Below are 57,671 nucleotides of genomic sequence, written 5' to 3' on the forward strand. Positions count from 1 at the left end.
TGTTGAGATATTGTCCTTGATCGAAACGTCGCGGAGTTCGCGGAGGCGGTGGCGCTCGCTTCTTGCCTGGTACATAATAGAGGATTGCTCTTCCTGCTGGTATTGAAGTACCGTTTTGTCCGTCAAATATTCCATCGCCAGTTCTACATAAGGCAGGTTTTCCTTGAAGAATTGTGGCATGTATACTTTCAGGTTTCCTTCGTAAAACTGCTGGTCAAAGTCGATTGCGCGCAGACGGAACTGGAAATCGTCGAAATCCGGCGTGATCTGCATGACGAAATTATAGGCGCGCATATCCCCGAGCAGGGTTATGGTGCAGCGTTCATTGAATTTTACAAATTCCTTGGCAATTCTGATCGGGTTATAGTCTGTGTGCCGCAGGCGAGTTTTGGCAAATTCATCCCCCGGAATACCGGCAATATGTTCTTCTATAAGTGATTCACCATCAACGAGATAGTTGACCTGATTGGGAGAAAATATCTCTTCTAATTCTAACCCGTAGATCCGAGAAGCGTCGGCTTTTTTGACATAGAAATAATCATAAATGTCATTCAGCCGGTTCACTATTTTTATCCGGAAAGGATTGGAGTTCCCAAACTTGCAGTAGTCAATGCGATCGATGTATTTATGCTCCACAATACGCAGATTCCCAGAGGCTTTCAGCATTGCGTACACTTTTTTCAGACCATTGTGCAGCCTGTCGATCTCGTGCGACGGGTACAGCGGACTCTCCCACAAAGTGTCTTTACCGAATTTATCTGTTACAGGAAAGGATTCGTAAAAACCGAGCAAATCGTGGTAACTTACAGGTAAACGGGCGTCGCGCTGGTAAAAACGCAGGTATTTCCGCAGCTCGGGACTGACCGGATAGATTGGCTTTTTATTAATAATCTTGACATCACCATTTTCCATAAAGGAAGTTAAGCATATTTGGCCGATACTTTCAACCCGGCTTTCGGCGAAAATGGGAATCAAAATACAAATTCTGTTTGCATGGGACTGATCGGAATAGCGGTTTGTGGAGGCAAAAGTTCAAGAATGGGCCGCGACAAAAGCAGTCTTATTTATCACCAAAAATCTCAATACGAGCATGTTGCCGATCTGATTTCCGGGTTTTGTGAAAAGATTATTATTTCCTGCAACCAAGACCAGCTGAGTGTCCTGGAAACGGAATACGAAAAAATGGTCGATCTGCCTCATTACGCACACATTGGCCCGATCGGAGCGTTACTTACTACATTTCAATCTTTTCCAGATCACGATTTCCTGTTCATCGGCTGCGATTACCCGCAGCTTGAAGAAACCGATATTTCACATTTTCTAAACGCAATTCAGGAAGATTCTGTCGCTGCCGCCTTTTATAATTCAGAACAAAAATACGAGCCTTTACTAGCGTGGTACGCTGCGAAAGCTGGTTCGCGTCTGAGCGGGCATTTTGAGTCGGGCGACCTTTCGTTGCAGTCGTTTCTAAGAAATGTGAATGCGCAAAAATTTCTACCGGAAGCTGAAAATGTAATGCAATCCATAGATACGCCGGAGGATTTTGCCAGGATTACTGAGCTTTTAAAACAAAAAAACAATGGTTAAAACACAGCCGGTATCCGTAATCCGACGCCCGATCAAGCGGGTTACTGCCACAGGAAGTGCCGAAAAAGAGGATTTCCTGGCAGTAGAAGAACCATTGGAAATACGGCTCGCCTATCAGAATTCAGGAAAATCAGAATGGCGAAATATTTCTGTTACGATGCGCACGCCAGGATTTGACCGCGAACTTGCAGCAGGATTTTTGTTGACAGAAGGCATTATCAAATCAATAAATGCTATCAAGAATATTGAGATTTCAGTATTTGAAGAAAATCAGGTATTGGTAACACTTTCTGAATCATCCGAACCAAATCTGAATACCTCTGAAAGGAATTTTTACACGACATCCAGTTGCGGCGTGTGCGGAAAAGCGAGTATCGATGCGATCAAAACCGTTTCATCCTATTCCCTGCAAAACACGTTGGAAGTAAGCCGGGAAGTACTTTTTACATTGGGTTCCAGGATTTCAGGACAGCAGAATATCTTCCAGGAAACAGGCGGATTACACGCTGCCTCACTTTTCGATGCGGCCGGAGATCTGATAAATATCTGTGAAGATGTGGGCCGGCACAATGCTTTGGATAAATTGATCGGCACAGCATTGTTAGAGAATCAATTGCCTCTTACCAGCAAGATGCTCCTATTGAGCGGCAGAGCAAGTTTTGAGCTGATTCAAAAAGCATTAATGGCTGGTATTGAGCTGGTTGCTGCAATAGGCGCACCATCGAGCCTGGCAGTGGAGCTGGCAGAGGAGAATAATATGACGCTGGTGGGATTTTTAAAAAATGACAGATTGAATGTTTATACCGGCTATCACCGGATTATAGGGTTATGAAAATCAGAATTCAAAAAAATAAAGTAAGATACCGGCTGTCCAAGAGCGACGTGGCACAACTGGGCAACGAAGGATATCTCGAAGAACGAACCTCTTTTCCGCAAGGCGAGCTGGTGTATGCGATCAAAAGTCAGCCGGCTATCGAGCAGCTCTCAGCTTCTTTTGAAAATCAACACATTACGATTTTCATTCCAGAGTCGTTTGCACGGGAGTGGCCGGAAAATAATGTGATCGGGATTGATTCAAATATGTCTGTAAATGAGCAGGAGTCGTTATATCTGCTGGTAGAAAAGGATTTTAAATGCCTCGACAATGATGCCGAGGATCAGTCTGACAACTACGAAAACCCGAACCAAACCTGCTAGCTATGGCTGAATCGCCCATTATCATTCCAGGTTCTGAGAATCCTGACAAGCTGACTGGCCTTAAAAAAGGCAAGATCATGAAAGTAGCTGCGGGTATTCCGGCGGTGGTTTCCAGCTTTGAAAAAACCATTAAAGAAGCCGGCGTGCAGCGTGGAATGAAGGCGTTATTCAACCTCAATAAAAAGGGAGGTTTTGACTGTCCGAGCTGCGCCTGGCCTGATCCCGACGATGAGCGTTCCGGCATTGCGGAATATTGTGAAAATGGCGCGCGGGCAGTCGCGGAAGAGGCGACTTTAAAAAAACTGACTCCTGATTTCTTCTCACAAAATTCTGTACTTGAACTCGGCAAACTTTCAGACTACGAAATCGGAGGCAAAGGCAGGATCGCCCAGCCGATGTTTTTGCCAGCTGGCGGCACACATTACCAGCCAATTACCTGGAAAGCCGCATTCTCGAAAATAGGATCAGAACTGAACAGACTTCCGTCGCCCGACGAGGCCGTTTTCTACACTTCCGGCCGGACGAGTAACGAAGCGGCTTTTTTATACCAGCTTTTTGTTCGAGAATTTGGCACGAATAACCTGCCCGATTGCAGCAATATGTGCCACGAAAGCAGCGGCGTCGCATTGGGCGAGTCGCTGGGGATCGGGAAAGGTTCGGTGACTTTGGACGATTTTTACAAGGCGGAAGTGATCATGATCATGGGCCAGAATCCGGGCACAAACCACCCGCGAATGCTCACTGCATTGCAGAAAGCGAAAGCAAACGGAGCGACGATCGTTTCCATTAATCCGCTTCCTGAGACGGGTTTAATGGGTTTTAACAATCCACAAAAGGTAGAAGGTGTACTCGGTATCAATTCGTCGCTCACCGATATTTTTCTCCATATTAAAATAAACGGTGACCTGGCGCTACTGAAAGCGATTGAAGCATTGCTATTAAAAGAAGAACAAAGAAATCCGGGCGCAGTTTTCGACCAGGATTTTATTCGAGCAGACACGGAGGGATACGAGCAGTTTGTGGCGCATTTGAATACCCTTAATCCGGAAGAGCTCGCGATCGTGTGCGGTGTTCCTTTTACACGAATCCAGGAAACAGCCAGGTTACTTGCGACGAAAAGCAAGATTATCGTTTGCTGGGCAATGGGGCTTACGCAGCAAAAAAATGCGGTGGATACTATTAAGGAAATAGTCAATCTGTTGTTGCTAAAAGGTAGTATCGGCAAGCCGGGCGCGGGAACTTGCCCGGTGCGCGGCCACAGTAATGTGCAGGGCGACCGTACTGTCGGGATTTTTGAAAAACCTTCCGAACAGCTGCTTAATTCTATCGAACGCAATTTCCATTTTGCCCCACCGAAAAAGCACGGCTACGACGTTGTGGATGCGATTAAGGCGATGCACGAGGGAAAAGTGGGCGTATTTTTTGCGATGGGAGGCAATTTCCTTTCGGCCACGCCCGATACCCGCTATACGGCCGAAGCATTAAGTAAATGCCGCCTGACTGTCCACGTTTCGACCAAGTTGAACCGGAGCCACCTGGTGCACGGGGAGGAAGCGCTGATATTGCCTTGCCTCGGGAGGAGCGATATGGATATTCGGAACGGAGAGAATCAATTTATTTCCTGCGAAAATTCAATGGGTGTGGTTCAAATGTCAAAAGGTGTATTACCCCCTATTTCTGACCAGCTTTTGAGCGAACCCGAAATTGTATGCAAACTGGCCCAGGCTACGCTCGGGAAACGCAGCCAGATCAATTGGCAAATGTATATTGATAATTATGACGTGATCAGGGCGGATATTGAGCGAACAATTCCCGGATTTGAAAAGTATAATGAGCGCGTTCGCCAGCCTGCGGGATTTTATCTACCCAATTGTAACCGCGATGGAAAGTTTGATACTTCTTCCCAAAAAGCCAGATTTAATGTCGCTCCTATTCCGGTTAATCATTTATCAAAGAATGAGTTAACAATGATGACTATCCGCAGCCACGATCAGTTTAATACAACTATCTACGGATTAAATGATCGGTATCGCGGTGTTTTTAACGAGCGGCGGGTAATTTTTATGAATGAAGAAGACATTGCCGACCGAAATTTGCAAAATGGAAGTCTGGTGGATTTGCACAATGATTTTGGCGGAGTGGAGCGAGTGGCGCATAAATTCCTGGTGGTCGCTTACCGTATTCCGAAAGGCTGCACAGCTACCTATTTCCCTGAAACGAATGTGCTGGTACCGATCGATAGTGTAGCCGACAAAAGCAACACGCCCACTTCAAAGCAGGTGGTAATTACAGTTTCAAAACATCATATTCCAGGATCGGAAACTTAATATTTACCTAATATAGCTGACAGATACAAAATGTACTTTTCGGATCCGTTAGCATTTGGTTAGTAACCGGAGATCACGGTTTTTTTATTTCAGTCAAATTTTTACAAAATGAAAAAAGTATTTGCTATGCTTGCCGCAGGGTTTTTAAGCCTTACTGCATTTGAAGGAATGTCACAAAACAAGAACAAAGTAATCGCGCACCGCGGGGCGTGGAAGCACACCGGCGCGACAGAAAATTCGATCGGCGCCCTGGAACATGCGATTAAAATGGGCTGCTACGGTAGTGAATTCGACGTGCACATGTCAGCCGATTCGGTAATTTTTGTATTGCACGATCATGCTATCAAGGGTACGCATATTGAAAAAACGAATGCAAGTGAGCTCGCACAGATCAAGTTGGAAAATGGCGAGTCGCTGCCGACGCTTGAAGCCTATTTGAAAGCAGGTGCAAAACAGAAGGGTACGAGGCTGATCCTTGAAATCAAAACGTCTTCTATGGGAAAAGAAAGATCCCTGGCGCTGGCAACGAAATGCGTGGAAATGGTCAAAAAGCTTCAAGTTGAGGATATTACTGATTACATCGCATTCGATTTTGACGTTTGCAAAAAAGTGAAAGAACTAGCACCAAAAGCGCACGTGGAATATCTGAATGGAGATAAGACGCCAGATGAAATCGCTGCCGCTGGATTAGACGGTATTGATTATCACTTCAATGTGTATAAAAAGAATGAAGATTACATTGCAGCTATGAAAGCCAAAAAACTGACCACAAATGTGTGGACAGTAAATGACGAAGCGATGTTGAGATCTTTTCTGGAAAAGAATGTTGATTTTATCACAACGAACGAGCCCGAGCTGTTGCTGAGCATTTCGAAAAAATAGTAATTTGATCAGTTGGAAAAGGCTATCCGATCTTAGCCATTTCCAACTGCCCATTCGTTTCCTGCCAAACTCTGATCACCTGGGTCAATTGCTTGTATTCAATCAAAAACCCATCGTGTCCGTATAGTGAATCAATCTCCTGAAAAACAGCATCGGGAATATGTCTTGCCAGAAATTGCTGCTCCGACAGCGGGAAAAGCAGATCGGATTTAATCCCTAATACCAGCGTTTTGGCTTTTACCAAACCCAAGGCGTGCACAATCCCGCCCCGGTTCCTTCCTACATTGTGCGAATCCATGATCTTGGAAAGTACCCAGTAGGAATACGCATTGAAGCGTTTTACAAACTTATTCCCCTGATATTGCTGGTAAGAAGAAGCGCGGAAATCGTCGATCTGATCGGGGTTATCCCTGGCTTGCGTAAAATTGTAGGTATCGTAATTCCGGTAAGAAAGCAATGCAATCGAGCGCGCCGCCCGCATGCCCATTGCGCCTGCTTCCGGGTGGTTATCGTCAAAAGTAGGGTCGGCCTGGATCGCCATTCTCTGAGATTCGTTGAATGCGATTCCCCACGGCGAATGCAATGCATTGGAGGCGATCAGTACCAGTTCTTCAAATAAATCGGGCACTTCTACTGCCCATTCCAAAGCCTGCTGGCCGCCCAACGAGCCGCCGATGCAGATTTTTATCCTTCTTATCCCCATTTCCTGGCGCAGCAAATCCATCGCCCCGACTACATCACGAACAGTAACTACGGGAAAGTCGCGATAATATGGTGTTCCTGTTTTTGGATTGACCGACAAAGGTCCGGTAGATCCATACGCAGAACCCAGCACATTTACACAAACAATAAAGTGCTTCGCCGGATCAAAATATTTCCCCTCTCCTACCAGCCCATCCCACCATTCAGCCGCATTGGAGCTGCCGGTGAGTGCGTGGCAGATCCAGATGATATTGTTTTTGTCCGGGTCAATAGTTCCGTAAGTGGTATATGATAGCTCAAAACCAGCGAGCTCTCCGCCCATTTCGAGGGAATAGGGGTAGGGATGCTTGAATGTTTTTTGTTCCGACTGCATAGGTGCCAAAGCACATTTAGATACAAAATGTGGAGATTAAAGCCATTCGGCTTACGGAAATTTCTAACAGTAAGTACACGCGAATTGATTTTATATCTCCTAATAAAATTAGGTGGGAATTAGCACCTTTCTCCATGATGGTAGCAGGTTGCCAGAGGTTCGTTGAGCCCATTCTCTCGCCTCTTCTTTATAAATCAATCGCTTAAAGTGGAGCAATTGACTTGATGGTACAATATTAAGCGGGGATGCCTGAAAATGCAAACAAAGTAGGAAATTCTCTTTCCCGGCATCAGGACATTTATCAGGTCTGTCGGAACAAAAGGGTATATTCGGTCGTTGCTTTTTTGAAAACAATTGAAAAACTGTCAGGGCTTAAAGTAAATGCAACCGGCCTGCTATTGGCATAATAACCCTTTAAAACCAGTTCTTTTGTACGGATTTATTGCCCCCTCTTACACTTACGGACAATCACATATTTCGCCCGAGGAGCTTTACGGTTCCTTTTTTAAGGATGTCCAGAACAGTCATATTTTCACGGATTCAAAAACCTTCGCGGACGCTATTCCCCTCGAAGATCCGATGCTGATCATCGAACGTTACCACCACGAAAGACATTCAGAAGGCTTTGATATAGAGGAATTTGTAAGACGGTGTTTCAGGATGCCTACGCACATTGCTTCCACTTTCAAGGCTGATAAAACAATGTCGGTTTCCGAGCATGTCAAAAAGCTTTGGCCGGTATTGACCAGACAGCCGGAAAGCCAGGAACGCGGCGGTTCGCTGATCCCGCTTCCCCACGCTTATGTGGTACCCGGCGGACGTTTCAGGGAGATTTACTATTGGGACAGCTATTTTACGCTGCTTGGACTGAAAGAGAACGGACGAACTGATCTGGTACAAAGCATGATCGATAATTTCGCATATCTCATCGACAGCTTCGGCTATATTCCCACCGCTAACCGCACGTATTACCTCACACGTTCACAGCCTCCGTTCTTTTCGCTGATGGTCAGGCTGTTCAGTGATATGGAAGGCAAGAAAATACTGAAAAAGTATTTGCCCCAAATGCAGAAAGAATACGATTACTGGATGGAGCCGGGAAATTCGGGGGAGCCTTTCAGTGCCCACCGAAGATTGGTGCATTTGCCCAATGGAATGAAATTGAACCGGTATTGGGATGACAAAGCGACACCCAGACCGGAATCGTACCGGGAAGACGTAGAACTTGCTGACCATGCTAATGAAAAACACGGCGCTTCCCGCGAGGCACTTTACCGGCATATCCGCGCTGCGGCGGAGTCGGGCTGGGATTTTAGCAGCCGCTGGTTTGAGGATGAAAAAGATTTCGCCACGATCCATACCACGGATATTCTGCCAGTAGACCTGAACTGCCTGATGTACCATCTGGAACAAACGCTTTCGGAAGCATACCTGCTGGCCGGAGATTTGACCTTGCACGGCGTTTATCTGGACAAAGTAGCCCGGCGGAGAATGGCGATCCAGCTTTACTTCTGGGACCCTGCCAAAAATTACTACATGGATTACGATTTTAAAAAACAACAATTCAAGAAGGCCGTTACCCTTGCCGGTACCTTTCCTTTGTTTTTTAAATTGGCTCCAAAACCGAATTCGCACTACGTGAGAGCATATATCCGGCTTAATTTTTTGAAATCGGGTGGGCTGCTGACTACCACCGTAAAATCGGGACAGCAATGGGACGCACCAAATGGCTGGGCTCCGCTGCAATGGATCGCATATAAGGGTCTAAGAAATTATAACTTTCACAGAACCGCCAACGAACTGTCGGCAGAGTGGCTTGGCCTGATCGAGAAGGAGTTCAGGCACTCGGGTAAAATGCTCGAAAAATATAATGTTTCGGACACAAATTTGCTTGCCGGAGGGGGTGAATATGAGATTCAGGAAGGCTTCGGCTGGACAAACGGCGTATACCTCCGAATGAAAAACAGGAAAAGATAGTGTAAATGTATTTCGACAAAATTTTATACCATTCTTATAAATAATGTTAAAAATTTCCTGCGGCACATTCGGGCAGTAGAGATTATTTTTAATACCTTGTATTGTTAACCGACCGATATTACATGAAACTTTTTCTGTATCAAATTGACGCTTTTACTGATAAACTCTTTGGAGGAAACCCTGCTGCAATCGTCCCGCTGGACTACTGGCTGCCGGACGAAACCATGCTCAATATCGCCGCAGAAAACAACCTGGCTGAAACTGCATTCTATGTGCCCACCGAGTCAGGATTTCATATCAGATGGTTTACACCTACCGTAGAAGTTGATCTTTGCGGGCATGCTACATTAGCGGCTGCGTATGTGATATTCAATATTCAGAACTATGAAGGCAAGTCGATCGTATTCGAGTCACGAAGCGGAGAGCTCCGGGTTGACTGTAAGGAAGATTGGCTGACGCTCAATTTCCCGGTGGATTTGTATCACGTAGCGGTTCCACCGCCTGCGCTGGTGGAAAGTCTCAATACCACCACGCTGATGGAAGTCTACAAAGGAAAAACTGATTACCTGGTTGTAGTAGAATCAGAGGAAGTGGTTCAAAACCTGGAACTTGATATCATTGTGCTCTCTACGATCCCTGCGAGAGGTATTATCATCACAGCTTCAGGCAGCGATGTCGATTTCGTGTCCCGGTTCTTTGCACCTCAATCGGGTATTGATGAAGATCCGGTGACCGGCTCTGCGCATACTACGCTTATTCCTTATTGGGCTGAAAGGCTTTCTAAAAATACACTTACCGCCAAACAAATATCTAAACGCGGCGGCTTCCTGAAATGTGAGCTTGACGGAGACAGGGTATATATTGGCGGTCAGGCCAAACTTTACCTTAAAGGCGAAATTCTGATTGAAGATTAAGCTTTGCTTTCTTGCGACAATTTCACGCGCTGACCTGCATACAACCCGGCCAAAACGAAGAATGTGCCTATTACCGTGTAAACGGTAACTGGCTCTCCCATAAGCCACCACGCAAAGAAAAAGCCAAAAAGCGGACACAGGAACAACCAGAGCGACGCTTTCACAGCGTCAAGTCGTAACAAATAGAACCAGCAGATTAGCCCGATGATAGATACTGCCAGGCTCAGCCATAACACGGAGCCCCAGAACGTACTGTCGAGCCGGGTTTCTGAAAAATCGCTGAACAGGAATGTGGCGGGAAGTAAAAACACGCCGCCCAGGAATACCTGCCATCCGTTGATCAGCAAATTAGGAAGCTCCCATTTCAGCGAAGCATAATAAACACTGGCCGCTGAGACTGCTATCATGCTGATTAACAGTATCGTAATTCCCTCCACGGTCGTGTAACTATCGCCGAGGAGCGGATACGTTGCAATACCGATCCCCGCCATTCCTAACACAATCCCAAGCCATTCTTCTGACTGCGGCCGCCTTTTCAACCACCACGACGACAATAGTACGATGATCAGCGGGTTGGTCGAAACTGCAAGACTGCCTATTCCGGCGGCAGTATATTTCATGGCGTACACGTAGAGGCCCAGGTACAGCGTTGTATTCAGAAAACCGAAAAGCGCCAGTTGCAACCATTCATTTCGGCTTGGCAATCGGTAGGAAGGATTTTTGGTAAATAAATAGGAAAAAGTCAGCAGCAGGATTCCGGCGATAAAAAACCGGACGTTTGCCAATATTAACGGAGGAGCTGACTGTACACCGAACTTTGTCGCGACGGAAGCAGAGGACCACAAAATGGAAAACAGAATACCAATACCAATATTTTTCACACACAAAGGAGATTACGCGCCAAAAATACGTGATGCATTTCGGCTTCCGCCTGCACTTTTCATATTTTTGGGCATGCGAATTCAAAAAAATGTATTGTTCCTGGCTATTCTTTTGTCAATCGCGAGCATACCTGCATTTTCCCAAAACCAATGGACCTACGATTTTAACAATGGCCTGAACCCCATCGAGAGCGGCGGGCCGGCCCTTAAAGTGCTTGGACAGCCCGGGCAATATATCAAAGAAAAAATCCCGGGATCTGACTATCTCAACCGCACTACTTATCAGTTTGAAAGCAATAGCGGCCTGCAATTCAACAATACGGAAGCCAAAGGTTTTCTTAGCAAGAGCTTTACGGTTGAGATCTATTTCAAAATGAATGAGCTCGACAGCTGGAAACGCGTGCTTGATTTCAAGAATAGAAAAAGCGATTACGGAAGCTATATCTACGACGGGAAGCTCAATTTCTACGACTATGCAATAGGTGAAAAAGCGCCTGTTCGAGCGAACCAATATGTACATTATGTGTATTCGCGGGACTTTGAAACGAAGGTGATCAAGATGTACATCAACGGACAATCAAAACTTGAATTTAAAGATCCCGGCACCGAAGGAATGCTTGATAACGATCAGGTTCTGAACCTTTTCCAGGATGATCTGGTAGCTGGCTACGAAGCCAGCGGCGGCTCTATTGCCCTGATCCGAGTTTATGATCGGGTAATGACGCCGGTTTTCGTGCGGAGAAGCTATCAAACAATTGCCAAGAATTTTAAGGAGCCCGTTGCCGAAGAGAAAAAACCGGAGCCAAAGGCGGAAGAACCCGCCAAACAGGAGCCTGGCAGAAACAAGAGTTTGGCATTAGTGACCGGCAGAGTATATGATGGGCGCGATCTTGCTCCGGTAAATGATGCCGAAGTAATGGTCCGGAAATCAGATAACGATTCGCTGGTGGCGCAGGCCAAGAGCGTGCAGGGCGTTTATAATTTCGAATTAACTCCTTACCAGTCCTATAAAATTTCGGCGCGGGCCGATGGTTTTCAATCCAAAAGCATTGCTGTCAAAACCAACAATCGGTACGAAGAGATCAAATCACTGATCAGCCTGGCGCCGGAAACCTATTCAGCTCCGCTCACTACGCTTTATTTTACGCAAAGTACTGAGGAAGTGGAAGGGAACTCAATGAGCGAACTCGATGCGATGGTAGCATATTTTCAGAAAAATGCGGGATTGAAGATATTGCTCAAAGGACATACGGACAATACCGGCAATTTTGAGAAGAACCTCGAACTCTCTAACAAGCGGGTCGAAACTGTTAAAGCCTATCTGCTGGGAAAAGGTATCCCCGCTGACCGCATTGAAGGTAGCGGATATGGATCAGCGCAGCCGAATAAAGTGAACCGGTCAGAAAGTGAAAAAAGATCGAACCGGAGAGTTGAAATCTGGGCTGAGCCTATAAAAAGATAAAGCCACCTCATTGAGATGGCTTTATACTGACTATTCCTAAACCCTTAACCTTTTCTTTTCTTTAATATCTTTTGTCCCGAAGGACGAATTTCCAAATAAACGTGCTAACCGGCGTAATAGTTTAAAGTAATAATCAGATAAATATTACTCCCTTGTATACGATTTATCGTTGCTTTTCGACGTGTCTCTAACCTACTCCCAGCTCTACAACTCAAAATCTTCTGGATCAGTCAATTACTTCCTTTTATTTCATTCCTCTATCTTACTGAGACAGAGGCTGATCTGATTAATTGTCTTATCTACACAAATATAAAACAATTTTCATTAGCGTCATGGTTTAATTCAATTCTTATTTCCGCTAATGGTGATACAAATATCACTGTTAATTTTGAAATTACAAAGTTACACAGATGATGCATACCGAATTTTATTTGGAAGTTAATATTATTTAAGTCCAATTACTACCAATATTATACTATTTATGCAGCAATAGAATTTAGAATATTTTATTCAAGCGGCATTTTACAAAATATTCGACTGTCTTGAAATAATTATATTTTCTTAAAAATGTTCAATCATTGGTTATAATTATTCATTGCTGAATGTATCCCCAAAGTACAAAAAGAAAGAACCATATCCCCGGCAGTATCCAGAAAGATCGGCAACTCGGCCATTTCCTCTGGGGAAAAAGCTTTTAACACATAATCTACTTGCCTGCCTCTCGGAAAATTATTCCCTATCCCGAAGCGTAGACGAGGATATTCGGACGTAGCCAGCAATTCTTCTATATTCTTTAATCCATTATGACCGCCGTGGCTGCCTTTCGGTTTCAGCCGTAGTGTACCAAATGGCAATTGCAGCTCATCCACGATCACGAGCGTGTTTTCGACGCTCACTTTATATTGATCCATATAATATCTCAGCGCTTTTCCACTGAGGTTCATATAGGTGGTCGGTTTGATAAAATAGATCTGCCGGCCTTTGTATTTCCATTCTGCCACAAAAGCGAGCTTCTCAAAACTGAACTTGAAATCATGCTGCGCAGCCAGTCTGTCCAACACCATAAAGCCGACATTGTGCCTGGTAAAAGCATATTCCGGACCAATATTTCCCAATCCGGCAATCAGATATTTCATTTGGCAAAAGTTTTTGATTTCGTGATAGAGCACTTAATTTAGGCTAAAATTCAGGGAAAATTCATGATACCCCAAAAACGATTAATATTAAGTAGCCCTTTGCTGGAAATCATGATCAGCCGGTTGTGCCAGCAATTAATTGAAAATCACCAGGATTTTTCCAATTCGGCGGTCATGGGCTTACAACCCAGGGGAATTTATTTTGCGGAGCGTATCATTGCCGAACTTCGCCAGCGGACAGGCCAGCACATTCCGCTGGGCTACCTGGATGCAACTTTTTACCGGGACGATTTCAGAAGACGCGAATCTCCACTGGTGCCTAATAAAACGAATGTACCCTTCCTGATCGAAGGAAAAAAAGTGATCCTGATCGACGACGTGCTTGCCAGCGGGCGAATGGTACGCGCAGCACTGGACGCGATGACTGCATTTGGTCGACCGAAAGCGGTGGAATTGATGGTACTGATCGATCGGCGCTATAACAGGGAGCTCCCTATTGGGCCTGATTATGCGGGTATGAAAGTGAGTACCGTAGAAAGCCAGCGCGTGCAGGTGGAGTGGAAAGAACAGGGATTTGATGCTGACCACATCTGGCTTGTAGACTGATTACCTGGGCGCGGAATCGCTTTTTAAACCTACCTTGCCAATATCTTCTGTTTTGTAGGTCAGCTTATTAACGTAGAAAATCTCGCGGCCCTGCCCGATCGAAGAACTGCCAATGCGCTGCATTCCGTAGGCAAGAAAATACTGGCCGTACCAGGGAGACAGATATCCGTCCTCATTATTAAGCACCTTGTCTTTTTCTGATTTTGGGTTGATCTTAAACTTTTCGGTCTCTACAACTACCTTATCCCGACTGATCACCTCCGTGTGAATTTCACCTTCCTGCGGGTAAGCCAGCACGAAATAATCGTCAACAGGAGTTACCTGCACCATTTCCTGTAAATCGAAACTCGTCAGATCTTTAATGGTAATGCAGTTATCCCACATGAATTTTCCGCTCCTGTCGAATCCGCACACGATTGCGTGCGTGTACCTGTAACCTTCAAGCGACCGGGAGATATATGGCCTGGAAATGCCCCCCGAGATCACGGGATTAGTAGAACGCTGGTTTGGGTAATATACTTCCGCAACAAGCACGATCTCATTTTCTGTCTGGATCAACTCGTGAACCAGCAGGCGATACCTGAAACGATTTTCCTTTCCAAGACTTTTCCTTTTCCCAATCTTATCAAGCATTCGCTGCCGCCGCTTGGGTTTCATGTAATTGAAAAAGTTTTGCAAATCTGAAAATTCAATAAACTGAGGCTCAGCTGGTTTATCGTTTTCAATATGCGTCACATACAAGCCCTGCGAATACTGCGTGCAGCCGACCGAATAGTTGCCGATCAGGTAAGAATCGTCGGGATTGAGCGGGACGATCTGCCCCGAGATAAAGCTGTAACGCGAATCGCTGAGCGTAGTGCGTTTGAGAAATTTGCCGTCGTAGTTGTAGGTTTTGATCTCAAAAACACAGTTTTTCTTACGATAAGCGTAAGTTATTACGTTAATGTAGCCGTCGACTTCATTGATATCTACATTATTTAACTCCGTATTTTTTTCAAAAAGACCAGGAAGGACGCGGGTAGTGTGGTCGAAAAAGGAATGGATGATAACGACCGGCCGGGACCTGTAATAGCCCGAAACGAGCGCTTTGCTGCCAATCACCTTAAATTGCTGCACATCAACTCCGGAAAGCAAATTCCCCTTGAAAGTGTCGATCGATCCGTCGTTGAAATTGAGTTGTAAGAAAAGGAAACGGTCGCTGTCCGGTTCGGCGAAGAGCCAGTATCCGGCGTCCACACCTTTATAGGCCATAACCGGGATATACCGGAAATCCAGCTTGTAGGCAGCACGCCAGCGGACCTTTAACGTGGTATCATATTGCACAAACTGCCACTGTTCGTTCCTGCTGCTCGAATATCCATCGCCCCTGATCACGGATAATATCCCCTGCTCGCCCAGACTAAATATTTCAAATTGCTCGGAAGCGGAGGAACTGGTGGGTATTTCCAGCCTGTCGGCCTGTTGAAGCTGCGCCAAGGCTCCTATTGCAGGCAGCAAAACAAGTAGCCATACAATATTTACCCGAAAACAACTTAACAGAAACCTGGGCATAACTTCTTCTTTCAGGGGTGTAACTCGCTTCAATATTTACCCTAATTTTGCATCAAAAAGATAACATAACTATTAATATTAGAAATATTTTCATTCAAATAAAAACATCAGAAAATGTATCCGCATTTTTGGGAGATCAGTTCTGACTTACACCATTTTCCATGACAATTGAGGAAATTTTAAAGGGCGATATTAAAAAAGCGATCCAGAAGCACTTCGAAATCGACGCCGAAGAGATCATTTTACAACCCACAAAAAAAGAATTTGAAGGTTTTTACACATTTGTAACTTTTACATTAACCAAAACCACCCGAAAAGCACCGGCTGAACTTGGTCAAATTATTGGGAATGAATTGATAGAGAATTCTTCGGTAGTTGACAGCTTCAATGTAGTTCAGGGATTTTTAAATATCAGCCTGAAAGACCAGACCTGGCTGAACCTGTTCGGACAAATGAGCAGCCACCCCGACTACGGCGCATCTCCTTCGAATGGACAGTCGGTGATGGTGGAATTTTCTTCGCCAAATACCAATAAACCCCTTCACCTGGGGCATTTAAGAAACAATTTCCTTGGCGATTCTTTATCTAAGATTCTGAAAGCCAGCGGGTATGATATCATAAAAACCTGTCTGGTTAATGACCGGGGTATTCATATCTGCAAATCCATGCTGGCATACCGCGAGCTGGGAAATGGCGAAACGCCTGAAAGCAGCGGCATTAAGGGCGACCACCTGGCGGGCAAGTATTACGTGAAGTTCGATCAGGAATACAAAAAGCAGATCAAGGAACTTGTGGAGCAGGGAATGAAGGAGGAAGAAGCCGCAAAAAAGGCTCCCTGGATCCTGGAAGCTCAAAAACTCCTCCTGCTCTGGGAACAGGGCGACGCCGACACGATGGCCTTGTGGCAGAAAATGAATAGCTGGGTGTACCAGGGTTTTGGGGAAACCTATAAAAAGATCGACGTTTCTTTTGACAAAACCTATTACGAATCAGACACTTACCTGCTTGGGAAAGATATTATAGAAGAAGGTCTGCAAAAAGGTGTTTTCTATCGGAAAGAAGACAACTCGGTGTGGATCAGTCTGGTCGAAGAAGGTCTGGATGAAAAACTGGTACTGCGCGGCGACGGCACTTCCGTATATATTACCCAGGATTTGGGCACAACTGAGTTAAAGAATAAAGATTTCCACAACGATCGCTATTTGTGGGTGGTGGGAAATGAGCAGGATTACCATTTCAAGGTGCTTTTTGCAATACTTAAAAGGCTTGGCCGCACTTACTCGGAAGGATGTTACCACATTAGCTACGGAATGGTAGATCTGCCTTCCGGCAAAATGAAATCACGTGAAGGTACCGTTGTGGATGCCGATGATCTGATCGCAGAAATGATCCAGACTGCCGCAGATCGCACGCAGGAACTGGGTAAGATCGACGATTTTGACAGCGCCGAGGCGAAGCAGCTTTACAATCAACTGGCAATGGGCGCGTTGAAATACTTCCTTTTAAAGGTAGACCCCAAGAAGAGAATGCTTTTCAACCCGCTCGAATCAATTGATTTCCAAGGGCATACCGGGCCATTTATTCAATATACTTACGCACGTATCCGCTCGATTATCCGAAAAGCAGAACAGGCTGAGATCGCTGCCGTAATTCCGGGAGACGCTTACAAGTTGCATCCCGCTGAGCGTGAGTTGATATTTTCGCTTTCCCTGTATCCTTCAAAGGTAAGTGCCGCCGCCAGCGAGTTTGCTCCTTCGCTCATTTCCCAGTATGCATTTGAGCTTGCGAAGGTCTATAACCAGTTTTATGCTGAGGTTTCTATATTCTCAGATCCTAATCCGGAGGCGACGCGTTTCAGGGTTGCATTATCTAAGGTCGTATCTGAAACAATTCGTAAAGCTTTGGGGTTAATGGGCATAGAGGTTCCCGAAAGAATGTAGGACTAATCCATTGTGTTTATTGCTAGATTTGTATAAACCATAACCATAACTAAAATGAGCGTGTTAAAGTCGATCCTGATTATGATTACATCCCTGATAACCGGCATGTTTGCCGACAAAAGTGAGACTGCTGCGAGACCTGAAAACGCGCCGGTTGCCAAACAATCGCTTTATGATTTTAAAGTAAAATCGCTTGTAGGCGGCAAAACGGTTGATCTGAGCAAGTACAAAGGAAAAAAAGTTGTGATCCTGAATGTGGCTTCCAAATGTGGCTATACCAAACAATATGCCGATTGGGAAAAATTCAACAAGGATCATGGAGACAAAGTAGTGGTTTTAGGATTTCCTGCTAATAATTTCGGTGGACAAGAGCCAGGTACCAGCGAAGAAATCGCAACATTTTGCTCGGCTACTTACGGTGTAACTTTCCCGATGTTCGAAAAAGTTTCAGTAGTTGGCGACGACCAGGCTCCTATTTACAAATGGTTAAGCACCAAAGATTTAAACGGCTGGAACGACAAAGTTCCTACCTGGAATTTCTGTAAATATGTGATCAACGAGAAAGGTGAACTAACCAATTTCTTTGCTTCAAAAGTATTACCTACCGACCCTGAGTTTTTAAAATCTGTCGGGATTTAATAGTACATATTGCCGGGCTGCCAGTTACTACACTGGCAGCCTTCATTGCCCTTCTAATCAATTAAAACACACATTACAATGAAAGACATTATCGAAGCGAAACGCTACCTGTCGAATGCAAAAACGATCCTCAGCGAAAAAGCGCAAAAGGAAGACGGATACTACCAGGACAGAAAATATGTAAAAATGGCCGGACATACTGCATATGCTGGTGTTCTGGTTGCATTGGACAGTATTTTGGGTGATAAGAAGAAGAAAACCAGAAAAAGTCTGGAATGGTACCAAAAAGAATTATCTGCCCTCGATAGGAAAGTTCTCTCAGATTTTATGGCAGTTTACGATATTCTACATCTCTCGATGAGCTATGATGGAATACTAAGAGCCTCAGTTTCAACGGAAGGTCTGTACCTTGCAGAAAAAATTATTAATTGGGCTGAGCAGAAAACACAAGCCTGAATCTCCCTACATTTTAGAATTAAATGAATCCCTGGATTGAGGCCGCCCGGCCAAGAACTTTACCTCTTTCGCTTTCCTGCATTATTATGGGCTGCTTTCTGGCTGCCTCAACCGGAGATTTTCACTGGTCGGTAGCAGGATTGAGCGTACTTACAACCATTATCTTACAGGTACTTTCCAATTTCGCCAATGATTATGGTGATGCTGTCAACGGAAAAGATACTGATTTGAGGGAAGGGCCGCGCCGGGCTGTGCATTCGGGCCATATTACTGCCTCGTTGATGCTGCGTGCAATTGCATGGTTTTCTGCGCTGGCATTAATTTCCGGTATTTCGCTGCTCATTATCGCATTGAACGACGCACCTAAGAATGCATTCTGGGTGTTTTTGGGAATAGGCGTCGCCTGCATTATCGCCGCGATTACATACACCGCAGGAAAACGTCCTTATGGATACGTTGGATTGGGCGATTTGTCCGTGCTGATCTTCTTCGGCTGGGTGGGCGTACTAGGCAGCAGCTACCTTCACACACACCTTTGGGACTGGTCATTATTGCTTCCTGCTTCCAGTTGCGGGCTTTTTGCAGTTGGGGTTTTGAATATCAATAACATCCGCGACATTGAATCCGACCGGGCTACCGGCAAAAATTCAATTCCAGTTCGCCTCGGACGCGAAAAAGCGATCGCTTATCACTGGCTTATTTTAATCACAGGCATGCTTTGCGTTTCACTTTACACTTTCCTGCATTTTTCCGGAGTCCAAAATCTGCTATTCCTCCTCAGTTTTCCATTATTTATCAAAAATGGCCTGGCTGTTTCGCGCCTTACCAAAGCGCAGGAACTTGATCCCTACCTGAAACAAATGGCATTATCCACGCTGTTTTTCGTGGTACTTTTTGGAGTTGGGGTTATTCTGTAAACCAGTTATTTTACAGCAGATTTAATCGCATTCCCCAGCAACTCATATCCTTTTGCATTCGGATGCAACCCGTCGCCAAAAAGCGCCTCGTCGATCTTACCTTCTTTATTCAGAAATACCTTTCCCGGATCTATAAATCCAATGTTTTCCTGACCCGCTAATTGCGCCAGCTGCTCATTCAAAAGTACCACTCGTTGCTCTTGGGCGCGTCTTGGGTAAATGCCTGAAAAGGTAATCTTCGCTTTTGGTTGACGGTACTTCAATGCACTGATCAGCAACTTCCAGCCTTCCACAATCTCCGCATCTGTATTCATATGCAGATTGTTTGTGCCAATATTGACGATGATCTGCTTCGCATTGAATCCGTCCAGCTCTCCGTGATAGATCCGCCACAGCACGTTTTCTATCCTGTCCCAGCCGTAACCCATATTAACCGAACTCTTCCCAAATGTTTTGTTCCAGGATTCCTCTCCCACTGCCCGCGGTCCTTTCGGTAACCCGCCCCAGAAATGCGTAATGGAATTTCCTATTACAACTACTTCCGGCGAAGACTTCTTGTTATGCTCTAAAACAGCCAGATGCCGCGCTTCCCAATCGTAATTATTAAGTTCCCGGAGTTGGATAATGGGCTTTGTTGTCGAAGCCTCACCAGTATATTCATGCAGCACATTGCGCAAATGCTTTTCATAACCTTCTGCATAACGCATCATACCAAGATCCGTCTGGTGCGTACCGTCGACCGTCGTTTCAATATCCTGATTAAAATCCTTTTTGGAGATCAAATACAAATTCTCAATTCCTTCTGATTTGAGCTGCGCAAATGCATTTTTTAGTATCTCATTTACTTCCTGGTAAAAGTTTTTACTCTGCGGGTTGAGCTCTTCGTCCGTATAACCTGCGTGCTCGGCGAGTACGATAGGAGTCGCAGGATGTTTTTCACGAATCGACTTAACGGAAGTCAAAATCCGGCTCCTCACCTCTTCCGCAGTTACCGCCAATTCGGATCCCGGGCGGATCGTCAGGTTGGGCAGACAATCCAGGATAAAAACCTTTGCGTCAATTTCATTCACCAACTCCACTACCTCTTTTTCCAGTCTTCCATTTCCCGAAAACGCCAGGTTAATAAGCGGCCGGTCCATTTTCCGGCTTAATATGGAAGGCCACGCCATCCCCGGCCGCGAAGCGCATGCTCCTTGCGCAATGGAAGTACCATAAACGACAATAGGCTGATCTGGCCGCACTGGCAGTGCCGTAAACTCGGTTCCTTCCGGCGTACCGATTTCCAGCCACTTCACATTGTTATATAATGGTAAAAACAGCCGGTACTCCCGCCCTTTTTTGTGATAATTATCGTTGCCCGCAAGCCCGCGAAAATTGTACGTTATCGTATCTCCGAATGCATATTTGCCCGCCGCCCAGCGAGCCTCCCCGTCGCTGCTGATCGCATACAAATCGACTCCGCTCACGCCGGTTGCCGGCATGTGAGGCAATGCATGACCGCCGCCCACAGTATAGCGCACTTTGATCTCGGGTGAATTGGAACGAAAGCGGATCATCAGCCCCGACGATTGATTTGACAAACCCCAAACCGCCTCTCTCACAGTCTTTTCGGCCTTTGCCGGTAACCGGTCATACGGATTTTTCAAATCCTTACCCTGCCAGGCCCGACCTTCTATCACAGGAAATGCAGCACTTTGAGGGTTCCACCAATTGATCCTTACATTTTGAGCGAATGCGCTGGAACAGCAAAACAGCAGGGCTAAAGAGAGAACTTTGATCTTCATAAAAACAAAAATGGATACCTTGTATTGCTACAAAGTATCCACCTGAATATTTCTTTCGTATTTCTGAAAACTATTTTACCAGAACACCGTCCGCAATAAAGGTCAATTCCTGCTTTGGTTCGGTAATTTTCGCGATTTCTTCCTTACTCTGACCCGCATCTTTGGCATAATGCTGTAAATGCTCGACCGGAACCATTTTCTTTTGCGCCTCCCCTTCAAACACTACCGTTTTGCCGGCTATATCTTTTGGAACAAAGAATGCGTAGTCCTTGAACATCACCCGCATTGTTTCACCATTTTCCATTTTCACTTTCATCCAGCAACCTTTCACCTGGCAAACAGATTCCACCGTGCCGCTTACTTTGGCCTCCATTTCGGCTTTATCGCCCATTTCGGCAGGAAGCGCAGAAGCTTCGATCGCTTTTTTGTCATTGACTTCTTTTCCGAAGGTACTTGCATTTTGCGCATTTGCGGCAAAACCGGCCACTGCAAGAGATAGTAGTATGAATAGTTTTTTCATTGAAATAAATAATTTGTGATTCAATTAATAACCTGATTGCAAGATAAGTGGTTTACTCCAATACCTCTACCCAACCCTTGCAGTGATTACCCTGCGGCGTATCTACAACATAAAAATACGTCCCGTTCGCAATACCCTTCCCCCAGTCATTTTTGTAATCGGCAGCCTTATAAACAGATTTTCCCCACCGATTAAAAACTTCCAGCGACGAAGGCGAAACAGGTACAATGAAGAAATCATTCTTACCATCACCATTTGGCGTAATTACATTGGTTAAGGTAAAAGGCGGGGAAGCGACGACCTTTTTCTCCGTTTTGAGAGGACAACCGGCTGCATTATAGGAAGTTAAAGTAACGACATATTCTCCCGGCGTTTCATATTGATATTCGCCGATATCCTTATCAGTTACCGTATTTCCCTTACCCAAATTCCACTCAAAACGCTGCGCATTTGCCGTTTTGTTGTTTATTGAATAGGAAAAAGGCTCGTTGCATGCGCCACCGGAAGTCACCACTTCGAAGTCAGGCGCGTGCGTTTTATCTACCTTAACAGTTATTTCCCGGATCGGCCGGCAACCGTCGGCGTAAAGTCCCTCCACGGTGTAAGTCGTCGTTTCTTCGGGTTTGACGGTCACACTTTTACCAATCGTTTCGGGTAACCCTTTTGCCGGAAACCACTTGTATTCTGGTGCGTCGCCGGCGACTGTGAGCACAACCGAGGCGCCCTGGCAGACTTCGGTATCTGCCATTTCAACAAAATCAGCCTTTTCTTCAACTAATACTTTCACCTGCTTGGTCACCTTACAGCCGCTCGCATTGCTGATCTCCACGCTGTACTCGGTCGTTTCTTTCACGATTGCGGTCGGATTGGCAACGGTTGTGCTACTTAATCCCGTCGCGGGAGACCATTTGTATTGGGTACCTCCTTCCGCGAGTAATTTCACATTAGAATTTTCACAAACCGCAGTATCCGCAGTCACTTTTGCATTCAGTGTTTCTACTATGATAGTCTTTTCTGCAACATCTATACGCTTGCAGCTCAGCCTGTTATACGCTTTTAAAGTAACCTTGTATTCACCCGGCGTTGCAAATGTATATTCCGCCTGCTCATCTTCCCTTGAAATGGTGTTGCCACTTACCTCCCATATATAATCAATTCCGCCTTCGCTCATATTCACGAAAGTCAGAGCGAGTGGCGCGCAGCCGCGGAGTACGTCTTTTTTACTACCCGCATACACATCGAACTTCGCTTCCAACCGGTCGATATCTATCTTGAAAGCCGCATTATTGCAGTTGTCGCTGTTATTTTCCTCCGACCAGGCTTGCGGGGTTACGGGAAAATGACTGCCGCCGCACGCGCAGGTAGCGTGGTATATCGTTCCGTTTTTATCAAACCGGCTGGTTCCGCCATCGACGTGATCGCCCTGGATTTGCTCATCCTTACTTTGGCTACCAAAATAAGTGGCATAAAGCAGCGATTTCATACCCTGTTCAAGTATTGCGATGTAAAAATTGTTTCCGTTTGTTCCCGGCTGAATGGCGTCTTCGGTTACCGGCAAACCATTGGTGCTGCTCAACGTATTGCTGTTTGTAGTCCTGTTCACATCTCCACCCCAGCCAGCAATGTAGATATTGCCGCATTCGCTGACCAGAAAGGCTGTCGGGGAAATGTCCGGAGTACCACGGCCTGAACCGATAATCGTTGAGAAAACACTTTTCGAGAGTGTGGCATCCAATGCGTGAACAAACTGGCCACTTTTAGCATTTTGGTAAACGCCCTGACTAACCGGATAATCGCCCGTGGTCAGTCCGTAGAAATACACATTTCCGGTCGCGTCGGTATCGAGCAAATAGGCTCCATCTTCTTTTTCGGTACCCGCGTAGGTGAGCGCTACCAGCTTGTCCGCGGTATATCTGGCAATAAATGCATCCTCAGTTCCTTTCAGGTTTTTCTGATAAGATCCTGATGTACTGGATAATGCGCTGCTTTTTGTAAAACCTGCGACATATACAGTTCCCCCCGGAAGCGATTTCAGAGAATAGGCTGCATCCTCTTTTTCACCACCAATATAAGTACTCCAAAGCAACGTGGAAAGCCCCGGATCGAGCTTGGAAACGATTCCATCCTGTGCGCCGAGCATTCGGTTTTGTACCGGATTTTTAAGTGGAAAGTTGATCGAACTTGTCGAAGTAACGATCAGTACATTATCTGCTTCATCCACCACAATCTCACCCCGAAACGCGTCGCCATAATTCCGGATTGTGAATGATTCTGAGCTACTTACGCCGTCGTTTCCCGAGCCGCCCAGATAAGTGGATGCAGCAAGTTGCTTTCCGTCTGCACTTATTTTTGAGATGTAAATATCTGCTCCATTATTCAAATCCAGACCTGAAATAGGAACTACCTTATTGCCGCCGCCAAATGCACGCTGAAAAGCAGTTGTCCGCGTGGGGAAGTCTTTGGAAGAAGTTGTACCAAGAATTAAGAGTTCTTTCTTAGAATTGACTATCAGACTGTTAGGAACTTCCGTATCGTCCCCGCCCAGAAATGTAGCATAAACCAAATCCTTGCCGTCGGGCGTGAACTTCATGATCGAAACGTCAACCGATCCTTCAAACTTCACCTGAAACGCACCTACCGTAGCCGGAAAGTTTGCGCCGAAAATAGTACCGCCTGAATACAGGTTACCCTCCGCATCATACGTCGCCGTGTGGCCCCAGTTATCAGAAACCGCGCCGGAATAGGTGGAAAAAATCAGCTCGGGATCAATGGTCAGAGCCGCGTTTTTCTGGTAGCCTTTTGGTAGAATAAATTGCGCCGTATTTCCCGAGAGCGAGAATGCAGAAGGCACTTCAACTGCCTTATTATTAATGTTTTGAAATGAATACGGCTCTGCTTCCCGGAACTGGCCCACCGAAGTTTTCACAATAATCTGCCGCTCGCTGCTTAACGAAACCCGCTCAGCACCAACGTATTGCATTTTGATCTGCAAAGGATCTGCATTCGGGCGGACAACAAATTCATATTTCAGTTTTGACCTGTGGATATACACGCGGAGATCAATTCCGGCGTAGATATTTTCATAAACTACCTCTTCAAAACCCCGCACATTACCTGCCCACTTGCTTTCTTCTTTACCCAAAAAATAGCTAAAACTGGTTTGAACCGGACTTTTCGGTGTGTGCCTTACCTCGCTCGCGGCATTGCCGAACTTCACTTCCACGCCATGTGCAGCGATATTGGAGGTAATCGAATTTTGGCGGGCTGCGGGGGAAATAACGGGCGTTTTAGCGTGGCGGGCAGCTATCGGAGCGGCATCGTAAAGCACATATACCATCGACTGGCTTTTCAGAAAAAGGAAGCCGCCTGGAATTTCGGCGCGGTACAGGATATCCTTTTCCCACTGACCACGGTTCTCAATGAAATACATGCCGGCAGCCCGCGTTTTTCCAGCCATAAACGCCAGCATCGAAAGCATTACAAGAGTTAACCGTAAAGTTTTGTGCATAGAAAAAGTGCTCGTATCCTATTTGAACGCAGAAACCGATATGATATTTTCACAAAATTCATATTCCTGTTTTACGTTCGAACCGAGCAAAACAAGCTGATTTTGAGTGTAATCCGTCACGTGGTCCAGGTACCATTGAATTCCCTGGACATCCAGATTGGTAGTGGGTTCGTCGAGGAAAATAATAGGGACGTCGGACATGAATGCAAGTCCCAGCTTGACACGCTGTTTCATACCCGAAGAAAAATGGCGGATCACCTTGTCTTTCGCGTGGGAAAGCTGCACAATTTCTTCGAAATCCTTAACTGAAAGCTTGTTTTTGAGTGGCTTGAACTTGATATGAAATTCGACCAGCTCGCGTAATGTAAACTCTTCGATCAGTTCAAGATAAGGCGCCGCAATGACGAGCTGCCTGTACCAGAGATCGTCTTCAATTTCCTTATTATGAGCGTCGTAGTACCTGATCTTGCCTTCCGTGGCGGGTACCATGCCGGTTAGCAGTTGCAGCAAAGTAGACTTGCCGCTGCCATTTGGTCCCACAAAAGTGTAAGTCTGACCTGCCAAAAGCTCGAAAGTAGCATTGCGGAAAATCCACTCCTTCACAAATTTCTTTCCCAGTTTTTCAACAGATATCCGCACAATTCGAAGTTTTCAGCCTTTTTAATAAAAGGATTATTTTGAAGGAAAATGTTCCGCCGCTGCCTTCGCGACCTTTGCGATAACGAGCTCGCGCTTTTCAATATCTGCATTAGAATCGGAGACGAACACGACAATTGCGAGGTCTTTTCCACCCGGCAATTTTACAATACCAACATCATTTGTGGCCGCGAATGTACCTTTTTCGTTCTTGCCAGAAGTGCCGGTTTTATGCGCGACGATGGTGTTTTCAGGTAATTGAGATTTAATTCGATTAGCGCCTGTCGGTCCTGCAATCATGATTTTCCAAAGATAATCGCTGCTTGCTTTTGAAAGATTTTTGCCTTTATAAAAGACGGAAAGCAACTGCAGCATCGCCCCCGGCGTACTGAAATTTTTGTATTGAATATCCCAGCCTTTGGTCATTTCCTCCTCATTTGCTACGATTTCAATGTTTTTGACGCCGAGTTTATGTACATAATCGTTGACAACTTTGGTACCGCCGGCCAATTTAAACAGCAGGTCACAAGCTATATTGTCGCTTTCTGAAACGGTATAACTCAGCAGATCAGCTACTGTCAAATCAATATTTCCCTCCGGATATTTGTCTTTCATCGGGCTGTGCGTTTTCGGCAGCAGATCTTCCTTTGTAATACGCACTTTTTGGGTCAATGTAATTTTCCCTTTGTCAACCTGATCCAGAACTGCCATTGCAAGTGGAAATTTGAAAACACTCTGCATCGGAAATTTGTGATCGCCGTGCTGAATAGCCGTTTTTCCAGTTTTCAAATCCATGATTCCAATTCCTACCGTGCCATTTGCTTCTTTCGAAATAGTGGCCAGCTCAGTCTTGAATGTATTGTTTTGAGCGAATATGGGTGATGTAAAAAAAATGCAGCAGATAATCAGCAGGTAGGCGTAGATACTTCGGGGCATATTTGGGCGTAATTGCAGCTTTAAATTTTGTCAGATTTTTTATTCTTTTCCTCAATCGTCAGTTTCACCAGCTCAATGCGCGTATCCTGCATTGACACAACCTGGAATGAAAATGGCGGGATACTTACTGTTTCGTTCACATCGGGCAAATCACCGTAAAAATGAATAAGCATACCGGCCAGTGTATCATAATCACCTTCGGGTAATTCCCAGCCGTATTTTTCATTCAGGTAATCGAGTTCGTGACGGGCTGAAAGTATATAATTGTGATCGTCCAGCTGGCGCTCGGTCCAGTCTTCGGTGGTATCATATTCATCCTGAATTTCCCCAAAAATCTGCTCTACTACATCTTCCACACTGATCAGCCCCGAAGTACCTCCGAATTCGTCCACTACCAATGCCAGACTTCTTCTTTCTTCCAAAAAACGCAGCATCAGATCCCGCGCGGGCATTGCTTCCGGCACGATCATGATCGGCGTAATGATATTACTGATCTCTTTCGGTTTCTTAAAAAGCGCCAGTGCGTGGCAGTAACCCAGTACTTCGTCTACGGACTCTTTATGTACGATAATTTTGGAATGCCCGCTGGACAGGAATGCAGTCCGCAGATCTTCAATGCTTGCATTCACATTCACTGCCGAAATCTCGGTCCGCGGAATCATACAATCCCGGATACGCAAATCCTTGAAATCCAATGCATTGATAAACATTCTTTCTTCAATACTATGGTCGTCGAAATCGGGATCGTCGGCTGAGATAATATCATCGCGCAGGGACGCATTCAGGATATTTTCTTTCACAAAAGGCTCCACAACCCAATACAGCGGCGTCATTAGCCACTCCCCCAGCCTCACCGGAAAGGCAGTGAGATCAAGAATGCGGGGAAAGCTGCGGCCGACTTTAACCCAACTCGTATAACAAAGCATCCAGATACTTGCGAGGCCGGCGAAAAGTCCGGTTACCAGCAACATTTCCTGAAAGCCAGAATGCAGCGTCAGGTAAGGATAAATGGTGACGATCGCCATAAAACAGCCGAGCGCCACAGCCAGGAGCCGGATCATGCGCAGGATCCGCCGCCAGTAAAGTGTTTGGGTAACTTCTTCTATTTTTTCGTGACGGAATGAATATCTGTCCATCGAAATATCCAGCAGCACAGATCTTACCGCACCGAAATAGCCGGCGAGGATGAAGAAAAACAGGGTAAGGCCAAGTGAAATTGTGTTCATTTTTTTGCGGTTTTCCGCGGCTGCGGTTTAGTAGCCGGAACCTCCGGTTTAGCCTGCTTGCCCGCGGCCGCTGCGGCTTTCAATCTGCTGAACTGAAAAAATAGCACGCAAACTATACTCAATAATAATAGCCAGTAACTTTCAAAAAGTCCGGCCCGGCGGAATTCCAATACCCAAACCACAAAAAAGCCGAGTGCCAATGCGAGGAGTATGGTTCTGGAAAGTTTTGAATTCATTATAAAAAGAAGAAATAGACAATCCGGCAACCTGTAAAGCCGCCAGATTCAAAGATACACAGATTGTGCCAAAACGGTTATAAGTTGATAAATGTTCGTTTTAACTCAGAATAAACCGCCTGTTTCTCCTCCATTTTATGTAAAATACCTAACTTGCGGGTCTTGCTACGCAGTTCCTTTTTTATATCTGAATTGCCAAATCATTTCTTGAAAAAATATTATAAGTTACTATGAGCGAAACCACTAAACGCTTTGCAGCCGGTGTTGTCACCGGAGATGGAGTAAGCGAAATCTTCCGTCACGCCAATCAAAACAATTACGCCCTTCCGGCAGTTAACGTAGTAGGGACCAATTCAGTGAATGCGGTTCTGGAAACTGCGAAATCGGTCAACAGCCCGGTTATCATCCAGTTTTCTAACGGAGGCGCTATATTCTACGCAGGAAAAAGCCTTTCAAATGCAAATCAGCAGGCGGCTATCGCAGGAGGTATTTCAGGTGCAATGCACGTACACCAAATGGCTGAGCTTTACGGAGTTCCGGTTATTTTACATACCGACCACTGCGCTAAAAAATTGCTTCCATGGATCGACGGATTGCTGGATGCCGGCGAAAAACACTTCGACCAGTACGGAAAACCACTTTACAGCTCTCACATGCTGGATCTTTCGGAAGAGCCGCTTGAAGAAAATATCGAGACTTGCGCTAAATATTTCGAAAGAATGGCGAAAATCGGCATGACACTTGAAATTGAATTGGGTGTAACCGGTGGAGAAGAAGACGGTGTTGACAACAGCGATGTGGACAGCTCGAAATTATATACCCAGCCTGAGGAAGTTGCTTACGCTTACGAAGAGCTATCTAAAATTTCACCAAACTTCACGATTGCAGCTGCATTCGGAAATGTGCACGGCGTTTACAAGCCGGGTAATGTGAAATTGGAGCCGAAAATCCTTCGTAACTCACAAAACTTCATTCAGGAAAAATTCGCGACTGCCGAGTTGCCGGTTAACTTCGTATTCCACGGAGGATCGGGCTCTTCACGCGAAGAAATCCGCGAAGCGATCGAATACGGAGCGATCAAAATGAATATCGATACAGATATGCAATGGTCAACCTGGGAAGGTCTTTTGAAATACTACAAAGAAAACGAAGGCTTCCTGCAGACACAATTGGGTAACCCAAATGGTCCTGATTCGCCAAACAAAAAATTCTATGACCCACGCGTATGGTTACGCAAAGGCGAAGAAAGCATGATCGCACGCCTTAAAGTGGCATTCGAAGATCTGAACTGCATTAACCAACTGGGATAATCGGTTTGATTTTTTGATTTTATAGTGAAAAAGCAACCTGCAAGGGTTGCTTTTTTTGTGTTTAAGGCTTGGTAGGGTACAATTTTCGCCGAACAGAATCTGGAAGACAAAGCATACTACGCCTCCACCATCATCCTTTCCCGGTGCTTTGATCCCCACTCTCGCAATACTTCTATCACGACTTTGAGCGAGTGTCCGTATTCGGTGAGTGAATATTCGACTACGACCGGGATTGAGTCGAATACGGTGCGTTTGACTAGCTCGTTGCATTCGAGGTCGCGTAATTCTTTGGATAACATCTTGTCTGTAATGCCCGGTACCTCGCGCGCGATCTGGGAAAACCGCTTGTTTCCAAACATCAATGAGATGATAATCGGCAATTTCCATTTGCCACTCAGCACTTCCAGCGCGTCGCGCACGGGCAATATGCTTTTGGTGCATTCCCCTAAGGTATGTCCCTCTATGGTTACCTCTGCATTCTTCATGATCTCTGAACTTGTTTAACTATCCTTTTGTATAGTACTTACAAATGTATAGCTTAAATCAATAAGTTTGCACAGTTATTAATTAAAGCACAACAAAAAATGAGCGATCTCATAGATAAATTGAAATGGCGTTACGCCGTCAAACGCATGAACGGACAAATTGTACCGGAAGAAAAACTGGACAATATCCTGGAATCAATCAATCTGGCACCTTCGTCTGCGGGCTTGCAGCCTTATAATGTGTTGGTTATCAAAGATAAAGCATTAAAAGAAAAGATTCATCAAGCCGCCGCGCCACAACCGCAGGTGCTGGAATCGTCTCATCTGCTGGTGTTTGCAGCCTGGGAAAAAGTCACACACGAGAACATTTCAGACTACATTAAACTGATCGCAGAAACGCGCGGTATCACTACCGAATCGCTGTCTGCGTTCCAAAACAGCATTAACGGCGGGATATTGAGCAGAAGTGAGGAAGACAATTTCCAATGGTCGGCGCGCCAGGCGTATATCGGACTTGGACATGCACTGGTAGCTGCCGCGGTGGAGCAGGTTGACGCCACGCCAATGGAAGGTTTTAACGGGCCGGCTTTGGATGAAATTTTAGGATTGAAGGAAAAAGGATTGCGCAGCGTCGTGATTGTGACACTCGGCTACCGCGACCCGGAAAATGATCCGCTGGTAAAAGCAAAAAAGGTCAGAAGGCCTCATGAAGAATTCTTTATTACCTTATAGGCAAATTGAAAACAGCAGCAGCATGAAAGTTGAAATTTGGAGTGACGTAATGTGCCCGTTTTGCTATATCGGGAAAAGGAAATTTGAAAATGCACTGGCCGAATTTCCCCAGAAAGACAAGATCCAGGTGGAATGGAAGAGTTTCCAGCTAAACCCGGAAATGAAAACCGAGCCAGGAAAAGGTATTAACGAATATTTGGCCGAGACCAAAGGCTGGACCCCTGAATATGCCCAGCAGGTGAATGATCACGTCACCAATATGGCGGCAGAAGTGGGCCTGGAATATAATATGGACAAAGCAGTACTCGCCAATTCTTTCGATGCGCACCGTTTTTTACAATTTGCGAAGACAAAAGGACTAGGCGACCAAGCCGAAGAGCAGCTTTTCAAAGCATATTTCACAGACGGAAAAAATACCGCCGACCACGAAACGCTCGTCGAGCTGGGCGCTGCAATCGGGCTTGATTCCGCTGAGCTGAAAACTGTTCTGGAAGGAACGCGTTTTAGTGAAGATGTGCGCAAAGATGTGTACGAGGCGCAGCAGGTTGGTGCGCGGGGAGTTCCGTTTTTTGTGCTCGACCGTAAATATGCAGTTTCAGGCGCACAGCCTTCGGAAGCTTTTCTGGGCGCATTGGAGCAGTCTTTCGGAGAATGGGAAAAAGCGAATCCCGCACTTTTGGTGGCTCTGGGAGACGGTGCAAGCTGCACGCCCGACGGACAGTGTGAGTAAAATCCAGAATCTTCAAAAGCAGCATTTCAAACACAGGAATGCTGCTTTTTTATGTACTTACTGTATTAAATTCCGCTGGTATGGTTATGTTGTGAGAGAGTTATCCGTTTCTATCAGGACTTTCACGAACAACCTATGCGTTTTGCATTTCTATTTCTGCTGCTTGCCACGACTTGTGGATTCTCAAATGCCGGCGGGATCAAAGGAAAAATCAGTACCAAAAATGGCGAATCCCTTCCCTACGCAGGGATTGCGGTCAAGGGAAGCAGCGATGGTACGATGGCGAATGCAGACGGTGAATACCAGTTTTCACTGCCTGCCGGCAACTATGAGATCATCTTTCAATACCTAGGTTTCAAAAGTCTGACCAAAACCGTAACAGTTGCCGGAGATTTCGTCGAACTGAATGTGACGATGGAAGAACAGGCGCTCAATCTCAATGAAGCGACAGTCGGTAAAAGCAAGGAAGATCCTGCATATAGTATCATGCGGCGGGCTATCGCGAAGGCGCGGTTTCACCAGCTGCAACTGAGAGGTTATACGGCGAAAGTATATTCAAGAAGTACTGCCCTTCCTACCAAAATCCCCTATTTGCTGGAAAAAAGATTGAAAAAAGAAGGTATCCAGGAAGGTAAAGCGTTTATCAATGAGAGTGTGGCGGAGATTAAATACCGCCGCCCGAACAGTTACACGCAGCGCATATTATCTACCAGAAACAGCCTCGACAATAGCATTCCTTCCCCCAACGACTACATTCTGGCCAGCTTATACAGCCCCGAGATCGCCGGCACGATCTCGCCTCTATCGCCCAAGGCATTTTCCTATTACCGCTTTGAATATGAAGGATATTTTGAAGACCAGGGGCAAATGGTGAATAAGATCAGGGTTATTCCCAAAGCTTACGGAGAGGGAGTTTTTAAGGGTAGCCTATTTATTCTGGAAGACCGCTGGGCAATTCATAGCTACGATTTGCAAACTACAACCCGCGGTTTGAACATTTCGGCTAAGCAGATTTTCAGTCCGATACAAAATGTGTGGATACCTGTGAATCAGCAGTTCAGGCTGGATGGAAGTTATGTGGGCTTTGCCGGAGAGTTTAAGTACCTCGTTTCATTAACGTACCAAAAACTGGATGTGGATCCTGGGTTAAAAGAGGATATTGTTATTAACGACCATAAAAATGCTCCCGAAACTGCGGCTGCAAATGAGAAGCAAAACCTGGACAACCTGATCAAAGAGCAAAAGGAGTTTTCGACAAAAAACTTCCGGAAACTCACTAAAAAATATGAGAAGGAGCAGAAAAAGCAAAATAACGCCGCAATAAGCAATGATCGCCTCGTACGTTCGGATTCCATTGTGATCGATTCAATGGCCAATAAACGGGATACTACATACTGGCAGGAGCTTCGGCCGATCCCTTTAACGAAATCAGAGGTTTCCAGCTATCAAATGCAGGATAGTATTAAAGTTGTGAAAGATGCAAAAGGTGATAAAAAACGACCTGACTCACTCTATTTCAAACCAATGCATCTGATTACCGGCAATACTTATTCGATCGGGAACAAGACTACATTCTATTTCAAAAGTCCCATCTGGGCAATCAGCTACAATACGGTTGAGGGTAACTCGGTGAATCTGATCACCGAATGGACAAAACGGTGGGGTAAATCTTACTTTGTGAGCGCGCGGCCATTAATCAGGTATTCGGTTGGTCGCAAGAAGCTTTACGGGAATCTGGAAACCAATGTGGGGAACGACAAATGGAACCTGTTCCTTTCCGGCGGGGAAATGGCGAGTCAGATCAATAATAACAATCCAATCCCGCCGCTTCCAAACAGTATGGCAGCCCGGTTTTTTGACCGCAACTTCATGAAACTTTATCAGAAACAGTTTGGTAAAATTGAATTCACGCTGCGCAATATCGCCGACGTTTTCACTTTGAATGCCGGGCTGGAGTTTGAGCGCCGGAAAGAATTGTTCAATCTTGAAAATGCAAAACCCATTTTTTCCTGGGACAAATACAGCTACACGCCCAACCGGCCTGTGAACAAAGAGATACGAAATACAGGGTTTCCGGATCACAATGCGACCATCCTGGATCTTACCGCAACGATTCGTCCGTGGCGTAGATTTCTGGTAAGGAATGGAGAAAAACGCTATTTGCGCAGCAGAGGACCTTCATTTATTGTAAACTACAAAAGTGGCCTTGCATTTGCGGGAGACGTGGATTATTCATTATTACAAGGTACAATCCGCCAGAACCTGAATCTCGGACCAAGAAGTAACCTCGAATATTTTGTTAACGGAGGTGGATTTTTGAGTAAAAACCAAATGTATTTCCCCGACTTCCGGCACTTTATGGGCAATGAATTTTTCTTCCAATACGCCTACCCGCCCGATCAGTTCAGAATGCTGCCCTATTATACTTACAGCACTGCTTCGCGGTTTTTACAGGCGCACGCCACATTTTCCACCCAGCGATTTGTGATTACCCGGATAGAAGCGTTGCGGACCACCGGCATTTCCGAGACGATGCAATTGCATTATCTGAAAGTGCCGACGATCCGCAACTATACGGAGGTTGTCTATGGGATAGACGATATTTTAAGAATACTCAGACTCGAAGCGGTGGCCCAGTTTCACGGCAGCAAATTCCAGGGAATGGGCTGGCGGTTTGGCACTTCCATTCGCATCGGCCGCTGATCTATTTGGCAGGCTCGCCTTTGAAACGCGGCGATCCTTTTGGTAATGATGGAAAAATGTTGTTTTCCGGGTTAATATCTGCCATCCGCTGGCTAGGATCGATCGCAATGATTGTAATATCTGCCAGGTTGCGATTGATCGAGAAGCTATATTCAGGATAAGTCCAGCCCCAATCTGTCAGTAACGTGGTTTTTGAATACAGTTTCTCTGTTTTCTCGCCCCGCATAATTTCCAGCGGAATATAAAAATGCTCCTGGGTACCGTCTTTGTAACCCACTACTACATCCAGCGGCATCGGCATTTGTCCGATGCGTTCGAGCGTAATATCCGTTTTAGCGCCGTTTGAAATTACTTCCTTGATACCATAATCGATAGTTTTGGTAGTGCCGACAAAGTCTTCCAGGTACCAGTCTAATTCTAGCCCCGACTCCTTTTCCATGACCCTTTTCAAGTCATTTGGATTTGGATGCTTGAACTTCCATTCATTGAAATAACGTTTCATGCCGCTCGCCAGCTTTTCCTGACCGATAATATAGCCAAGCTGGTTCAGGAAAACTGCTCCCTTGGAATAAGCACCGATCGAATAGGCGCGGTTTGTATTATAATGGTCTGAATGTGTGGTTAAAGGTTCTTCCAGGCCTGATTTCGCCAGACTTCGGTAACTGGCAGTACTTCCTCTCTGCGCATCATTTTTGGAAGGAAACAGCTCCGCCATCACGAGATTCTCGGCATAGGTGGTGAAACCTTCATCCATCCACGCATATTTCGATTCGTTCGTACCCAATATCATCTGGAACCAACTGTGGATCGATTCGTGGACCGTCACTCCCACCAACCCAGAAAGCCGCTGGCGTCCCATTATCAAGGTACCCATCGGATATTCCATTCCTCCGTCACCGCCCTGGATCACTGAATATTGTTTGTAAGGATATCGACCAAATTTCTCGTTCATAATTTGGAAACACCGCACTGCCAGCGGCTGCATATCTTTCCAGTTTCTCGCAATGCTATCTGATTCAGGCTGATAGAAAAAGTGCAGATCCAAATCATTATCCACTTTTACAATATCATGCTTGTAATTCCGATCGGCAGCCCACATGAAATCGTGTACTTCGGGCGCGATGAAATGCCAGGTCAGCTTGTCGCCGGGCTTGTGGGTAACTGGCTTTTGAGAATATCCGTGGCCGATCTTATCTGGATTTTGGAGATAACCGGTCGCTGCGATCGTGTAGGCAGCGTCCATATTAATTTTTACATCAAAATCACCCCAGATACCGTAAAATTCACGCGCTATATAAGGGTTTGCATGCCAGCCTTCGTAATCATATTCCGACATTTTAGGATACCATTGTGCCATGGAATAATCAATCCCTTCCCTGTTGTCGCGGCCGGTACGGCGGATTTGCAGCGGAACCTGCGCTTCAAATTCCATGTCAAATGTGTGCTGCGATTTCGGCAGGATCTTCTCGGTTAAAGTAACTTCAAGAATAGTCCCTACCACTTCATATTTGACAGCTTTTCCATTGTGTTTGAGAGAAAGTACCTTTTCATAACCGATTTCGGTCGGCGACAACTTGGAAATTCTGTCTTTCACACGTGCATCAGGATCACTGATCGTCCTCGAACGAACGTCCATTTGACTTCCCGGCTGGAATGCATTCAGATATAAATGATAAAAAACCTTGTGGAGCGTATCCGGAGAGTTGTTGCTGTAAATCAGCTTTTGGGTTCCTTTATACTGGTGTTTGGCAGCGTCAAAGTCAACCTCCATCTGGTATTTGGCGCGCTGCTGCCAGCGGTCACTTTGCGCTGAGACTTCCGACGTCACCGAAATCAGGAGGAGCAACAATACATTAAATTTCATTAGGTCTGGTATAAATTAGTTGTTAGGCAAATTAAACGCTTTGTGAGATTAACGGGAAATTGTCTGAATCTGACACACCGGTTCTGTTTGAAATTTCACTATTAAAGATTAGCACTTCCTGTCAAACTCCTAGGAAAAAAAGGCGATTTTATCACCGGCAATGGGCATGATTCTCTACAAAAAAAGGAGAAAATGAAACCCTGGAAGTACGTTTCAGGTCATTTGAAAGGGTTTTCGCGTGAAGACGGATTTGGCACATAATTGGTAAATATCTGATTACAAAAGTTATTCAGCAACTAAACACTTTATCAATCATGCTAAAATGGACCGTAATATTTCTGATCGTCGCAATTATTGCCGGCGTTCTTGGATTTGGAGGAATTGCTGCCGGAGCAGCCGGAATTGCTAAAATTCTGTTCTTTGTATTCCTTGTATTATTTGTACTGAGCTTACTAAGCCGCGGAGTCGGGCGATCCTGACGTGACGGAAAGATAACAAAACAAGAAAAGCGGTTTTACGACCGCTTTTCTTGTTTTTAAGCTTCTTACTCCCACTCAATTGTTGCGGGCGGCTTTGAAGATATATCGTACACTACCCTGTTCACGCCTTTTACCTTATTGATAATATCATTGGAAACCTCTGCAAGGAATTCGTAAGGTAAATGCGCCCAGTCAGCTGTCATTCCGTCGATGGAAGTTACTGCACGCAGCGCCACCACACTTTCGTAAGTTCTTTCGTCTCCCATTACACCCACACTTTGAACAGGCAAAAGCATTGCGCCCGCCTGCCAAACGTCTTTGTACAGATCCCATTTTCTGAGTCCGCCGATAAAAATCGCATCGACTTCCTGTAAAATAGCCACTTTCTCCGGCGTGATCTCGCCCAAAATACGGATCGCAAGTCCGGGCCCGGGGAAGGGGTGACGACCTAAAATCTTTTCGTCAATACCCAAAGTCCGGCCCACTGCACGTACTTCATCTTTGAAAAGTGTATTGAGCGGCTCGACAACCTTCAACTTCATAAAATCCGGCAACCCGCCCACATTGTGGTGCGATTTGATCGTAGCGGAAGGTCCGTTGATAGAAACTGACTCGATCACATCGGGATAGATCGTTCCCTGTCCGAGCCACTTCACATCTTCTATTAAATGTGCTTCCTGATCGAAAATATCAATGAAAGACTTGCCGATCGCTTTGCGTTTCGCCTCGGGCTCGGATAATCCTGAAAGATTTTCATAAAAGTGAGATCTTGAATCTACTCCTTTGATATTCAGCCCCATATCCTGATAAGAATGCAATACTTCTGCAAACTCATCTTTCCTTAAAAGTCCGTTATCGACAAAAATACAATACAGGTTTTCGCCTATTGCCTGGTGAACCAATGTAGCCGCTACCGTGGAATCAACCCCGCCGGAAAGTGCCATTACCACCTTATCATTGCCCAGTTTCTGGCGAAGCTGATTGATGGTCTGTTCTACAAAAGACTCAGCAGTCCAGTCTCCCTTGCAGCCGCAAATTTTGGTTACAAAGTTGTACATCAGCTTCTTACCTTCCGTAGTGTGCGTCACTTCGGGATGGAACTGAATGCCGTAAGTGAGCTCATCCTCTATTTTAAATGCAGCTACTTTCACCGATTCGGTGGAAGCGATCACATGGAAATTCTCCGGAGCGCGAACAATGGTATCACCGTGCGACATCCAAACCTGCGAAGATTCGGAAAGCCCGGCGAGCAAAGAAGAATCGTTATCGTCAATTTCCAGCTTGGCGCGACCATATTCACGGTGCTGCGAAGGTTTCACATCGCCGCCCAACTCGAAGGCCAGCATTTGTGCACCATAGCAAACGCCCAGAACAGGCACTACTTTGCGAAATTTGTCAAGATCTATTCTTGGAGAATCGGCGTCCCGAACGGAACAAGGGCTTCCGGAGAGAATGACACCTTTGATATTTGGAGTTAGATCGGGGTAGTTATTGAATGGGTGGATTTCACAATAAACATTTAGTTCACGAACGCGCCGTGCGATTAACTGAGTATACTGTGAACCAAAATCTAAGATCAGAATTTGTTCAGTCATATATATATGCTATCTAAAATGTAAAGGTAGACAGATTGACCGAAATCAAAAAACCAAAACCGACTTGAATCACTCGTCGCTCCATTTTACCATTCAAACTTTTTTTCAAGGGGAATGCAACATTCTTTACTCCTTTTGTATCTATCAAACAGCGAACAGACACACATTATCCGCTTATATAACATAAAAACCACTTGTGTAATCTAAGGTTCTATGTTATACCAAGTACTTACATTTGCAATGTACTGAGACAGACACCCCGGTATATTGACCACAATCTAATAGCCATGAAAATTTTAATCAACCTAACAGTAGCCTTGCTACTCAGCGGAAATTTTGCGTTCGCACAAACCCCGGAACCTGCCGCAGGTAAGGGTAAGATCTCAGGATCTATTCTGGATGAAAAGTCGCAACCCTTTCCGTTTGTGAACGTTTTACTCCTCAAAGCCAAAGATTCGACGCTTGTAAAAGGTCTTGCTGCTGACGACGACGGGAAGTTTTTATTTGATCAGGTAGCCACCGGAAAATATCTCGCGCTGGTTTCCATGGTGGGTTATCAAAAGAATTACAGCGATGTGTTTACGGTAGATAACAATGTAGTTGCCCTGCCTGTCTTCAATCTTAAAACTGAAACGCAAGCGCTGAATGAAGTGACGGTTGTGTCTAAAAAACCTTTTATAGAACAGGAGATCGACCGCACGGTTGTGAATGTGGAAAACAGCATTGTTTCTGCCGGTGCAACTGCGCTCGAAGTACTCGAAAGAGCTCCGGGCGTAACTGTCGATCAGCAAAATGAACAGTTGAAACTAAGAGGAAAAGAAGGCGTAATCGTTCAAATAGACGGAAAACAGACTTTTTTATCTCAACAGGAACTGATCACACTTTTACGCAATACGCCGAGCGACAACATTGAAAAGATAGAACTAATAACCAATCCTTCTGCGAAATACGATGCGGCCGGAAACTCCGGGATCATCAATATCAAGATGAAACGCAATAAGAACTACGGTACAAATGGCAATATCAACCTTGGCGGTGCCTGGGCACGTTTTGGAAGAGGGAATGCTACTGCAACCCTCAATCACAGAGCGGGTAAGCTAAGTTCGTTCATCAGCGGAGGCGCTTTTCTGAACAAAGGTTTTAACAACAATGACATTTACAGAACCATTCCTTTTGAAGATAAAGTAACGATTTTTGACCAGCGCACCGAGCGGATCAACAAGTCGCAATACTATAATGTCCGCGCTGGGGTCGACTATTTTGCTACTGACAAAACTACGCTGGGCGTGCTTGTTTCAGGATTTTACAGTGAATTCAGCAATCCTTTCGGACAAACCAATACCCGCATTCTGAACGAAGATCTGAGCTTGCAGCGCACTTTCCGTACCGACGTTTACAATGGCGGCAAAATGAATAATATAAGCACGAACCTGAACTTCAAACACCAGTTCAACGACAAGGGCAAAGAGCTGACCTTTGATGTGGATTATGTGAGATATGGCGGTAAAAAGAGCAGCAACCTGGATACGAAATACTATCTGCCAGGCGGCCAGCAGGACGGCAGTCCCGAAACGGTACGCAACAATATGCCGTCGGATATTAACATTGCAGTTGCAAAACTTGATTACGCACAGCCGCTTTGGAAAGGAAAATTTGAAACCGGTTTGAAATCCAGCTATGTAGCTTCCGATAATGATATGGTTTTTGAGACCAAAGCCGACGATTGGGTACTTGATCCTACCCGCTCGAACCGTTTCAAATACACTGAAAATGTGAATGCTGCCTATCTGAATTACAATGGTAGTATTACTAAGAAGATCAAATACCAGCTCGGACTCCGCGGCGAGCACACGCATTCGATCGGTAACTCAGTGACATTGAGCCAGAAACGCGACAGAAATTACATCAACTTTTTCCCGAGCGTATTTTTATCCAACCAGCTGGATACCAACAACGTACTTAACCTGTCGTACAGCCGCCGGATCGACAGACCGAATTACCAGTCGCTTAATCCGTTTGAATTTTACCTCGATCCCTACACTTTTCAAAGAGGTAACCCGAACCTTAAACCACAGTATACCAACTCATTCCAGCTCGTTCACGTTTACAAAAGTTTCCTGAATACAACCATTGCTTACAGCCGGATCAAGGATATGATCGCAGACGAGCTGCCGCAGCAAATTGCTTCCGAAAACAAAACTTTTGTGACCTCAGACAACCTGGACAACCAGGATAATGTCAGCCTTACAGTCTCCTTTCCTATTAAGGTTGCAAAATGGTGGAACATACAAACGAATTTCACAGGGGTATACAATCATTACAATTCCGTATACCTGGAAGAGAAGCTGGAAATCAGACAGGCGTCGTGGAATATGTATGCGGCGAACCAGTTTACGATTTCAAAAACATGGTCTGGTGAAATCTCGGGCTGGTACAACAGCCGCGCATTTTACGGACTGTATCAGGCCAAGCCAATGGGAATGCTGAATGCAGGATTACAGAAGAATATCTGGAACAAAAAAGGGTCTATCCGCCTTAATGTGAACGATATATTCTGGACCAACCGGTTCCGCGGAAGAGCAGTGTATAAGGATATTGACTTTCACGTCAAATCACAGTGGCCGAGCCGCCAGTTCAGGCTCACATTCACCTACAATTTTGGTAATCAAAATGTGAAAGGTGCCCGCCAGCGTAATACCGGATCTGACGATCTTCAAAAGCGCGCCAATGGTGGAAGTTAGATAGGAATCCCGGCCTAGGCCAGTATTCATAAATTAGTTAGGTTTGTTATGTAGAAAATCCATCCCGCGCTTTGCGAGATGGATTTCTTTATTAAACCAAAACTATAAATCGAAATATTAAGCTTCCAATGCAGCTACCCCAGGAAGCACTTTACCTTCCATATATTCAAGCAAAGCGCCGCCGCCCGTCGAAACGTAGCTCACGCGATCGCCGAAACCTGCATTGTTGATCGCAGAAGCAGAATCCCCGCCGCCAATCAGTGAGAATGCGTCGTTTTCTTCTGTTACCGCCACTACTGCTTCCGCAATTGCATTGGTACCCTGTGCGAAGTTCGGGAATTCAAAAACGCCCATTGGACCGTTCCAAAGTACTGTTTTTGAGTTCTTAATAATTTCCGCAAAAATCTTGATCGTTTCAGGACCAATATCCAGGCCTTCCCATTCATCAGGAATTTCGCCGGCTGGTACTACCTTACGCTCCGCATCATTCGCAAATTTGTCCGCGATTACCGAGTCAACAGGCAGGATCAGGTTCACACCTTTATCTTTTGCTTTTTGAACCAGTTCCAATGTCAGATCCTGCTTATCTGCTTCCAGAAGGGATTTTCCGATTTTTCCACCCTGCGCTTTTGAGAATGTATAGGACATTCCGCCGCCGATGATCAGGTTATCTACTTTGTCGATCAGACGCTCGATAATGAGGATTTTATCCGAGATCTTCGCGCCGCCCATAATGGCAGTAAATGGTCTTTCTGAATGTTCCAGCAACCTTTCTGCATTATCCAGCTCAGCCTGCATCACATAACCGCAAACTTTATCCTTAAAAAACTTACCGATTACGGCCGTAGAAGCGTGTGCACGGTGGGCTGTTCCGAATGCGTCCATTACCCAAACATCTCCCAGTTTAGAAAGTTTTTCGGCAAATTCTTCATTCCCCTTTTCCTCTTCTTTGTAAAAACGAAGGTTTTCAAGCAGAAGCACTTCTCCCGGCTGCAATGCGGCCGACAATTCGGTTGCGCTTTCACCGATAGAGTCGTCAGCAAACTTTACAGTTTTGCCAAGTATCAGTGACAGCGGGTTTACCAAATGTTTAAGAGAGTACTTTTCTGTGGGTCCGTCTTTCGGGCGGCCCAGGTGCGACATCAAAATAACGGCACCTCCGTCGTTGAGAATCTTACTGATTGTAGAAATTGTAGCACGGATACGGGTATCGTCCGTGATTTCAAATTTGTCATTGAGGGGGACGTTAAAATCCACGCGAACCAGGGCTTTTTTCCCTGCGAAATCATAAGAATCTAATGTAGTCATGGGCAGTAAAAATTGTTTTCCATAGATAACAAATGTAATCCAATTTCTTAATTATATACTATATTAATCAGAATTGACAAGATTTGAAATAGGTATAATACAATTTTAGCTACTCATTTTTCTAAATTTTGAATACTTAACAAAATTTTAATTCAGGCCCGACTTTTAAAATCTTGCTGTAACTTTATACCTACATTGAAATAAAAAATCCCGCTTAGATAGACGTGCCTTCGGATCAAATTGCAGAGAATAACGGGTTCCCAACTGACCTTCCTCCCAAATATTACCACGATTATTTCACCTATGTCCTGGAATTTGTAAGGAAGAGGTATTCCCATATACTGACGGAGAAAGAGCTGGGTTTTCTGGAAACCTATGACCGGCTTTCCGAAGATGCACAATGCCTTTTTATCCGTTTCAGTAACCGCAGCAAGTCATTTTTCAGGGTCAACAGCCTCTCCTATTCCGAGATCACCGACCTGCCTGCTGTGCTGGAAGAACTGCATGAAAACGGTTTTATAGAATCACTTTGCGATTCGCACGAAACGCGTTTTGGGGAGATCATGGAGCTTTTCACCAAACCGGAGCACCTGCTTTTTACAAAGATCCTCGGCCCGGACATTATGCCGGCCAAAAACATTAAAAAGCCCGACCTGGTGCGCTGGCTAATGCACGATTACGATTTCAAGACTTTGTGTGAGATCATTACCGAAACGGAGCCGGTAGTCAAGGTTACTTTCGAAGCCGAAGTAATGCTGATGAAATTCCTGTTTTTCGGGAACAGGAATGCAGATATGACCGAATTCGTGATCCGCGACCTTGGCCACGTGCGTTTTCAGTCTTTCGACGAACAGTTTTTGTCTATTCAGTTTGAAACACGAAAGGAAGTCGACGACACGCTCACGGTTTCGCTGATGAAAGAAACTTTTGACGTGATCAAAAACGAGTTGCCGCCGGAGGAAATCTATGATTGGTTTATGAACTGGTACGCCGGAAACGGTACCGGGCTTGCTCCGAAAGCATTACCCTCTTTCAACTCCCTGATTTTGAGAATAGGCGCCTGGCTGGAACGCAAAAAAATGCTTTCGCAGGCATTGGTCATTTACCAGCTTACCAACGATGCGCCGGCCCGTGAGCGGCGCGTGCGACTGCTGAACAATCTGGGCGAGATCGAAGAGGCGCTCGCATTGTGCGAGGAGATCGCAGAAAACCCGCAGAATGCAGATGAACGCTATTTCAGTCTGGATTTTCAGGAAAGAATTAAGAACAAAAAGCGCAAGCTCGTCAAGCGGACTACCCAGGCTTTGAAAGATGCCGAAGCGATCGAGGTACCGATCTCGTTTCGGTTTCAGGTCGAATATGGCGCGCTGGAATATTACCGCGCGCTGGGTTACCAGGCATTTTTTAGCGAAAATGAACCCTGGCGCGCATTGTTCGGGCTGCTTTTCTGGGATATTATTTATGACACCAATGTGCAGACGATCCATAATCCCCTGCAACGCATTCCGTCCGACTTTTTCCTGCCCGATTTTTATTATAAAAGATCCGCGCAGTTGAAGGAGAGACTAGAAGCAGCCAGTTCGCGCGAGATTATCGACGAACTGGTCACTCAGACTTTTACTGATAAATATGGTATTACGAACGTGCTGGTACCCTGGTACGACGGCGCCCTGCACAAGGTTTTGACGCTTACTTCCCTGTTGTCGCCCGAGAAAATCCGCGCGGTGATGATGGAAATCGCATTGAACCTCCGCGAAAATACCCGCGGCTTTCCAGATCTGCTGGTTTGGAACGAAACGGATTATGCATTCATCGAGATCAAATCACCTACCGATCACCTTTCGTCGCGACAGCTGCACTGGCAGCATTTTTTCAAAGAGTATGACGTTTCCAGCCGCATTGTGCGGGTTAATTGGATCAAGGATTAGGGTTATTTTAATATAAAATCTGCTACAACCGGCAAGTGGTCAGAAGCATATTTCTCGTCGATAACGCGGGTATTGGAGGCTTTCAGTTTGTCGGATTTGAACATAATAAAATCGATCGTTTTGTTCGGTTTTTCTACCGGGATCGTAAATCCGCATTCTGAACAAGTTCTTTTGAAATATTTATCCAGGTAGGCGATCACTTTGCTGTCGGGCACTGCGTTGAAATCTCCGGCCAAAATCATGGGCAAATCTGTTTTTCCAAACTTTTCAATGATCGTTTCGGCCTGCAATACGCGGTTAGGCTCTTTCAAACCCAAGTGTGTGCTGGCAAAGATCATTTTCTTTTTATTCGGCAAAGTAACCGTCACCGCGGCTACGGTACGGTCCTCTTCTTTCATATCCGGGTGGATCGGCAATGCATATTTCACCGAGTCAACGATCGGGAATTTGGACAAAACGGCCACACCATAATCGCCGCCGCCGTGGTCGATCGCTTTGGAAAAATAGAATTTCATGCCCGTCAATGCGGCGATCTGCTGCGCCTGGTTTTTCCCTTTTCCTGATCTTTCCGTATTTACATCCACTTCCTGCAATGCGACGAAGTCGGGTTTTTCGGCATTGATCACTTTTGCAATCGCTTCAATATCGATTTGTGCGCCGGCCGAGGGCGGATTCGCGTGGTGGATATTATAGGTCATCACCTTGAAACGCTGGTCTTTGAGCGTTTCGGAATACTCTTTGGAAAAGCCGGCGAGGGTAGCAAATCCCACGAGAATAAGCAGGACACGGAAAACGTTTTTCATAAATTTCTGATGGTTTAGGATTATTCAATTGCCAAAAATAAGCGTTTAGATTTTTTCCACGCATCCTTTTTATTTTTCATTATCATTACGAAATCATTAACCACCCATTTTTTATGAGGCTAAAATTTTTCCTGCTGTGTCTGGCCGTAGTAGTGGCAGGCCTGGGCGGCACGCATGCCCAGACGAAACCGGAAGACGTCAAAACTTTTGCATTAGCCAACGGAATGAAGTTTCTCGTGCTCGAAGACCATTCTATTCCCAATGCCAATATGTACATTTTCTGGAAAGTCGGCTCGCGGAATGAAGTGCACGGAATCACCGGACTTTCGCATTTTTTCGAACACATGATGTTCAACGGTTCCAAGAATTTTGGCCCGAAAGAATTCGACCGTTTTATGGAAGCAAATGGTGGTTCCAATAACGCATACACGACCGAAAATGTAACGGTTTATACCGACTGGTTTCAGAAAGACGCACTGGAACCGATATTCAAATTGGAATCCGACCGCATTGCAAATTTGTCAATAGACCCGAAAATGGTTGAAAGCGAGCGTGGTGTAGTACTTTCCGAGCGGAGTACCGGGCTGGAAAACAGCAACTACCGGATGCTGGGTGAGCTGGTACAATCGGTTGCATTTCAGGAACATCCTTATATGTTTCCGGTAATTGGGTTTGAGTCTGATATTAAAAGCTGGACGCAGGAAGATCTTGAAAATTACTTCAAAACTTACTACTCACCTAACAATGCGACGGTGGTGATCGTGGGCGATATCACATTGGAACAGGTAAAAAAAATGGCCGACCAATATATGGCGCCTATTCCTTCAAGAGGTTTACCTCCAAAAGTCAGGACCATTGAACCTCCTCAAAATGGCGAAAGAAGAGTTACTGGATATAAAGACATCGCAGCGCCAAACATTTTGATGGTATACCACGTTCCGGAGGCCAAACACGAGGATTACTATGCCCTCGATTTGCTGAGCAGCCTGCTCACTTCGGGTAACTCGTCCCGGCTCACCAAATCGCTGGTGATGGACTCTACCCTTGCGATGAACGTTTCCAGTACTACCGACCAGAATTTCGATCCCGGTATTTTCTCTATTTATGCCATTGCAAGCAGCAACGTATCTGCCCCTGACCTGGAAAAAGCCATTCACAATCAGATTGATTTGGTGATTAAGGACGGCGTGAAAGACGAAGAACTTCAAAAAGTAAAAAATCAGAAGCTCATGGAATTTTACCGTACGCTCGAAACTATCAATGGCAAAGCGAACAGTCTGGGAAGTTATGATGTGTTTTTTGGTGATTATAAAAAAATGTTCGAAGCGCCGGAACTGTACAAAAAAGTGACTGTGGAAGATATCAAGCGGGTTGCCGCGAAGTACTTCACCGAGCGCAACCGGACTGTGGGTTACCTGCTGCCGGAAAAATCAAAGTAAGTGCCACTTCACAACATCATTCATTGCTAATTTTTGAAATATGAAAAAGATACTATTTGTGTTCGCGGCATTGCTTTCGCTTTCGGCCTCGGCACAAAATAATTTTAAAGTCCCCGCTTTTGAGAAATTCAAGCTTAAAAACGGACTGACCATTTACCTGATGGAGCAGCACGAAGTGCCACTGATCAACGTATCGGCCGTTTTCGATGCAGGTTCGATCAACGACGGTGAGCGTTTCGGGCTCGCCAGCATCACAGCCGACGCACTGCTTTTTGGAACCCAAAAATACACCAAACCGCAGATCGAAGAAATGACCGATTTCGTGGGCGCGACGATCAATACCTACGCGGCGAAAGATATGGCGGGTGTTACCTCTTCGTTTGCTGTGAAAGATCAGGACAAACTGTTTGATATTATCCAGCAGGTATTAATGCATCCGGCTTTTGACAAAACCGAATTCGAAAAACACAAGCAACGCGCAATCCAGGAACTGGTAAGGCAGAAAGAAAGTCCGCGCGCGGTGATATCGAACTATATGAATGCATTCATGTTCAACAATTTTCCCTACGCAACACCGGGCGACGGCATCACATCGACTATTGAAAAGCTGACTGCTGCCGATGCAAAGGCATTTTACGAAGGCAATTATACCTCGGGAAAAGGCGCTATTGCAATAGTGGGTGATTTCAAAACGGCGGATATGAAGAAGAAAGTGACTGCACTTTTTGGAACCTGGAAAACAGCGCCTTACCGCATGGTGAAGCGCGTGGCCCCGGATCTGGAATTCGAAAAAAGCCGCGTGTTACTGGTTGACAAGCCCGATGCCAGAGAAACGACCTTTGTAATTGCAGGCCAGGGAGTTGATTACAACTCCGCTGATTATGTGCCGGTTATGGTTGTAAATACGATACTTGGCGGCCGGTTCACCTCCTGGCTGAATGATGCATTACGTGTCAATTCGGGACTTACTTACGGAGCAAGAAGCGCATTTACCCGCTACAAATACGCCGGTACTTTCGCGATCAGCACATTTACTAAAAATTCCACTACGGTACCTGCGATCGATATGGCAATGCAGGTTTTGGATAGTCTGCATAAAACGGGCATTAATGAAGAGATCCTGCAATCGGCCAAAGCCTACGTAAAAGGAAGCTTTCCGCCTGCATTTGAATCAGCCGGTGCATTGGCCAGACTGCTTACCGATATGCACGTTTTCAATTTTGATGAAAGCTATATCAATACATTTCAATCCAAAGTAGATGGGCTGACCACTGCAAGAGCGAAGGAAATTATCGATACCTACTTTCCGAAAGACAAGCTGCAATTTGTACTGATCGGAAAGGCCGATGAAATACGCGATCAGGTTAAAAAGTATGGAGATATTACAGAAAAGCAGATCAAAGTTGACGGATTTTAGAAAGTACAAAACTGCGGTTTGCTTTCGCGAATCAGGTGAAACGTATATTAGTATACGCAAATCCGGATATCATATTTAAGTAGGTTCAGTTGCTAAATCTGCTTTTGCAAGGGAACATAAATCAAACTATAAATCGACAAATGAAGCAAATTATCAGAATGATGTGTCTGCTCGCAGCCACATTCACCTACCAGCAAAGCATCGGGCAAAGCAAGCCGGTGTACACGAATCCGATCGGATTGCAGGCTTACACATTCCGCGGCAGCTGGGACAAAGGCATCGAAGCGACATTGGACACGATCAAAAACCTGGGCGTTACCGAACTTGAAGGCGGACCGATTAAAGGAATGACGACCGAAGAGCTTCGCAAACAACTCGACAAGCGCGGAATCAAAATGGTTTCCATCGGCGCAGATTACAAAAAGCTGGCGGAGAGTTCGGAACAGACGATCAAGGATGCTAAAATTCTGGGTGCAAAATATGTCATGGTAGCCTGGATTCCTCACAACGGAAAATTTGACCTTGAAACCGCTAAAAAAGCAGTCGCCGATTTTAACAAAGCTGGTAAAGAACTGAAAGAAGCGGGTATTGAGCTGACTTACCACAACCACGGCTACGAATTTGAGCCTTATGAAGACGGTACGTTGTTTGATTATCTTGTAAAAAACACAAATCCGGAATACGTCAACTTCGAAATGGACCTGCTCTGGACCGCATTTCCAGGTCAGGACCCAGCTGCATTGCTATTGAAATACCCAACCCGCTGGAAACTGATGCACCTGAAAGACCTTAAAAAAGGAGTAGTAGGAAATCTCTCCGGCGGCACACCTACCACCAATGACGTAGCATTAGGAACCGGCTCCATCAACATAGCCGCCGCCCTAAAAGCCGCCAAACAAGTAGGTGTAAAACACTATTTCATAGAAGACGAAAGCCCAAGTTATTTGAAACAGATACCTCAGACTATTGCTTATATTAAGGGGTTGAAGGAGTAGGGAAAAGGGAGGAAGGGAGGAAGGGAGGAAAGGGAGGAAAGGGAGAATGGGTTTCTGTCTCGCTGAGCGCATTGTCTGTCTGAGCGCAGTCGAAGACACGTGCACAACCGCTTCGACTGCGCTCAGCGAGACAGAAGCGTTCCTCGTCCCGTTTTTCCTTCCTCCGTTCCTCCATCCTCCCCTTCCTCCCTCTCCCATCCTACCACCCCGGATTTTGCTTCAGTGTCGGGGTTCTTTGTAACTCGTCCTGCATGATTGGGAACAGATAGTGCCTTGGGGCTACGAAAACGCGGCTTTCTATGAAGAAACGCTGCATTTTGTACTTCTTCCCATCGACCACAATTTTACCTGCCGGGTCTTCTACCGGCTTCATTCCATTGATCATCCGCTGCGTTTTAGGATATGGCCAGCCGAGCTGCGCGCGCTGCTCGTTAGTAGCACCGGCGCTCTGCCAGGCCTGCTCCCGCGCGAGTTCCTTCGCTGAACTTGGTTCCAGGTACAGGCGAGATGTCCAGATCCGGTTGTTTTCATAAAAAAGCTCCACCCTGCGTTCCCGCTTGATATATTCGTCCATCAGCGCCTTGGTCGTTTGAACCTCCGGCGGCATTGGCGCCATAAAAGAGCGTTTCCGCACATTATTGATCATTTCGTAAATCTCCGCATTCGGCCCGGCCGTTTCGTTAACTGCCTCCGCGTAGATATAAATGAATTCAGGCAATCGCCAGACAGGCGGGCCGCTGATAGAAAAGCTTTTGTCCCGGTTCCAGGATTCACGCAGGATTTTACGCAGGAAATAACCCGTCGTAGTAGAATTCGTAGCGCCGATTTTGTCGGCTCCAGTCGCGGTATTGATCACCTTTCCCTTGAATGTAGATCCGTGGTATACAACATCGCGGTGCAGGCGCGGGTCGCGTTTGATGCCTTCGTAGGGGTTGGAATCGTCATATCCGTCGGCTTTCGCGCGTGAACTGTAAATCGGGTAGCCGAAACCGTTTTGGGCCACATATTCGTATTCATCCACCTGCTCCTGAACCGGCATCTGCCGCGAGCTTCCGCCCCAGCTTGGCGGATAAATATCACCCTGCCAGTTGTTATCCTTATCTCTCGTCACAAAGAAAACTGCCTCATTCTGAAACGCTTCCATATTGTGGTACATATCCCAGAGCCGCGCCGGCACTTTCGAGTTGTTGTTATCAATACCCGCATCGTCCCGGAAATCGGCCGCATCGTGCCCCTGGTACAGGCTGTAACGCAAACGACCATCCACTTTGTAATCAATAACCGCCTTGGCTGCATCCCGTGCGACTGTCCAGCGTGCCGGATTCAGTCCGTATTCAGCAGCAAAAAGGCGCGTATCGTTAGGGAATGTACCTCCGTTCCACATCGGCGTAGCGGCCATCCAGGCTACGATCGCTTTCAGTCCCAGACAAGCCCCTTTGTCCACCCGGCCAAAATCAGCGCCGCCCCAGCTGCCCGGTACCAATGCCATCGCTGAGTCACAATCCTGCGAAATCTTGGCTGCAATAGCATGGAAGGATTCCTGTTTGAAATCCATCGGCTCAGTTGGAGATATCGTTCTTGTCATATAAACCACCTCTCCATACATCCGCGCCGCGAGGTAGTGAAAGTAAGCCCGCATGAAATACGTTTCTCCGAGCCTCTTCGCCAGATCACCCGCCTGCAAAGGATTATCCGGCGTATTGTAAGTGCGCACACCTTCCAGGATCACATTCGTTTTCCGGATCCGGTCGTACAAATCCCACCAGTATTGCCCGCGGCTGCTGCGATCGGGCATTGCATTCGAATTCCAGTCGCCGGTGTTGAATTTGTTGGTCAAACTTCCCTCCGCAGTAGACCCTTCTGCTTCGTCGGTTACGGGCGCTGTGGAGAAGTGGGAGAAGAATACGAGCGGACTATTGGAGCCTTTCGCATTGTCGTACAAGTCTGTGATCAGCTGATTTGTTTTATTATACCTGGTAAAAACCTGCTCTGCATCCAATTGATCGTCAGGCCTTCTGTCCAGAAAGTCCTGGTCGCAGGCTGCCAGCATACTGCCGACTACAAAGAATAGGATCGTATATATTTTTCTGTTTTTCATAAATAGTCAGGATAATCAGAATGAAATGTCTACACCAAAATTCATCACCTTCTGGATCGGGTACCAGTCTCCGGTCCCTTCGTTTGTTTCCGGGTCCATATCTACGTCGCCGAGCTTGTCCCACGTCAGCAGGTTCATTCCCTGGGCGTAAAACCGCACCTGGTCGAGCCCGATCTTTTTGATCAATGGTTTGGGAAGATTATAGCCCAGCTCGATCGTTTTCAGACGCACGTAGTCGCGGTCGTACAGAAACAAGCTGCTGTTTGCATTCTTGTTGTTACTATGGTCACCGAAATGAAGTGCGGGATAGGTTGCAGTCGAAGCAGTTTCCGGCGTCCAGCGGTTCAGGTGCATGGGTTTTACCTTGCCATATTTATCCTGGCTAAACAAAGGGAAATCGTACACTGCCGCGCCGGAAAGCTGCATTGAACCTCTTGCCGCGCCCTGGAAAAGCATGCTGAAATCGAAGTTCTTGTAGCGCGCCCCTACCGGCAGACCAAACATTAATTCCGGGTATTTAGGATGCCCTGTCGCAGTTCTGTCGCCCAGATCATCTACCCTACCGTCACCGTTGAGATCTTTGTAAACCACATCACCTGGCCGCAATACGCCCCAGGATTGGTAGCCGCTTCCCTGGTTCATCGCATTCAGTGTATTCGCCTCTTCCTGGTTGCTTACGAAATGGTCGAAAATGTAGTTAAAATGCTCTTCAATGCGTTTTCCGGTATTTGCCCTGCCTCCGAAAGCATAAGGAATTTCATTCATGAAAACGATCTTGTTGCGGGCAAATGAAACATTCGGACGGATGAAATAGGTAGCATTTTTACCAATGCTGCCGCTCCACCCGATTTCCATATCAAAACCTTTATTATTGACGATACCCGAATTCAGATAAGGCGCATTTTTACCCACAATATCCGGGAAACCCAACTTGTTGCCCCCGCTCATATCCGTGATGATATCGTAGCGATGCTCGTGGAAAAGGTCGAGGGTAAATGTGAGGTGCTGCAGGAAAGTAGCGTCGATACCGATATTGGTCTTTCTGGCTTTTTCCCACGTTAGATCAGGATTAGCGAGGTCACCTTCCGACAAATATCCGCCGGCTCCGGAGCCAAAATTATCCGTACCGAAGTTGTAATCTCCGTCTCTTCCGCCAAAGTATTGCAGATAAATAAAACGCTTGTCGTTCGGCACGCGGTCGCTTCCTACCAAACCATAAGAACCACGGATTTTCAGGTTATTAAGCCATTTTTGTGCTCCAATCAGGAATTTTTCCTTGGAAATAACCCAGCCCGCAGAAGCCGACGGAAAGAATCCGTAGCGTTTTCCTTTCGCAAAATTTTCTGATCCGTTATAAGCCGCATTGAATTCCAGCAAATAGCGGTCGTCGTAACCGTAAGTGGCGCGGGCTGTCAATCCCTGGTAGCTGAAAGGTACCTGGTTATTAATGATTCGCCGCGACCGGTTTCCCAATACCATTCCGGTTACATTATGCAACCCGAAATTCCGCATATAGTCGATCTTCGCCTGAATGTAAGTGCGGCTTTCGTTGTCTTTATTGTCAAATCCATTACCGATCGTCTGGTCGATATCATACTTATTTCCAGACTTGTACGCGCCGGTATAGTTGCCGGGTGTACGGTAAATATCGCTTCCATCGGCCGGCACGAATGTAGCGTAACCCGGATATTCGCGGTAACCCTCGGAATACGTGTTCACGCGGCGGTTGATCCAGCCGCCGTCGCTCGCATCGTAAGAAAACATCCCGTCTATCGACAGACCTTCCGTAATAAAGTTCAGCTTGTGACCGAGCGAGAAAGATCCGTTCAGGTAAGTGTTTTTTTCGTTCAAAAACCCGGTTCTGCTCAATTCACCGAGGATATTAAACCTGTAAATCTGGTCGCCGTAAAGCATTCCGAGCGGGTTATTAGCTTCGAATACGCGGTTATCAGGGTTTCCGTTCGGCTCCACGACGATCGGCAGATAGGAAGGCTGGGTATTAGCGAGCTCAACAATTCTGGCGGCCGTGGTACCCGGCGCATTCCGGTCGGTAATGCGTGCGCCGATATCGAGTTTGGCGAAAAAGTTGTCGGTAATATCGATATCGATATTAGACCTGAAATTATATCTCTTGAAAACGGCCTGCGTATTGTTGGTGCTCAGGTTGGTATGCTTGTAATTTCCATCCTGTTGAAAGTAATTGGCCAGAACAAAATATCTGGCCTTTACTGATCCACCGCTAATAGACAAACTGTAATCGTGCTGAACGCCCGGTTTAAATGCATAATCAAAATAATCCCAATTGTAACCCAGTCCGTCGGAGTTATCCCCTTTCGCGCGCCGCCAGTCCGATATCGAAGCTTCTGAGAACAAGTTCAGCGTCGAAGGATCTGCGTCGGGGTTATCATTTCTTCTCGCTTCATTATAAAGCATTGCATAATCTGCTGATCCCAGGTAAGTTGGAAATTTAACCGGCTGGTTAATACCCACAGAAGCTTTGAAATTAACGGTCGCCTTATCCTGCACTTTTCCTCTCCGGGTCGTGATCAGGATTACACCATTTGCCCCGCGAACTCCGTAAGGCGCAGTGGCCGAGGCATCTTTCAATATCGTAAAAGTCTCAATTTCAGAAGGTGCCAGGTAATCCATACTTCTTTCCAGCCCGTCGATGATCACGATCGGTGCCTTGTTTCCGTAAGTAGCTGTTCCGCGGATAAAAATGTCGCTTCGGTCAACCCCCGGCTCGCCGCCGCTGAACTGGTTTGCAAAAAGCCCCGGAAGCCTTCCCGCCAATGCATTGGTAATGCTGGCTGTCGGGCTTTGTTTCAGATCTTCGGTCGTAATGGTGGCAATAGCGCCGGTAATGGTCGCTTTTCTTTGCGAACCAAAACCCACGATCACCACTTCTTCCAGTCCGCCGAGATCTTCCTGCAATTGTATGTTGATTGAAGTTTGTGCATCTACTACCTGCTCTTTCCCAAGAAATCCAATGAAGGAAACCACCAGCACATCGCCCGGTTCCGCCTCAATCGTAAATTTCCCGCTTGCGTCTGTGGAGGTTCCTTTATCGGTTCCCTTCACGATCACTGTCGCACCCACGAGCGGCAATCCCTTGACATCCTGGATGGTACCGGTTATTTCGCGGATCGTAGCAACGACCGTCGCAGGTGCTACGGACATGGTATTGATCAGTGCCTGACCAGGTTCTTCTTCTTTTCTAAAAATGGCGATCTGCTTGCCTATGATCTTGTAAGCGAGCCCCGAACCTTTCAGTGCTTTATTCAAAATCGCAGGCACCGTTTCATTTTTCAGGTCGAGGTTGATGGTCTTTTCCGGCTTTCCTGTAAAAAGGTCGTCGCCGTAAAAAATGCGGTATTCGGTTTTATCCTGAATCTCCTGAAAAAGGGTATTAAGGTTCCCGTTACGGATTTTTACATCCATTCTGCTTTTTTGCGAATAGCCTGTTGCATGCACGCTCATCATCGCAACCCATAAAAGCAGTATAGTCAACTTCATAATTCTGAGCAGTTTTCGGGGACGTAGCTCTCCCAAAGGGTAATACCCTGATTGGTCAAATTTTTTCATAAATTTGATTCGACTTTTGTTGATACAATTGTTAAGAAATCACTTGCTTGCCGGCAAGTGCAATCGATCGGGAGACGTTGCCGCGTCTTCCGTTTTTTATTTGGTAATAGTGCTTTTCCCTAGTACAAACCTCCTTTCCGATTGTTGATAAGTAAGTGATGTTCCCGCCGCGACAATGTCCAGAACTTTGGTAATGTCCTCCTGAAGATCGAGCGTACCCGAGAAAGTCCTGCTGCCGCTTTCCATTTCCGTAAGCTGAATATCCACGTCATAATACCGTGCTAATTTTTTCAGGATCCCGGCCAGCGGGGCCCTCGTCAATGCGAGGTACCCGTTTTTCCAGGATATATATTCTCCCACATTCACCTGTTTTACTTCCAGCGAACCCTTTCCTGCTACGTAAACCGCCCGCATTCCGGGTTCCAGTTTTCTCTTTTGAGCTTTAAAAATCGATTGCTGATTTGCCGTAAGTTCAATACTTCCTTTCACGAGAACCGTCGAAGTCTGCTGGTCGTCGGCGTAAGCGCTTACATCAAACTCCGTCCCGAAAACCTGCACTTTCATGTTTTTGGTGTGAACGAAAAATGGGTGATCGGCTGCGTGGCTGACAGCAAAATAGGCCTGACCTTCAACATAAACTTCCCTTTGTTTTGAATCGAAATGTGCAGGATAAACGAGTTTGGAGCCGGAATTGACCCAGATTTTAGTCCCGTCCGAAAGGGTGATCACCGACCTTTTACCGTAAGGAACAATTAATGTATTGAACTCCTGGCCGGCCACTTCCTGATCAACGGCCGTAGCTGAATCGATCTGGATCCGGTTTCCATTGCCTTCGTAAACCAGGGACGAGTTTTGCCTTTCCAAATTGATTGTCCGCTGATCGGCCAACACTAACTTGGTGTTTTCAGGATCGCCTACCGTATTGGAAGCCAGCTGCCGCATTACCGTTCCGGAATCTTTTCTGAAATTGAGATAGCCCAGCCCTGCGAGCAATAGTAGCGTGACGGTTGCCGCAATCGAATACCACAATCTGTTCATTCTGATCTGCTTCTTTTGCTGGATACTCTCCTCCACCTGAGTCCATATATATTCTCTTTCCGAAGGCGGGAGCGTTTCGTGGCGGATATGCTGCATCAACTGGCGGGTGGTGTCGGCGGTTTTCCGGTCTTCTTCGGACAGTTCTTCCGGTTTAATATCCTGACGCTGAACCTTTTTGGGTAACTTTCTCTTCATGCACAAACTTGTTTGACATACAAGAGAAAGGTTTCGACAGGATATAGACTCGCAAATCGATTTTTTTTAATAAAAAGAAGAAAAAATTTAATTACCAGCAGAAAACAAGCAGGAATGAGCCGAATTCGAGCTTACCCCGAAGCTGTTTGAGTGCCCGGTAAATGAAGGTGCGGCAGGTAGGGACCGAAATCTGCATGATCGCGGCAATCTGGTCGTAATCCAGGTCCTGATTGTATTTTAGATAAAGTATTTCGCGCTGCCGGTCCGGAAGCTGATTGATCTCAGAAGCCAGCTGCTGCAATATTTCGCGCTGACTTTCATCCATAATGATCTCGTGCTCGATACTGAATGAGAATGCATTCATTCCGAAACTTTCGTCCGCATTCCATCGGTCGATACTGAAAATAGAAGACTTGCGGTGCGCCGCGTGGAGTTTACGGCGGAATGATTTGAGCAGATAAAATTTCACATTGACCTCCCGGGACAAGCCGCTTCTGTAACTGTGCAGATCAATGAACAGATCGTGGATACAATCTTTGACCAGATCATCGTCAGTCGTGTAGCGCATTCCAAAAGCAAACAAACTGTCCGAATACTGATCGTACAACTGGCTGAATGCCTGCTGGTCGCCGGAAATGAAGCTTTTCCATAATTCATTTTCCGGGAGTGTGAGTATCATGATTGAGTATTAAAATTTGAATTAAATTTATAATAATAAAACTAAATAAGTCAAGTGTAAAATAAGCGCGCCGGGCCGTGAGCGTGATTGGGATCAAAACTAGCTGGCAACTTTCACGATAGTTTTTATACTTTGCGCAAAAAAAGTAATAACATGGAACCTGCGCTATTGAACCAAGTCCCTTCGCTGGACCTGGCCGATTTTACTTCCGGAAATACGGAACAAAAAGAGAGATTTGTGTCCGAAATTGGCGACGCATTTACTAATATAGGTTTTGTAGCAATTAAAAACCACGGGCTGAGCGACGAGCTGCGTGAGAAATTATACGCGTCGGTGCAAGAGTTTTTCTCTCAACCCGACGAAGTGAAGCGGAAATATGAATTCCCGAACCTGTTTGGCCAGCGCGGCTACATCAGCAAGGGTAAAGAAACTGCGAAAGGCTTCAAAGTCGCCGATCTAAAAGAATTCTACCATATCGGCCAACCGGACCCGATCGGCAATATGCCCTCCAATGTTTTCCCTGAGGGTTTTCCTGAATTTGAAAAGTATACGCTTGAAGTGTATAAAACCTTTGAGAATGCGGGCAAAACGCTGCTTCGTGCGATTGCTATCTACCTGCATTTGCCCGAGGATTATTTTGAGGATAAGGTCAAAAATGGCGACAGTCTGTTGCGGGCGCTACACTATTTTCCTATTCCCAATCCCGAGCTGGTACCTGAGGGTGCGGTGAGAGCTGCCGCGCACGGGGATATTAACCTCATTACCTTATTAATGGGCGCAAGTGCCGAGGGACTGGAAGTATTGCGGCGCGACGGACAATGGATCGCGATCACCGCATTACCCGATCAAATCGTTGTGAATGTGGGCGATATGCTCGACAGGCTGACTAATCACAAATTGAAATCGACCATTCACCGGGTAGTAAATCCGCCGCGAGAAAAAATGGGCACATCGCGGTACAGCATTCCGTTTTTTATGCATCCGCGGGCGGATATGGACCTAACCAGTCTGGAAAGTTGCATTACTGCCGAAAATCCGAAATTATACACCAATATGACCGCCGGGGAGTTTCTGGATGAGCGTTTAAGGGAATTGGGATTAAAAAAATAACTGCGTCACGCATTGGCTGTTCCTCCCATCCGCCGTTTTAGATA

Annotated in this window: 45 protein-coding genes and 1 riboswitch (1 of these 46 running past the window's edge); of the genes, 24 read left to right on the forward strand and 21 right to left on the reverse strand. The window is 46.0% G+C overall.

Features of this window, described 5'->3' with window-relative positions:
• A protein-coding gene (locus KOD92_RS05450; protein ID WP_215232473.1) for a hypothetical protein crosses the window boundary here: on the reverse strand, positions 1-912 show its 5' portion. 132 nt of this gene lie to the left of the window's left edge; 912 of the gene's 1,044 nt are visible here — the first part of the coding sequence; it begins with the start codon at positions 910-912; the stop codon falls past the left edge of the window.
• A gap of 81 nt (positions 913-993) precedes the next feature.
• Between KOD92_RS05450 and mobA the strand changes: the two genes are divergently transcribed.
• The 5 genes from mobA to KOD92_RS05475 all read left to right on the forward strand — a co-directional run bounded on the left by mobA (position 994) and on the right by KOD92_RS05475 (position 5,993).
• Positions 994-1,587, forward strand: a complete 594-nt coding sequence (gene mobA / locus KOD92_RS05455; RefSeq protein WP_215232474.1) for a molybdenum cofactor guanylyltransferase — start codon at positions 994-996, stop codon at positions 1,585-1,587.
• Positions 1,580-2,419 (forward strand): formate dehydrogenase accessory sulfurtransferase FdhD, encoded by an 840-nt coding sequence (fdhD, locus tag KOD92_RS05460; RefSeq protein ID WP_215232475.1) that lies wholly within the window; start codon positions 1,580-1,582, stop codon positions 2,417-2,419. The genes mobA and fdhD overlap by 8 nt, the downstream gene beginning before the upstream one ends.
• On the forward strand, positions 2,416-2,784 hold the full coding sequence (locus KOD92_RS05465) for a DUF7009 family protein (protein ID WP_215232476.1): 369 nt from the start codon (positions 2,416-2,418) through the stop codon (positions 2,782-2,784). Before fdhD ends, KOD92_RS05465 begins: the two co-directional genes overlap by 4 nt.
• A 2-nt stretch (positions 2,785-2,786) precedes the next feature.
• Positions 2,787-5,111: an FdhF/YdeP family oxidoreductase gene (locus KOD92_RS05470; RefSeq protein ID WP_215232477.1), complete on the forward strand. Its 2,325-nt coding sequence runs from the start codon at positions 2,787-2,789 to the stop codon at positions 5,109-5,111.
• A 108-nt stretch (positions 5,112-5,219) separates the two neighbouring features.
• Positions 5,220-5,993 (forward strand): glycerophosphodiester phosphodiesterase, encoded by a 774-nt coding sequence (locus tag KOD92_RS05475; RefSeq protein WP_215232478.1) that lies wholly within the window; start codon positions 5,220-5,222, stop codon positions 5,991-5,993.
• Between the two features lie 22 nt (positions 5,994-6,015).
• Here the strand turns inward: KOD92_RS05475 and KOD92_RS05480 are convergent, their stop codons facing one another.
• Positions 6,016-7,068: a homoserine O-acetyltransferase family protein gene (locus KOD92_RS05480; protein WP_215232479.1), complete on the reverse strand. Its 1,053-nt coding sequence runs from the start codon at positions 7,066-7,068 to the stop codon at positions 6,016-6,018.
• Positions 7,069-7,155: 87 nt separating this feature from the next.
• Positions 7,156-7,264, reverse strand: a riboswitch (SAM riboswitch).
• 233 nt (positions 7,265-7,497) lie between these two features.
• On the opposite strand from KOD92_RS05480, the gene treA reads away from it, so the two are divergent.
• Positions 7,498-9,045: an alpha,alpha-trehalase TreA gene (gene treA, locus KOD92_RS05485; protein ID WP_229254536.1), complete on the forward strand. Its 1,548-nt coding sequence runs from the start codon at positions 7,498-7,500 to the stop codon at positions 9,043-9,045.
• Between the two features lie 122 nt (positions 9,046-9,167).
• Positions 9,168-9,959: a PhzF family phenazine biosynthesis protein gene (locus tag KOD92_RS05490; RefSeq protein ID WP_215232481.1), complete on the forward strand. Its 792-nt coding sequence runs from the start codon at positions 9,168-9,170 to the stop codon at positions 9,957-9,959.
• Here KOD92_RS05490 and KOD92_RS05495 read toward each other — a convergent pair.
• Positions 9,956-10,840, reverse strand: a complete 885-nt coding sequence (locus KOD92_RS05495) for a DMT family transporter (protein WP_215232482.1) — start codon at positions 10,838-10,840, stop codon at positions 9,956-9,958. The genes KOD92_RS05490 and KOD92_RS05495 overlap by 4 nt on opposite strands.
• Before the next feature lie 73 nt (positions 10,841-10,913).
• Here KOD92_RS05495 and KOD92_RS05500 point away from each other — a divergent pair, with 73 nt between their 5' ends.
• Positions 10,914-12,302, forward strand: a complete 1,389-nt coding sequence (locus KOD92_RS05500) for an OmpA family protein (protein ID WP_215232483.1) — start codon at positions 10,914-10,916, stop codon at positions 12,300-12,302.
• A 575-nt stretch (positions 12,303-12,877) separates the two neighbouring features.
• Here the strand turns inward: KOD92_RS05500 and pth are convergent.
• On the reverse strand, positions 12,878-13,438 hold the full coding sequence (gene pth / locus KOD92_RS05505; RefSeq protein ID WP_215232484.1) for an aminoacyl-tRNA hydrolase: 561 nt from the start codon (positions 13,436-13,438) through the stop codon (positions 12,878-12,880).
• 66 nt (positions 13,439-13,504) lie between these two features.
• On the opposite strand from pth, the gene pyrR reads away from it, so the two are divergent.
• Entirely contained in the window at positions 13,505-14,044 is a 540-nt protein-coding gene (gene pyrR / locus KOD92_RS05510) for a bifunctional pyr operon transcriptional regulator/uracil phosphoribosyltransferase PyrR (protein WP_215232660.1), read from the forward strand.
• Here pyrR and KOD92_RS05515 read toward each other — a convergent pair whose 3' ends face one another.
• Entirely contained in the window at positions 14,045-15,595 is a 1,551-nt protein-coding gene (locus KOD92_RS05515) for a hypothetical protein (RefSeq protein ID WP_229254537.1), read from the reverse strand.
• 161 nt (positions 15,596-15,756) lie between these two features.
• Here KOD92_RS05515 and argS point away from each other — a divergent pair, with 161 nt between their 5' ends.
• The 4 genes from argS to KOD92_RS05535 all read left to right on the forward strand — a co-directional run bounded on the left by argS (position 15,757) and on the right by KOD92_RS05535 (position 19,547).
• On the forward strand, positions 15,757-17,535 hold the full coding sequence (gene argS / locus KOD92_RS05520; RefSeq protein WP_215232485.1) for an arginine--tRNA ligase: 1,779 nt from the start codon (positions 15,757-15,759) through the stop codon (positions 17,533-17,535).
• A gap of 54 nt (positions 17,536-17,589) precedes the next feature.
• Positions 17,590-18,174, forward strand: a complete 585-nt coding sequence (locus tag KOD92_RS05525) for a glutathione peroxidase (RefSeq protein ID WP_215232486.1) — start codon at positions 17,590-17,592, stop codon at positions 18,172-18,174.
• Positions 18,175-18,252: 78 nt separating this feature from the next.
• The gene (locus tag KOD92_RS05530; RefSeq protein WP_215232487.1) at positions 18,253-18,630 is read left to right on the forward strand and encodes a DUF5618 family protein; all 378 of its coding nucleotides are present in this window, start codon (positions 18,253-18,255) and stop codon (positions 18,628-18,630) included.
• A gap of 23 nt (positions 18,631-18,653) precedes the next feature.
• Entirely contained in the window at positions 18,654-19,547 is an 894-nt protein-coding gene (locus KOD92_RS05535; RefSeq protein WP_215232488.1) for a 1,4-dihydroxy-2-naphthoate polyprenyltransferase, read from the forward strand.
• 5 nt (positions 19,548-19,552) lie between these two features.
• Here KOD92_RS05535 and KOD92_RS05540 read toward each other — a convergent pair whose 3' ends face one another.
• The 7 genes from KOD92_RS05540 to KOD92_RS05570 all read right to left on the reverse strand — a co-directional run bounded on the left by KOD92_RS05540 (position 19,553) and on the right by KOD92_RS05570 (position 28,393).
• The gene (locus KOD92_RS05540) at positions 19,553-21,331 is read right to left on the reverse strand and encodes an SGNH/GDSL hydrolase family protein (protein WP_215232489.1); all 1,779 of its coding nucleotides are present in this window, start codon (positions 21,329-21,331) and stop codon (positions 19,553-19,555) included.
• Between the two features lie 70 nt (positions 21,332-21,401).
• On the reverse strand, positions 21,402-21,851 hold the full coding sequence (locus tag KOD92_RS05545) for a DUF4920 domain-containing protein (protein WP_215232490.1): 450 nt from the start codon (positions 21,849-21,851) through the stop codon (positions 21,402-21,404).
• A gap of 52 nt (positions 21,852-21,903) precedes the next feature.
• On the reverse strand, positions 21,904-25,329 hold the full coding sequence (locus tag KOD92_RS05550; protein WP_229254538.1) for a DUF7948 domain-containing protein: 3,426 nt from the start codon (positions 25,327-25,329) through the stop codon (positions 21,904-21,906).
• 48 nt (positions 25,330-25,377) lie between these two features.
• Positions 25,378-25,998 carry an ABC transporter ATP-binding protein gene (locus KOD92_RS05555; RefSeq protein WP_215232492.1) on the reverse strand — a complete coding sequence of 207 codons (621 nt, stop codon included), beginning with the start codon at positions 25,996-25,998 and terminating at the stop codon, positions 25,378-25,380.
• Between the two features lie 33 nt (positions 25,999-26,031).
• Positions 26,032-26,931 (reverse strand): class A beta-lactamase, subclass A2, encoded by a 900-nt coding sequence (gene bla / locus KOD92_RS05560; protein ID WP_215232493.1) that lies wholly within the window; start codon positions 26,929-26,931, stop codon positions 26,032-26,034.
• Positions 26,932-26,951: 20 nt separating this feature from the next.
• The gene (locus KOD92_RS05565; protein WP_215232494.1) at positions 26,952-28,157 is read right to left on the reverse strand and encodes a hemolysin family protein; all 1,206 of its coding nucleotides are present in this window, start codon (positions 28,155-28,157) and stop codon (positions 26,952-26,954) included.
• Positions 28,154-28,393 carry a hypothetical protein gene (locus KOD92_RS05570; RefSeq protein WP_215232495.1) on the reverse strand — a complete coding sequence of 80 codons (240 nt, stop codon included), beginning with the start codon at positions 28,391-28,393 and terminating at the stop codon, positions 28,154-28,156. The genes KOD92_RS05565 and KOD92_RS05570 overlap by 4 nt, the downstream gene beginning before the upstream one ends.
• Before the next feature lie 230 nt (positions 28,394-28,623).
• Between KOD92_RS05570 and fbaA the strand changes: the two genes are divergently transcribed.
• Positions 28,624-29,703, forward strand: coding sequence for a class II fructose-bisphosphate aldolase (gene fbaA, locus KOD92_RS05575; protein ID WP_215232496.1), 1,080 nt, complete (start codon positions 28,624-28,626; stop codon positions 29,701-29,703).
• 116 nt (positions 29,704-29,819) lie between these two features.
• On the opposite strand, the gene KOD92_RS05580 is transcribed toward fbaA, so the two are convergent.
• On the reverse strand, positions 29,820-30,188 hold the full coding sequence (locus tag KOD92_RS05580; protein WP_215232497.1) for a winged helix-turn-helix transcriptional regulator: 369 nt from the start codon (positions 30,186-30,188) through the stop codon (positions 29,820-29,822).
• Positions 30,189-30,287: 99 nt separating this feature from the next.
• Between KOD92_RS05580 and KOD92_RS05585 the strand changes: the two genes are divergently transcribed.
• The 3 genes from KOD92_RS05585 (at position 30,288) to KOD92_RS05595 (ending at position 34,353) form a co-directional block, all read left to right on the forward strand.
• On the forward strand, positions 30,288-30,920 hold the full coding sequence (locus KOD92_RS05585; RefSeq protein WP_215232498.1) for an NAD(P)H-dependent oxidoreductase: 633 nt from the start codon (positions 30,288-30,290) through the stop codon (positions 30,918-30,920).
• Positions 30,921-30,942: 22 nt separating this feature from the next.
• Entirely contained in the window at positions 30,943-31,650 is a 708-nt protein-coding gene (locus tag KOD92_RS05590; protein WP_215232499.1) for a DsbA family oxidoreductase, read from the forward strand.
• 135 nt (positions 31,651-31,785) lie between these two features.
• Positions 31,786-34,353: a DUF5686 and carboxypeptidase regulatory-like domain-containing protein gene (locus KOD92_RS05595; RefSeq protein ID WP_215232500.1), complete on the forward strand. Its 2,568-nt coding sequence runs from the start codon at positions 31,786-31,788 to the stop codon at positions 34,351-34,353.
• 1 nt (position 34,354) lies between these two features.
• Here KOD92_RS05595 and KOD92_RS05600 read toward each other — a convergent pair whose 3' ends face one another.
• On the reverse strand, positions 34,355-36,217 hold the full coding sequence (locus KOD92_RS05600) for a M1 family metallopeptidase (RefSeq protein ID WP_215232501.1): 1,863 nt from the start codon (positions 36,215-36,217) through the stop codon (positions 34,355-34,357).
• A 314-nt stretch (positions 36,218-36,531) separates the two neighbouring features.
• Here KOD92_RS05600 and KOD92_RS05605 point away from each other — a divergent pair, with 314 nt between their 5' ends.
• Positions 36,532-36,696, forward strand: a complete 165-nt coding sequence (locus tag KOD92_RS05605) for a DUF1328 family protein (protein ID WP_031526823.1) — start codon at positions 36,532-36,534, stop codon at positions 36,694-36,696.
• A gap of 65 nt (positions 36,697-36,761) precedes the next feature.
• Here the strand turns inward: KOD92_RS05605 and guaA are convergent, their stop codons facing one another.
• Positions 36,762-38,291, reverse strand: a complete 1,530-nt coding sequence (gene guaA, locus KOD92_RS05610) for a glutamine-hydrolyzing GMP synthase (RefSeq protein WP_215232502.1) — start codon at positions 38,289-38,291, stop codon at positions 36,762-36,764.
• A gap of 287 nt (positions 38,292-38,578) precedes the next feature.
• On the opposite strand from guaA, the gene KOD92_RS05615 reads away from it, so the two are divergent.
• The gene (locus tag KOD92_RS05615; protein WP_215232503.1) at positions 38,579-41,032 is read left to right on the forward strand and encodes an outer membrane beta-barrel protein; all 2,454 of its coding nucleotides are present in this window, start codon (positions 38,579-38,581) and stop codon (positions 41,030-41,032) included.
• Positions 41,033-41,149: 117 nt separating this feature from the next.
• Here the strand turns inward: KOD92_RS05615 and KOD92_RS05620 are convergent, their stop codons facing one another.
• The gene (locus KOD92_RS05620) at positions 41,150-42,340 is read right to left on the reverse strand and encodes a phosphoglycerate kinase (RefSeq protein WP_215232504.1); all 1,191 of its coding nucleotides are present in this window, start codon (positions 42,338-42,340) and stop codon (positions 41,150-41,152) included.
• A gap of 224 nt (positions 42,341-42,564) precedes the next feature.
• On the opposite strand from KOD92_RS05620, the gene KOD92_RS05625 reads away from it, so the two are divergent.
• Entirely contained in the window at positions 42,565-44,268 is a 1,704-nt protein-coding gene (locus tag KOD92_RS05625) for a VRR-NUC domain-containing protein (protein WP_229254539.1), read from the forward strand.
• A gap of 2 nt (positions 44,269-44,270) precedes the next feature.
• Here KOD92_RS05625 and KOD92_RS05630 read toward each other — a convergent pair whose 3' ends face one another.
• A complete protein-coding gene (locus KOD92_RS05630; protein ID WP_215232505.1) occupies positions 44,271-45,071 on the reverse strand; it encodes an endonuclease/exonuclease/phosphatase family protein in 801 nt (266 codons plus the stop codon).
• Between the two features lie 113 nt (positions 45,072-45,184).
• Between KOD92_RS05630 and KOD92_RS05635 the strand changes: the two genes are divergently transcribed.
• The 3 genes from KOD92_RS05635 to KOD92_RS05645 all read left to right on the forward strand — a co-directional run bounded on the left by KOD92_RS05635 (position 45,185) and on the right by KOD92_RS05645 (position 48,922).
• The gene (locus KOD92_RS05635; protein WP_215232506.1) at positions 45,185-46,510 is read left to right on the forward strand and encodes a M16 family metallopeptidase; all 1,326 of its coding nucleotides are present in this window, start codon (positions 45,185-45,187) and stop codon (positions 46,508-46,510) included.
• 40 nt (positions 46,511-46,550) lie between these two features.
• Positions 46,551-47,927, forward strand: a complete 1,377-nt coding sequence (locus KOD92_RS05640) for a M16 family metallopeptidase (RefSeq protein ID WP_215232507.1) — start codon at positions 46,551-46,553, stop codon at positions 47,925-47,927.
• 140 nt (positions 47,928-48,067) lie between these two features.
• Positions 48,068-48,922 (forward strand): sugar phosphate isomerase/epimerase family protein, encoded by an 855-nt coding sequence (locus KOD92_RS05645; protein ID WP_215232508.1) that lies wholly within the window; start codon positions 48,068-48,070, stop codon positions 48,920-48,922.
• Positions 48,923-49,121: 199 nt separating this feature from the next.
• On the opposite strand, the gene KOD92_RS05650 is transcribed toward KOD92_RS05645, so the two are convergent.
• From KOD92_RS05650 to KOD92_RS05665, 4 genes are all read right to left on the reverse strand, one after another.
• Positions 49,122-51,020: a RagB/SusD family nutrient uptake outer membrane protein gene (locus tag KOD92_RS05650; protein ID WP_215232509.1), complete on the reverse strand. Its 1,899-nt coding sequence runs from the start codon at positions 51,018-51,020 to the stop codon at positions 49,122-49,124.
• Between the two features lie 15 nt (positions 51,021-51,035).
• Positions 51,036-54,536 (reverse strand): TonB-dependent receptor, encoded by a 3,501-nt coding sequence (locus tag KOD92_RS05655; RefSeq protein ID WP_229254540.1) that lies wholly within the window; start codon positions 54,534-54,536, stop codon positions 51,036-51,038.
• Between the two features lie 165 nt (positions 54,537-54,701).
• Positions 54,702-55,838 (reverse strand): FecR family protein, encoded by a 1,137-nt coding sequence (locus tag KOD92_RS05660; RefSeq protein ID WP_215232511.1) that lies wholly within the window; start codon positions 55,836-55,838, stop codon positions 54,702-54,704.
• A gap of 91 nt (positions 55,839-55,929) precedes the next feature.
• Entirely contained in the window at positions 55,930-56,517 is a 588-nt protein-coding gene (locus tag KOD92_RS05665; protein WP_215232512.1) for an RNA polymerase sigma factor, read from the reverse strand.
• A gap of 153 nt (positions 56,518-56,670) precedes the next feature.
• Here KOD92_RS05665 and KOD92_RS05670 point away from each other — a divergent pair, with 153 nt between their 5' ends.
• Positions 56,671-57,627, forward strand: a complete 957-nt coding sequence (locus KOD92_RS05670; protein ID WP_215232513.1) for an isopenicillin N synthase family dioxygenase — start codon at positions 56,671-56,673, stop codon at positions 57,625-57,627.
• Positions 57,628-57,671 lie beyond the last annotated feature (44 nt).

The organism is Dyadobacter linearis (assembly GCF_907165045.1).
Taxonomy (GTDB): Bacteria; Bacteroidota; Bacteroidia; order Cytophagales; family Spirosomataceae; genus Dyadobacter; species Dyadobacter linearis.

Coding starts and splice junctions, on each gene's coding strand:
- KOD92_RS05630 (WP_215232505.1), bottom strand. CDS start 45,071: ATGAAAAACGTTTTCCGTGTCCTGCTTATTCTCGTGGGATTTGCTACC.
- mobA (WP_215232474.1), top strand. CDS start 994: ATGGGACTGATCGGAATAGCGGTTTGTGGAGGCAAAAGTTCAAGAATG.
- KOD92_RS05580 (WP_215232497.1), bottom strand. CDS start 30,188: ATGAAGAATGCAGAGGTAACCATAGAGGGACATACCTTAGGGGAATGC.
- KOD92_RS05570 (WP_215232495.1), bottom strand. CDS start 28,393: ATGAATTCAAAACTTTCCAGAACCATACTCCTCGCATTGGCACTCGGC.
- KOD92_RS05500 (WP_215232483.1), top strand. CDS start 10,914: ATGCGAATTCAAAAAAATGTATTGTTCCTGGCTATTCTTTTGTCAATC.
- KOD92_RS05655 (WP_229254540.1), bottom strand. CDS start 54,536: ATGAAGTTGACTATACTGCTTTTATGGGTTGCGATGATGAGCGTGCAT.
- KOD92_RS05650 (WP_215232509.1), bottom strand. CDS start 51,020: ATGAAAAACAGAAAAATATATACGATCCTATTCTTTGTAGTCGGCAGT.
- KOD92_RS05595 (WP_215232500.1), top strand. CDS start 31,786: ATGCGTTTTGCATTTCTATTTCTGCTGCTTGCCACGACTTGTGGATTC.
- fdhD (WP_215232475.1), top strand. CDS start 1,580: ATGGTTAAAACACAGCCGGTATCCGTAATCCGACGCCCGATCAAGCGG.
- KOD92_RS05465 (WP_215232476.1), top strand. CDS start 2,416: ATGAAAATCAGAATTCAAAAAAATAAAGTAAGATACCGGCTGTCCAAG.
- pth (WP_215232484.1), bottom strand. CDS start 13,438: ATGAAATATCTGATTGCCGGATTGGGAAATATTGGTCCGGAATATGCT.
- KOD92_RS05635 (WP_215232506.1), top strand. CDS start 45,185: ATGAGGCTAAAATTTTTCCTGCTGTGTCTGGCCGTAGTAGTGGCAGGC.
- KOD92_RS05660 (WP_215232511.1), bottom strand. CDS start 55,838: ATGAAGAGAAAGTTACCCAAAAAGGTTCAGCGTCAGGATATTAAACCG.
- KOD92_RS05535 (WP_215232488.1), top strand. CDS start 18,654: ATGAATCCCTGGATTGAGGCCGCCCGGCCAAGAACTTTACCTCTTTCG.
- KOD92_RS05600 (WP_215232501.1), bottom strand. CDS start 36,217: ATGAAATTTAATGTATTGTTGCTCCTCCTGATTTCGGTGACGTCGGAA.
- KOD92_RS05645 (WP_215232508.1), top strand. CDS start 48,068: ATGAAGCAAATTATCAGAATGATGTGTCTGCTCGCAGCCACATTCACC.
- KOD92_RS05515 (WP_229254537.1), bottom strand. CDS start 15,595: ATGCCCAGGTTTCTGTTAAGTTGTTTTCGGGTAAATATTGTATGGCTA.
- KOD92_RS05590 (WP_215232499.1), top strand. CDS start 30,943: ATGAAAGTTGAAATTTGGAGTGACGTAATGTGCCCGTTTTGCTATATC.
- KOD92_RS05525 (WP_215232486.1), top strand. CDS start 17,590: ATGAGCGTGTTAAAGTCGATCCTGATTATGATTACATCCCTGATAACC.
- KOD92_RS05615 (WP_215232503.1), top strand. CDS start 38,579: ATGAAAATTTTAATCAACCTAACAGTAGCCTTGCTACTCAGCGGAAAT.
- KOD92_RS05620 (WP_215232504.1), bottom strand. CDS start 42,340: ATGACTACATTAGATTCTTATGATTTCGCAGGGAAAAAAGCCCTGGTT.
- KOD92_RS05585 (WP_215232498.1), top strand. CDS start 30,288: ATGAGCGATCTCATAGATAAATTGAAATGGCGTTACGCCGTCAAACGC.
- KOD92_RS05565 (WP_215232494.1), bottom strand. CDS start 28,157: ATGAACACAATTTCACTTGGCCTTACCCTGTTTTTCTTCATCCTCGCC.
- guaA (WP_215232502.1), bottom strand. CDS start 38,291: ATGACTGAACAAATTCTGATCTTAGATTTTGGTTCACAGTATACTCAG.
- KOD92_RS05480 (WP_215232479.1), bottom strand. CDS start 7,068: ATGCAGTCGGAACAAAAAACATTCAAGCATCCCTACCCCTATTCCCTC.
- fbaA (WP_215232496.1), top strand. CDS start 28,624: ATGAGCGAAACCACTAAACGCTTTGCAGCCGGTGTTGTCACCGGAGAT.
- KOD92_RS05470 (WP_215232477.1), top strand. CDS start 2,787: ATGGCTGAATCGCCCATTATCATTCCAGGTTCTGAGAATCCTGACAAG.
- KOD92_RS05540 (WP_215232489.1), bottom strand. CDS start 21,331: ATGAAGATCAAAGTTCTCTCTTTAGCCCTGCTGTTTTGCTGTTCCAGC.
- KOD92_RS05530 (WP_215232487.1), top strand. CDS start 18,253: ATGAAAGACATTATCGAAGCGAAACGCTACCTGTCGAATGCAAAAACG.
- KOD92_RS05670 (WP_215232513.1), top strand. CDS start 56,671: ATGGAACCTGCGCTATTGAACCAAGTCCCTTCGCTGGACCTGGCCGAT.
- KOD92_RS05490 (WP_215232481.1), top strand. CDS start 9,168: ATGAAACTTTTTCTGTATCAAATTGACGCTTTTACTGATAAACTCTTT.
- bla (WP_215232493.1), bottom strand. CDS start 26,931: ATGCCCCGAAGTATCTACGCCTACCTGCTGATTATCTGCTGCATTTTT.
- KOD92_RS05475 (WP_215232478.1), top strand. CDS start 5,220: ATGAAAAAAGTATTTGCTATGCTTGCCGCAGGGTTTTTAAGCCTTACT.
- KOD92_RS05545 (WP_215232490.1), bottom strand. CDS start 21,851: ATGAAAAAACTATTCATACTACTATCTCTTGCAGTGGCCGGTTTTGCC.
- KOD92_RS05665 (WP_215232512.1), bottom strand. CDS start 56,517: ATGATACTCACACTCCCGGAAAATGAATTATGGAAAAGCTTCATTTCC.
- KOD92_RS05550 (WP_229254538.1), bottom strand. CDS start 25,329: ATGCTTTCGATGCTGGCGTTTATGGCTGGAAAAACGCGGGCTGCCGGC.
- argS (WP_215232485.1), top strand. CDS start 15,757: ATGACAATTGAGGAAATTTTAAAGGGCGATATTAAAAAAGCGATCCAG.
- KOD92_RS05605 (WP_031526823.1), top strand. CDS start 36,532: ATGCTAAAATGGACCGTAATATTTCTGATCGTCGCAATTATTGCCGGC.
- KOD92_RS05640 (WP_215232507.1), top strand. CDS start 46,551: ATGAAAAAGATACTATTTGTGTTCGCGGCATTGCTTTCGCTTTCGGCC.